This window comes from Candidatus Hinthialibacter antarcticus, from assembly GCA_030765645.1.
Classification (GTDB): Bacteria; Hinthialibacterota; Hinthialibacteria; order Hinthialibacterales; family Hinthialibacteraceae; genus Hinthialibacter; species Hinthialibacter antarcticus.
This window is the reverse complement of sequence record JAVCCE010000072.1, coordinates 57672-115342: the sequence shown is the minus strand read 5'-3', so window position 1 is coordinate 115342 and position 57671 is coordinate 57672. Positions and strand designations below refer to the sequence as shown.

Genomic DNA, 57671 nt, shown 5'->3' with positions numbered 1-57671 from the left:
GCGCTCTTCCTGCTCATCGACGATTTCGGTTTCGACTTCTTGCGGGCTCGCATTTTCCCAGGTCGTCGTCACCGCAATGACTGTGTCTTCGATCTCCGGCGTCAGCTGAATCGGAACGCGGTTCAGCGCGACGAACCCAGCCAGCAAGGCGAGAATCACGCAGACTGTTACGGTGATCGGTTGTTGTATTGATCCTTCAACCAATTTCATGGTAAAAATTGAGGCTCCATTTTTTGAGTGATTATTCTGCGTCCGTTTGCCCAATTAAAGAAATGGGCGACATCGGGAAAAGTCGTTCATTGCCTTCTACAATGACCAAGTCACTTTCCGCTAAAGCGGGCGACTCAATCGCGACCCGGTCGCCAGTGGTAAACAACCGCGTAATCGGCGCAGGCGAAGCAATGTAGCCATCTTCACTTTGTTGTGCTTTATATACGAAGAACCCTGTTTCCTGATGCATAATCGCGTCTTTTGAAACCGTCATACGCGTCTTGCGTTCGCCAGTCGGTAAGGACGCGGTGACCGACATGCCCGGCGCCAAATGGTTGGCGTCCATTTCGAGGTCGGCAACAATAAACATCGTGCGTACGCGCGGGTCGACTTGGGGGATGATGCGTACTTCTTTTGGTTCCAAAGATTGCCCGCTAGCGGAAATTTCAATTTGGACATCGCCGCCTTCTTTTTGAAACAGATAGGCAATGCGTTCCGGCGCTTCGAGCCAGGCTTCGATGGTCCCGGTCGAGATCATGGTGACAACAAGGTTGCCCGGCGTAATCCATTCGCCCAACTCGGCATTGCGTTCAATTATTACGCCATCGAAAGGCGCATCAATGCGGGTTTCTTCCAGGCGAATTTTCAAGAGATCAATGGAGCTCTTTATTTGTATCAACGTCCGTTCGCCCGCCAAAACCTCGGCCTCTTTCACCTGAACAAGCATATTGGCGTTTTCGAGTTCCTGTTCAGTGGTGAGTTTTTTGTCCCACAGCGGCTTTAAGCGGTTGAGGTTCCATTGGGCGTTTTTCAGTTCCGCCCGCCGCGCTTCATTTTGCGCCAAGGTAATCTGCCGTTGCGCTTCCAAACCGTCGAGTTGCGCCTTTAAGCGGCGGTCGTCAATACGCGCGATGAGGTCGCCTTTTTTGACGACGTCCGCTTCGTCCGCCAAAATTTTAACCAGGCGGCCTTCTTCGAGCGCGGCGACTTGTGAACGAAACTTCGCCCGCAAATCTCCCGTAATCTGCCGACGTTCTTGCACGTCTTCCATACGCACCGCGTCAGCGCGAACGCTGGGGATCATCACTGGCATATCGGGCGGCTGCGCAATTGCAACCAACGAGAAAGTCAAAAAAAAGATAGACGCAGCGCATACATAGCGGCGCGTGAGTAAGTTAAACATGGGGTGAGGCTCCTGAAAAAATGATTTGAGATAATCGAGGAGACTTGTATATTGTGTAATTATACACTTTTGTTGACGAAACAAACCCGTTCATGGTAGATTTGTAGAATTAATGGATACAAAATAATTGCGTTAATTACATTACGCTATTGTCCAAATGAATAAGGAACTCAAATTGTGAAAATTTCCCGTCGGCATTTTATGGCTTCCACCTCTGCGGCGCTCGCAAGTCATGGAGCAGTCGCATCTTCGAAGAATGAGTCGCGCCCGCCAAACGTCATCTTTATTTTTCCCGATCAGATGCGCGGGCAAGCGATGGGCTGCATGGGCAACCCCGACGTTAAAACGCCGAATATCGACCGCCTGGCGAAAGAAGGCATCCTGTTTCCAAACACGGTCGCCAATACGCCGGTCTGCTGCGCGGCGCGCGCGTGTCTGCTAACAGGCAAGTACGCCAGCGCCAATGGCATGATCGCCAACGACCTGCGACTGCGGGAATCCGAAACCAGCATCGCTGAATTGATGGGCGCCGCTGGCTACAAGACAGGCTTCATCGGTAAATGGCACTTGGACGGTGGAAAGCGCTTGCCGGGGTTCGTCCCGCCGGGGCCAAGGCGACAAGGCTTCGATTACTGGGCGGCCAACCAATGCAGCCACCGCCATTTTGATAACCACTATTTTCGTGATACCGACGAGCCTATCCCTATCAAAAAATTTGAGCCGGAAGGCTGGACTGACCTGACGCTTGAATTCATACAAGCGAACCAGACCAATCCATTTTTCCTGATGGTGGGCATGGGGCCGCCGCATAACCCCTACGGCGCACCAAAAAAATATGAGGATATGTATGATCCAGAAGCGATCACGCTTCGCCCCAACTGGAAACCTGGAACGGAACTCGGCAGCAAGGAAGACATCGCCAAATATTACGCTGCGATCACTGCGATTGATGACCAGGTCGGGCGCATTCTCGATCAGTTAGATCAACTGGGTCTCACCGATGACACCATCGTTATTTTTACATCTGATCACGGCGACATGTTGGGGTCGCACGGGCTGCGCCTCAAGCGCAAACCGCACGAAGAATCAGCCGTGGTTCCAGGGATCGTGCGCTATCCAAAGAACGCGCGTCAGAACCATGTCAGCGAGGCGATGTTCACCCATGTTGACATGGCGCCCACCATGCTCGGACTGTGTGGGCTTGATGTACCAAGAGAAATGCAGGGCAGCGACCTGTCCGCGTATATCGAAGGCAAAACCGACAAAAGCCCCGATTCCGCCTTCATGCAAATTTTCGGCCCCTACGCTCACGGGACTGTAGAAAACGCATGGCGCGGCGTTCGCACGGAACGGTATATGTACGCCCGCTATCAAGATAAACCCTGGCTATTATTTGATCTTAAAAATGACCCCTATCAAATGAATAACCTGGTTGGCAATCCAAAATACGCCCCTGTCCAACAAAATTTAGACGCCAGGACGCTCGCCTGGATGGACGCGACTGGCGATTCATGGGAGAGCAATTGGAAAGCGAGAGTGGAAGAGAAGGGCGCTCTCTATCAACACGAAACCTTTTACACCGTGGATGAATATTTGAACTGGGCGCGAAAAAACCCAGAAATCGCACCAATTCAACCAACTCAGTAATATAGACATAGTTGATTAGTATTAAGAAAGAACATTTATATGAAACATGACCTGCAATAGGTAATCTTAACATATATTTCACAATAGAACTTCAACTTTTGTGCTATAATGTTTCATCGACTGAAATATGTTTATTGAGGGCTTCATGCCAGCAATTCTTCATAAGCAGCGCCAAAAATCCACCCCGACCATCGAAAGGAGAGTACGCTTGCGGACAACGTCCGCCAGTTCAGACATTTAATCTGATTATTTCCTGTGATGGAGGGCTTCATGCGGAAGAATTATGTAATTGATACAAGCGTTCTCCTCGATAACCCCAAGTGTATCGAGATTCTTCGGAACGGCAGTGAAAATGAGATTTATCTTCCATACACCGTCGTCCTGGAATTAGATGGACTCAAACACGACAAACGCCTCGCCCCAGTCGTCTCACGCGCAGTGGATGAAATTGAAGAAAGCCAATATGTCAAAATCATCGGCGTAAACAAAAAATCAAGCCAAAACGGCAACGGCGACCTACGCATCCTGGAAGACATCAAAGACGCCGAATTGCAAGACCCCATCCTCGTCACAAACGACAAATTGTTTCGAGTTCTCTCAAAATACCATTCCGTTCGCAGCGAACCATTCGAAGAGTCGATCCCGTTTCAATCAGAATCGCAACTCTACACCGGGTTCACCGAAGAAGGCGACGACTTTATCCCGAATTCGTTTACCTGGGAAAACGGCAAGCCCGTATTCAACATGACGCCAACCGAACGCCGCGTCATTGATTATGACCACAAAATCTGGAACGTGCGCCCCATTAACGTCTACCAAAATCTCGCGTTTGAATTGATGATGAACGAGCATATCAACTTAGTCTCCATTCAATCAAAAGCGGGTTACGGAAAGTCGTATATCGCGCTTGCGGCGGCCATGCACCTTGCCATACAAGAAAAGCAATACGAAAAAATCTACTTGGTCAAGCCGACCATTGAAATTGGCGAAGGCTTAGGCTTCTTGCCTGGCGACATAGAAGATAAAGTCGAGCCTTACATCCGTTATTTGCGCAACCTGATTTATAAACTTCACATGCAGCGCGGCAGCAAATGCAGCCGCATCTTCACCGAAGATTCGACCCCGCAAAAACTGAAACTCAATACCGAAATATTTGAAGTTCTCCCCATCGCCTACATTCGCGGCATGAACATCGAAAACGCCGTGGTCATCATCGACGAGACGCAGAACCTCTCCCGCGTCGAAGCGCGCAGCCTGTTGACGCGCATGAGCCACGGAACGAAATGTATTTGCTTGGGCGATGTCGAGCAAATTGATAACCGCTATCTCAACAAATTCAACAACGGACTCAACTGGATCGTCAAAACCTGCCTCGGCGAACCCGGCTATGGCCACATTGTGCTGAAAGGCGACCGCAGCCGCGGCCCGATCTGCGACATGATTTTGCGCAAAGGCTTATAAGTAATTCTATCCTTCTGCGGCGGGCCGCTAATTGCCGGTCCGCCGCAAATATGATATGATTTTTTTTTATTATCATGATTCATTAATATTGGGGAATGTGCGTTATGCTTGGGATTCATATTATCGACTGGCTAGTTTTATTTGCCTACCTAGTCGGCGTCACCATCATCGGCGTCATGGCCGCCAACAAAGTCAAAAATACCGTTGACTTCTTTTTGGGCGGACGCCAGTTTCGAAAAACCTTCATGCTGTTCTATTCGTTTGGTTCAGGAACCCACTCCGACCAAGCGGTTTCAGTTGCGCGTAAAACCTACACCAATGGGCTGTCGGGCATCTGGTATCAATGGCTGTGGCTGTTTTGCACGCCGTTCTATTGGACGATTGCGCCCATCTTCCGCCGGATGCGCGCTCTGACTACTGGCGACTATTTCAACATGCGCTATGGTCATTCGGTTGCCGCCCTGTATGCGGGAATTTGTATCCTGCAACTTGTTGTGAACATTGCCACCATGCTTAAAGGCAGCGGGGCCATGATTACCGCCTCCACTGGCGGCGCCTTTAGTGAATTTTGGGCGATTGCGATTCTCACCGTATTATTTGTCGTATACGGCATCGCGGGCGGCCTACGGGCAGCGATCCTGACTGACTTTATACAAGGCATCCTGACCATATTTCTTTCGTTCTTGGTGTTGCCCTTTGCACTGCATTTAGTAGGCGGAATATCAGGACTAAAAGACACTATCGCCGATCCTGCAATGTTCTCATTAGTCGCTCCCGGTGAGATCACGGCCTTCTATATTGCCGTCATTGCATTCAACGGATTGATCGGCATCGTGACTCAACCGCATATCATGAGTTGTTGCGCAGCGGGTCTAACCGAAATGGACAACCGCGTCGGCTTTTGTTACGGCAACATGCTTAAGCGGTTCTGCACCGTTGCATGGACCATCACCGGATTATGCGCCATTGCCTTATACCCCGGCTTGACCTCAGACGCACAAATCGACCAGACCTACGGTCTGATGGCGCGCGACATTCTGCCCACCATCGCGCCCGGGTTACTGGGGCTTTTCATCGCTTCGATTTTGGCGGCCGTCATGTCGTCCTGCGATGCGTGGATGATCTCATCGTCAGCCTTGTTCACTGAAAATGTGTATAAGCCCTATGTCGCGCCAACCAAATCTCAAGCGCACTATGTATTTATCGGGCGCGTTACGGCTGGCTTAATCATTCTCGGCAGCGTGGCATTCGCCCTCTCGCTTGATTCTGTGATCGAAGGGTTGGAAACGTTCTGGAAAATCCAAGCCATGATGGGCATCGCATTTTGGATCGGCCTGTTCTGGCGCCGCGCCACGCCAGCCGCCGCCTGGGCGTGTACGCTATCTGCATTTTTCGTGCTGCTTGTGACATCTAATAAATTGTCATTCATTTTCGATATGAATGCGTTTGCGGTAAATTATCTTCCAGCGGTTACTGTCTATGACGGCGAATTTCGCTTACCGTTTCAAATGCTTTCCTATCTCAGCGTGGGCGCCATCGTGATGGTAGCCGTTAGCCTGATGACAAAACGGGCGGACGAAACCAAATTGAATCAACTCTACCGCTGCCTGAACACGCCAGTCCAAGACGGCGAAAATCCAACGGAACCGTTCGAGTTGCCCGAAAATTCACAACCCGAACAACGGACGAAAATCATCAATCATCCTGATTGGGAATTTTACGTTCCAACTAAAACAGATACTTATGGTTTCTTGTTCGCTTGGATTTGGGTCGCAGCGTTGATTGGCGGCGTCTACTATTTCCTTGCGTCCTGATTTGCATTTGCGGGGAATTGATATGAGAAAATGCTTCTGGGGAACCAATGATACGAAAACTCGACTATAACGCAATAGTGATCCAGCGGATTGAAATTTCGCCAGGGCTTATCATCTTGCGCGTCGCCCCGGATGAGGAGATGTTTACGTTTACGCCCGGTCAATACACCACATTAGGGCTTAAACGAAATACGAAACGGCTGGGAGGCTGCGACCCGGAACCGGAAGAACAGAAACAACGCGACCCGGAAGAAATGATCCGCCGGGCGTACTCCATTGCCTCATCCAGCAAAGAAAATTCCTACCTTGATATCTATCTTGCGCTCGTGTCCAACGGCGAACTGACTCCACGGTTGTTTAATCTTCAAATTGGCGACCTGGTTTATTTGGGGCCTCGCGCGACCGGGATGTTCACACTGGATAAGGTTCCACCCGAAAAGCATGTTTGCCTGGCAGCCACTGGCACAGGGCTGGCGCCTTACATTAGCATGGTGCGCACCCAGTTACTGAACATACCAGAGCGAAAATTTGTCATCGTACACGGCGCCCGCTACTCATGGGACCTTGGCTATCGCGATGAGTTAATTTCGCTTGAGCGCTTTTGCCCCAATCTTCATTACTTTCCGGTAATCTCCCGCAAACGGGATGACCTCACCTGGGCCGGGCATTCAGGATATGTTCAGGACATCCTACAAAAACTCATGACCAAAGAAATTGAGATTGATCCAAAATTATCGAGCGATCAGTACGAGGTATTTTTGTGCGGGAACCCGAAAATGATCGAAGACTCGATTGTCGAATTAGATAAATCGGGATTCAAGAAGGATGAGAGAAAATCGCCGGGAACAATTCACGTAGAGGAATACTGGTAAACGCGCCTATCGCTTAAAGTGCATACCGCCAATTCGCTTACCAGAGCCGCCGCCTGGTTGTCCTGGTTTGTTGCTACTAAGCATTGATTGAACATTAGTGGTTTGCGAGCAATTATTGCACATCGTACGCCCGCCCATGATCGGAGAGCCGCAACCTTTGCAATAACCAATCCCAGCGACGCTTTTGGCGTCGATCATTTTTTTATTAATCCAACGAATCACTCTATTTTCAAGTTCTCCATTGACGCCGGATTCGTCATAATTTTCAATTTTATCGCCTCGGTCGCGCAAAAAATTATCCAGATCGTGAAACAATTCAACCACAACGTCATCAATAGAGCCGGAGCGGTCTTCAAACTTGCGGAGATGGCCTTTGCAGCATATCAGCAGGTATTGATCTTCATCAGAGCAACATATATCCATTCCACGTCTGGATATATGACCGCCGCAGATTACGCATTCCGTATTCAGTGTATCATTCATCAAAAAAAACTCCTTTGGCCCTCCACAGGTTATGTGTATAGTAAATCATATTTGTTTTTTTTCAAATGAAAAGCCTTTTTCATCATAGTTAATGTGTGATAAAACTAGCGGGTCATTATGTTTAGAGGAAAATCCTTGCAGATATCATCAACCGACCAATATTGGAGCCTGAATATGTATAGAAATAAATATTTCATTGTCGCCTTTCCCCTCCTAATGATTTTTGCCCAATTACCGTCAATTGGATCAGAATATCTTCCCAGAATAGATCAACGAGCGGAGCAAACCCGCACAAATCAAGATTTTTATACCTTCACCGAATTTAAATCAAAATATGAGTGGCTTCAACACAAACTAGACCTTAAAGACAATCTCCGCGTTTCGCTTGGTTGTTTTCCCTGGCCAGAAAAGACGCCGCTGAACGTAAAAATTTTTGACCGGATCGAAGGCGACGGCTATAGCGTTGAAAAAGCGTATTTCGAAAGTTTGCCCGGCGTGTATGTCACAGGAAACTTATATCGCCCTATTGGAAAACCCGCACCATATCCCGGAATTATTTGTCCGCACGGACATGCGCAAGAAGGCCGCCTGACAAACAGCGGTGAATTTTCAATTCCAGGGCGTAGCATCAATCTCGCCCGCATGGGGTGCGTCGTATTTGCGTACGACATGATCGGCTATGTGGACAGCAAGCAAATCAGCCATACTTTCAGCGGACCAAGCGAATGGCTGTGGGGACTCTCGCTGCATGGCCTGCAATTTTGGAACAGCGTCCGCGCTGTTGATTTTCTTCAATCATTAGACGGCGTAGACCCCGACCGCATCGGTTGCACTGGCGCGTCCGGCGGCGGGACGCAAACCTATGGACTCACAGCCCTCGATGAACGGATCAAAGTTTCGGTTCCGGTCAATATGATTTCATCCCATTTTCAGGGCGGCTGTTTGTGTGAAAACGGGCCCAGTTTGCGCCTTCATTCATTTAACGTCGAATACGGCGCCATGGCGGCGCCGCGCCCGCTCTTAATGGTTTCCGCCACCGGAGACTGGACGGATGAAACGCTGCGGGTTGAATACCCAGCCGTCAAATCCATCTATTCACTGTATGAAGCGGAAGATAAAGTAAAGACTGTCCAGATAGACGCGCCGCATAATTACAATCAACAGAGCAGAGAACATGTCTACGCCTGGTTTGATCGCTGGTTTTTCGATGGAGACAGCGACCGCCTGGACGAGACTCCCTTTGAGGTCGATACGGAAGCATTAAAAATTTTCCCCAATGGACTCGCCGATTATCCAGACAACGCGATTGACGAAAACGGTTTGCGTGAATATTGGATTCAGGAAAGCAAGTCGCAATTACAACAAGCGTATCCCAATTCAGAATTACAACTGCGGACGCTCAAGCGCCGGGGCGCTACGATTTTGACTCATGCGATGGGCGCCCAAACTCCACCCGCTAATGAGATTGTTGTAGAGCGAATCGAACGTGAAAAAACAGATACGCGTATGATCGAACGAATCGCAATCGGGCGACGCGGCGTGGGTGAGCGCATCGACGCGTGGTTCGCCTGGCCGCAAGACGGCAAGCATCTTAAAGACGCGGTTCTCATTTTGTCCGACCTCCCCTTTGAGTCGTTCAATTCAGACTCCGACCCATTGCTGAAAGGGTTATTAGACAGCGGGCGCGCGGTAATGATCGCGAATGTGTATAAACCCAACGCCCTAAAACCGACCCGCTCGCCAGAAGAGGTATCGCATTTTTATACTTACAACCCCAGCGATACCGCCTTGCGCGTACAGGATAGTTTAACCTGCTTGTCTTATTTGGAATCCCGCGCAGACATCGATAAAATTTCCCTGGTTGGCATAGGAAACGCCGGGTTATGGAGTCTATTGGCGGGCGTCTTGCATGACGGCGTTGATGCGATCATTGCAAACGTCTCGCAATTTGACCTGGACTCTGACGAAGCCTATTTGCAGCGTTTGTTTGTCCCCCATATCCAACGGGCGGGCGGATTACAGATGGCGCAGGCGGTCATAGCGCCGCGACCGCTCTTCATCCACAACACGGGAGAAGCGTTCCAAACCAAATGGGCCAAAGACGCGTATAACACTCTTGGCAAGACGGACGCGCTCAAAACCCAAACGCAACTCGCCGGCAATGAAGAGATGTTGAACTGGCTTCTACAAAACTAAGAGAAGCGCAGCGAATCAACAATCACTGATCTTGAAGCGCGAAACGCAGGGTAAATGGAAGCCAGCAGGCTAATGAGAAAGGTGTAAAACATTACCCAAAGAAAATCCATCATTTCGGGTTTGCATGGAATATAGCGCAGCACATAGACGCTATTTCCGCCGGGCAATTCGATTGGATACACTTGTATAAACCAGCAGATTCCATACCCGATGATTAAGCCGAGGATGACGCCGATAAAACCAATCAGCGTCCCCAGCGACAGAAACAACATCAGGATGTTGTTGCGCCCGGCGCCGAGTGCTCGCAATAATCCAATGTCCTGGGTTTTTTCGGTCACGACCATAAACAGCGTCGCGATAATATTAAACGTCGCGACCAGAATGATGATGCGCAGGATAATGGTCATCGTGACTTTTTCCATCTTGATCGCTTCAAAATACGCCGAGCGCATATCTTTCCACGTTTGAACATTGCCTCTGCCATTCATACTATGATTGAATGTATAAATTTCTTCCCACGTCTGTTCGGTTTTCTCTTCGCTAAAATCATCCAACATAAACTGAATTAAGGTAATGCGGTTCTCTAAATTGAGAAGATATTGCGCCGATGGAATCGACATATACGCCCAGCTGGAATCAAATTCATAATTTCCCGACTCAAAAACTCCATCGACTCTGAAAATCAATTTTTGAATCGCGCCGGTTGAGAATGTGTCTGTCATTTTTGGGATGGTAATCAATGTCAGACGCCTGCCGATTACTTGCTGCAACATTCCTTCATCAATGGAGCTGTCGATGTTATACAAACCAAAAAAACTGGCCGCTAATTCTTTGCCGATGATAATTCCCGGATCATCCTGCTGCTCCAGTTGGTCGAGAGGCACCATTTCGTCTGTTTGAGGGGCCTTTTCGTTTTGCAGGCGATCAAGCGAACCGAGTATAATTTTATCTTTCACGTTTGAAACATCGAGATCAGGATCAATTCCTAAAAAAGTGACAAACATCTGGCGGGGATTTCTGGCGTCCGTGACAAATAGAGCGCCAGCGTCAATAATGGCGGGCGAAACGGCTTTCACATTGTTGAGTTCAGCGAATTGGGGCAATTGTTTTTGGTAGTCGGCAATGCCATTGTCATACCGAATAATAACATGCGAGATGCCTTCGAGGATTTTGGCGCGAACGTCATGCGCAAACCCGTTCATGACGGAAAGCACGACCACCAGCGACGCGACGCCCAACGCAACGCCGATCATGCTGATTAACGTGAGATGAAAAATAAACGTGGCGCCGCCTTGGGGCTTTAAGTAGCGCTTGGCGATAAACCATTCATACCGCATGATAGTGTCCTGGAAGAGAGAGATTGTCCGTAGGAAGCATAACGATGACTCAGATGTTGCGTAACCCTCGCATTGCAATGACGGCGCTATTATTGCTTGGATTTCTGCTCCGCGTCGTGGGGCTGGAGTATTGCCCGCCAGCGATGAATTCCGATGAACTGCTCAAAGCCTTCGACGGCGCCTCGGTTTACCTCACCGGGATGGACCACCACGGCGCGCGCTGGCCGCTGTTTTTTAAGCAATCCGGTGAATATAGCCCGCCGCTTTACATCTACTTCTCAGGTTTGTTCTCGGCGCCCTTTGGCGTGAATCCTTATACGCTGCGCCTGCCGTCCGCGATTTTAGGAACGCTTTGTATTCTTCTCGCGTATTTAGCCGCTTCACGTTGGCGCGACCAAACCACCGGATGGATCGCCGCCGCGCTGGTAGCGCTTTCGCCTTGGAACGTCCACTACAGCCGCATCGGTTGGGAAGCGATATCACTAATCCCGCTGCAACTATGTGGACTATGGTTATTTCTGCGCTGGACGCAAGAAGACCGCAAAGCAGACCTCTTTCTGTCCGCCTCTGTATTTGCGCTCACCACTTACGCCTATCCAACCGCGCGTTTATTCACACCGATTATCGGGGTGGGACTCTTGCTCTGCTTTTTTCCAAAATTAAAAGAGAAGCCAAAACAAAGCGCACTCGGCGCAGGCTTGTTTCTGTTGCTCCAAATTCCATTGGTTTATGCGTTGCTGACGAATTATGAAGCGATGCAGGCGCGTTGGAACTTCGTCTCAGTCTTCAATCATCCAGACGGCATTGGATTAGCCGCCGCCAATTATATTAAGCATCTTTCGCCCTTGTTTTTATTCGTAACCGGCAATACCAATCCCGGTCATCAACTGCCCGGCGGTTTGGCGTTGTTGGTTCTTGCTCCGTTTTTCGTCATGGGACTGGTTGCCATCGCCCAGCGAAAATCAAGCGGGGATTGGTTGATGGTCATTTGGTTTCTGACGTTTGCGATCCCGTCCAGTTTGACCTACGACCGCTTCGACCCGGCTTCGATGCCCAATGCGCTTCGTTCGGTCAACGGGATGCCGATACTAGAACTGATTGCCGCCGCCGGAATCGGCTGGCTTCTACAAAGAGTTCCGAAAGAAAAACGATACGCACTTGGAACCGTTATCGCCGCAGCCGTCATTGTGAACGCGGGATATATCGGCTACCAAACCGCAACGGTGTATCCAAAGCAGGCGGCCCGGCAAAATCAATATGGTATGGAGGAAGTGATAGAATACGCAGAGGCCAACAAAGCGAACTACGACCGCGTGGTCATCTCACACAATGTCCGCCTACACCCAATTTCGCTTGCCGTCTTTTCAGGGAGAAAACCCGGCCCATTTTCCGCGAAAGATTACCCCAAATACGTCATCCCGTTTTATCACTATGTTCCGGTGTATGGAGATTTCCGAACGGATGTCTATCAACGCTATGCGGGGCAAAATTTAAACAGCATTGCGCGTTGGTACAACTTGGCGCCGGGCAAGAATTTGTTGATTGCGCTACCCGATGAAATTGGCGGAGCAGCACCGATTCATCAAATTATATCGCTGGATGGTTCGGTCGCGTATGCGATTTACGAAACCGTGAACTAGATGCTTCCTACAGTTCGGACGACCTCAAAGGTGTTTAAGATCGCCACTTGTATCATAGTCACGATGTAAACCAAGCCGGGGTTTAATACCATAAATGCAATAATGGGCGACAGGTCAATGAAGTCAATCCGCGCCCAAGGCAAGTAGTAGCGAAATGTATCGAGGTATGGGTCTGACATAGCGCGCACCATCTGCACAACGACGCTCATCTGGTCGGCGGAAATCCAGGAAGCGATGATGGCGATGAGCAATATAAACCAATAAATAAAAATCAAGCCCAGAACCATATCAAAGAGAGCAATAACGCAGAACTTAGTAAAAACTTCGGCCCCGTACATAAAACATAGATTGAATATCCCCGACAAGAGCGCGGCGCCGATCAAAATAATGATCGAACTGCTCCAAAAAAGCACCGTCAAATTTTCCGTCTTAAGGTAGCGTTTAGCAAATTGAAATACAGCGAAGGTGCGTTCTTGAAAACAGGCAAAGCCTCCGTTATACGTCATGTTGATGCCGCGCCGCGAGGTCATCCAACTCGCGAACAAAAATGCAATCAACAGTTGAGCGACTAATTTCACGCCGAGCGCAAAACTCGCCCCCATCGCATAAGTCAACGGCACGCTTCGGTTGTTCTCGAACGCATGAATCGCGACGAACGGATGAAGGGAGCCGTCCTGCAACGCCCACAGACATAGCCCGCGAACCACCAAAACAATCAATACCGCAATCAACGGCGCATGGTCTTGCAGGGTCAACGCGCTACGGGGGATCACCTGTTTAATCGGTTTCAGTACGCGTTCCGTAATGGTAATCAGCGCAACCATGACCGGGCCGAATCCGTAGTACCGGTAACGCTCTACGAAATAGCGGACCAACAATACAATAATGAGAACTTGAAATACAAAATTAAGAATATGGAACAGCATCTGGTTTCACACGCCTGATCGAGTTTGGTTTCAGTCACTTCCGAATCGAATCAGTATCCACCAAAATGCACAAGGATACAACATGAATGGAGAACGACCGTGAGAATCGGCGTTGAGTGTTCGAGTTTAACGCGCCCCAAGGCGGGCATTGGCTTTTATACCTACCAATTGTTGCGGGCGCTGTCCGCCTTGGAAGGCGATGAAGAATATTCATTGCTGTTCAACCGTCCATTGCCCGGCCTCGATCTCAATAGCCGTATGCGGCGGGTATACAACGGCCCGGCCAGCACCCATCTCTGGGCGCAAACGCGCTTGCCTTCAATCTGCAAAGATGAAAAGATCGACCTTCTTCACAGCCCGGGGCAGGGCATTCCGCTTTTATACAATGCTCCCGCGATTTTAACGGTGCATGACCTTTCTCCAATGTTATATCCAGAAACAAAAGAATGGCTGTCTCGCGTCATATGGACTAGCATCGTCCCCCTGATGATAAAACGCTGCCGCCATATCATCACCGTTTCAGAAAACACGCGGCGAGACGTCATTGACCTGATCGGCGTTGATGAGTCACGCGTCACCACCATCCACGAAGCCGCTGGGCCTGAGTATTTCCCCATCGACGATCAACAGCGCCTCCAGCAATTCCGAAAAGACAAAGCCTTAGAACCGGGGTATATTCTTGCGGTCGGAACCTTAGAACCGCGCAAAAATTATCCGTTTTTGTTTCGCGTATTCAAACGATGGCTTGAGCGAAGCCACCCAGATGCGACATTGGTCATCGTGGGACAAAAAGGTTGGCTCTATGATGAAATTTTTAAAACTTTTGAAAAATTGAACCTCCACCGGAACGTGCGCTTTGAAGGCTACGTCCGCGATATGGATGTCATGCGTATGTACTATGCAGCGGCGGAGTTTTCCATATTGACGCCCTTGTACGAAGGCTTCTGGCTACCGGGGCTTGAATCAATGGCCTGCGGAACCCCCGTCATCGGCCCCAAACATTCCTCGATTGCAGAAATTGCAGGCGAAGGCGGATTTTTAGTTGACTCGTGGGATGAAGATGCTTGGATTGAAGTCATGGACCGACTTTGGCAAGCGCCTGACCGTCAGGCAATCGTACAACGAAGCCTCGAATGGGCGTCCCGCTTTTCATGGCAAAAAGCCGCACAAGAAACGCTCGACGTGTATCGGCGCGTCGCGCAAGAGGCGAGCGTATGAGAGTTTTGTTTATCGAACCATCGGGCGCCGGCGGCATCGCATCCTATACGTATGCGCTGATTTGCGGTCTTGCAAAGCAAGGCGTCGAATGCCATCTTTTCACGTCCCCTCGCTGGGAACATTCCTTACCGGACGGCTGTCGCATCTACCGGTTATTTACAGGAAAAACCACTAATCCGTTTGCAGTGCTATGGCGGTGTTGGCGATTACGCAACCAAGTCGATATCATTCATTGGCAAAGCACAACTCACCCGGAATTAATTCGTTTGTTAATGAAATTTGTTTTTTTAAAAGGCAAACCCTGGGTTTATACCGTTCACAATGTCTTGCCGCATGAAGACCAAGAGAAAAAAAAGCCACTCTATCAGGACATTTACCAGCGGGTTCAAGGGTTGATTTTTCACACCCACTACTCGCTGTGTGAATTTCAAAATACATTTCCTGACCTACGAAAAAGGAATATTGAAATTGCGCATGGCGAAATGGGCCTTCTTTCAAATGAACCCGCAAAATTCGATACGAAGACCGATCCAAAATTGTTGTTGTTTTTCGGCAATATTCGCCCTTATAAAGGGTTGGATATTCTACTTCAATCTTTCGCCGAAATACGCAAAGAGATACCAGACGTACGCCTCCGTATCGCAGGCCAACCGCTGCAACCATTTAAACCGTTTGAAGAAATTATCCAGTTGCTCCAAATCGAAGACGGCATCGACCTGCAGTTAGGCTATGTCCCGGAAAATGCCATTGCAAATTTAATAGCCGAATCAGGCATTGTGGTTTTGCCTTATCGCCGCATAGACCAAAGCGGCGTACTGCTCCTAGCGATGAGCAGCGGGAAGCCCGTAGTCGCCTCATGCGTCGGCGGCTTTCCCGAAGTCCTACGCCATGAAAAGACGGGCTTGCTCGTTCCTCCCGATGACCCTCGCGCATTGGCGGAGGCGCTGCTTCGATTGCTGCGCGATCCTGAATGGGCCAACGAACTCGGCCAGGCGGCGAGGCTCGATGTAAGAAGTCGCTTCTCATGGAACGTCATTGCAAAACAAACACTCGATTTCTATTTGGAACTGACTCAATGACAACGCTGGAGCGATACTTCACATTAATGCAACGCATAATAATGGCCATGCTGCTGGCCGTAATTCCTTGTGTGATTGATTCGTTGATTCATCAAGGTTCCGGCCCTGAAACGAAGTATCGCATCTTAGAATTCGGCGTTGGCCTCTTAGCGCTGTTTTCACTCCCGCGACTGCTCCACCTGAAAAAAATACACATAACGCTTCCCGAATTCGCCGCATTTATGCTAATTGCGTATTTTTTTCTTCGGGCAGTGATTGATCCAAACCGGGGCTATGCCGTCGATCATGCGCTGCAAACAATTTCCTGGATTACGTTTGCCTTACTCGCATCGTGGTTAATTCAATCGCCACGCGACTATATACGCTTATTGTCCGTCGGCTTAATCTGCCAGTTGTTTCCAATTATTTATGCAATCGTCGAAACCTTTGGCGTCGATATTTATTTTCGCTATTGGCTCGGCAAGGAAGGATATTGGACAAGCGCTTTGGCCGGCGAAGACCGCGCCCTCATCTGGTCGTCGCTGGGAAACCCAAACTATTTCGCGATCTATGCAGCCTTAATATTGATTGCTCTGGTTACGCTCACCTCAACCGTGAAACGCCGATGGATACAGGCGCTTCTTTGTGTTTATGCTGTAGGCGTTTTTTACACGCTAATCTATTCATTTTCACGCGGCGTCTGGGTCAGTTTATTCGGCGCGTTTGCAAGTATCTTTTTATTTTTGTCGCTATTTTATTGTTTCCGCACACTGGGTTGGCGTGAAACTCTCAAACGCTACAGCGTTCCAACGCTCGCGATGTTCTTTGTGTTGGTCCTCGGCGTAACGGTTGGATATACGCTCGAATCCATGCGCGGCGGCGGCCCGCTGCATCAAGTGGGAAAGCGCTTTTATCATGGAATCACCTTTCGCGACGCCAGCCTTCGCGCGCGGCCTTTAATGTGGACGGGCGCTCTGCGTATGTGGCGCGAGAAACCACTCATAGGCCAGGGACACGGGCAGTATCAACCCCAGTACCTCGAAAGCCTTTTTGCCGTTGCCAGTGAAATGGAACAGCAGGGAATTGACACGCAGCGGATCCGAATGATTACCAATCAAATGAACACCATCCGCTCTGATTATTCCCACAATGATTACATTCAGTTTCTGGCTGAAACTGGAATGATAGGCTATTCGCTCTACGTTTTATTGATTCTTACGGCAGTCAGTGCGGCGGTCCGCGCTCTCTGGCTAGGCAACCTCAACCATAAATCCTGGAAGATTCTCTTGGGCTGCATGACAAGCGTCATGTTAGTCACGTTCCACTGTCTCTATGATTTTCCGTTACGCCTCCCGGCAAGCGCGCTTTGGTTTTCGTTTGCCCTTGCGGGTATTCTCCGCTTTTCAAAATATTCCTCGCCTGCTTATGTTTTCTCTTTTCCGCGATGGGCGCGTTTATTGTGTGCAATCTCAGTTTTAACCGTCGTCCTAATAACCTCCCCACTTATTTACAAACACTACAAGGCGTCTCATTTGCTGCACAGCGGGGTCCAAGTGATTGAAAGAGCAGACCGGTTCGCCGAAACTGACCCGGATCGCTACTACTCACGCATTCAATATGCGCGGCGCTTATTAGAAGTCGGACGCCGCCTATATCCCGACGACGGGCGAATTTTAGTTCCGCTGGGCCATGCTTACATGCGACTTTCCGCCTCTGCGGGTGAAAACTACTTAAACAATGCGTTAAGTATTCTTCAAAGCGCACGCGCCACCTACAACACGCCGGAATTATATGAAACCCTGGGGATGGTTTATTTAAACAAGGCCATGTTTTCCGCTGCGAAAGAACAAGCGGAGAAACTCCTATTAATCAATGACAAACAAGAAAATGTAAATTACTTAGCGGGCCTCGTCGAATATAGTTCAAACCGTCCTGAAGATGCGCTGAACTATTTTTATAAAGAAGTCGAGATTGATCCGAAGGATGCGAAAGCCTGGGCGTATATCGGCGCCATTTATCAAAACCACCTCGCTCAACCGAATGCAGCAGTCAACGCATACAAGATGAGCGCAGATATTGCGCCGAACGTCGTCAATACCCATTTTCAACTCGGCGAGTTGTATGGCTATAAATTAAATCAATATCAAAAAGCATCACACCACTATACCCAAGCAATGAATCTCGCGGACCAACTCAAAAACGAAACGTGGAGAGCGCGCATCCGCGTCAGGCTCCAAGACGTCAATCGTCGAATCGCATCAGAAAGTGAAACCATGAATGAATGATCTTGCCCCAATTCTCAGTTGCCAGAATATTCGAAAAATCTATCGCAGCGGCGATGGCGTCCTTGAAGTGTTAAAAGGCCTTCACCTTTCGGTGAATGCAGGTGAATTTGTCGCGATTACGGGTGAATCCGGCTCAGGGAAATCAACGCTGCTTCATTTATTGGGATGTCTAGATGAACCCAGCGAAGGAACGATCGATTTTAGAGACCAATCGGTACACCGCCTCAGTGAAAGAGAGCGCGATAAACTCCGCAATCATTCTTTCGGGTTCGTTTTTCAATTTCATCATCTACTGGCGGAATTCAACGCGCTGGAGAATGTTGCGCTTCCGGGTCTCATTGCGAACACGGAACGCAATGAGGTCTACCAACGCGCAGAGCAATTGTTAATCGACTTGCGAATGAAAGAACGATTGAACCACCGCCCCAATAAACTATCGGGCGGGGAACAACAGCGCGTCGCGGTCGCCCGCGCACTGATCAACCAGCCCGCTCTTCTTCTGATGGATGAACCGACAGGAAACCTCGACGCAGCCAATAGCGAAGAACTTATCTCACTGGTAAAAGAACAACAAAAAAAATATGAATTGACCGTGATTCTGGTGACGCATGATCCATCAATCGCCGCAATTGCTGACCGGAAAATGGTTTTAGTAGACGGTAACTTAGCCTAACGCATGTTAAGCATAAACAGAAAAAAAACCCCTTGGCAAACGCCAAGGGGTTTTTGAATACGTCTTTCAGCCTGATAACTTAAACAACAATCTTCGGAAGAATGACTCGCTTGCCGGTTTCGATTGATTCTTTGCCCGCAAGCGCCGCCTGTAAGGCGATCATTCCACGGTAGCCGTCGCACAAGTTCGGTGCGCCCGTGCGAATCGTGTGAGCGAAGCCGTCCAGTTCCCATCCATACGGTTCGTATGGAGTCATACCCGATGCGCCGCCGCCGCCGGTTGGCGCTTCACCGGAAGCGTGTGCAGCGAATGCGGATTCCGCAGCGCTTTCTTCGGATTCTTCAACGGCCGTATCAACCGAAGCTTCTTTCGCGACGTCTTCACTCCAGCCGGGTTCCCAGAAGAGATAGTATTCATTTTCTTTACTGAGAATGATCGTACCGTACGTACCCATGATTTGCTCATAGTAGTTATCAAACGAGTTTGACTGAATCGCTGAGTACGTAACCGTCCGCCCGCCCTCATATTCTAAGGTTGCATAGACGTGGTCGTTAATGTCGCGGTCGTCTGATTCGTAGACTTTCTTGAATTCAATTTCATCATCATCCGCATCGCGATATTGATCATCGAAGTCTTTTGCGACCTTGTAATGTCCGCCCGACGCCATCACCGAAATCGGCGGCTTGTCGCCGAATATCCAGTTGGTGATCGCTGTTTGGTGTGAACAAAGTTCCGTCCACAGACCGTGCGAGGTGTTGCTGTACCAACGCCAGTTGACCAGTTTATAAATGTCTTCATATCCGTATTGGGTCGGATCGAATTCATTCATCATGCTCTCAAAGTATTTTGTTTCGATGTATTTAAAGTAGTTCCAGTCAGTATTGCGGTGCCACAGCGTACGGATGTGGTAAACATTACCAAGGAGACCGTCCGTCACCATGCGGTACATATCCCAATAGAGGGGATTGTAAAAACGCTGATGGCCGACCTGCAAATTCAAGCCATACTGCTTTGAGAGTTTAATCATCTCTTGGCATTCTTCGACTGTATAGGCCATTGATTTTTCAGTGAAGACGTGTTTGCCGGCTTTCAAGGCTTGAATCGCCATCGGGCCGTGATATTTGAGCGGAGTTGCGATGATCACCGCTTCGATGTCAGCGCTTTCCAGCATGTCTTCATATCGTTCGTAAATCTGGGAATCGTCCAGATTCGGATTTAATTTACTGTCCGGGTTGCGCACATTGAAAGCGCCTATGGCGCGGTTGTCGGGGCGAATGTCGCATAGCGCGTTGATGAACACGTATTTAGGGTTCATCACATTCATCAAAATGCGGCCTTCCATACCGGTTCCGACAACGCCAACTTTGATCGGACCCGCATTGGTCGCGGTCATAGAAAATGCGCCGACCGCAGGCAAGGTTGCTGCCGCCTTCAGAAAATTCCGGCGGCCTACATCTTTTTGTTCAGCCGTTAACTGCATGATTGTATCCTTTCAATCGAATCGTTTTTTTAGATTATTTTTCTCGTCCAAACAACCATTGGTGAATCATTACATCGAAGCCTGCCATTTTTCCAGAATCGATCGTTAGCAAAGCGCCAAGCGCCAAAAACTCAATTAAGTTTTTATTGACGATAACGTAATTGCCTTCGTTTCCGATCAATTGGTTCGCGGCCCACTGAGCGTGATCTACAGAATTAATGAAGGTAGACCATTCTTCAACAGAAGAAATAGTCAATTCCCAGGGCCAGGGCGGCGTCGCGAAATAAAACATCGCTAACAATCCCATACCAACGACAATGGACATACGGGTGAACAATCCGAGCATGAGGCCCAAGCCGGCGAGAAACAGCGCCCAGGGGATGGCGACGTTTATGAAACTCATCCAGGCCGGACTCGCGGCGAACCCATGCATCATATCCGAAAATGGTCCCCAAGACACAGTTAGATAACCGGTTGCGGTCCATGACGGATGGCTTAGTTTGACGAAACCTTCGCGCAAAAAGTGCCAACCAATGGCGATACGCAAAATTACGAAGGCCGTCTGTTGTAAAGACGTAAATTGAATGCGAGACTCGTTGCCTTGCACGATGCTTATACTACCTCCAATTGTTTGGATTCCAGGTTGGCGGTAATCAGTTCTCCCTTTGAGCCGTTTTTAGGCTCGGTCAAAATGACAACCCCTACCTGGGTATGATTTTCACAATAATCTAACGTCTTCTCAACCCCCATCACGTAAAAAGCAGTAGATAATGCTTCTGCGTGAGCTGCGGTCGGCGCCGTAACATTTACGCTCATCACTTGTTCTGCGGGCCAACCGGTACGGGGATCAACGATGTGTCCATAGGTTTTTCCCTCATGCTCAAAGTGCTGTTCTTCGGCTCCCGATGAAGAAAATCCTTGGTTATATAATCGTAAGCGGGCGGCGGCTTGGCTATGATTTGCTGGATTTCGTACATCAATTTGCCAACAATCTTTCCATTCCGGCGCGCCTGACGCCAATACGCTGCTGTATCCACCATTGAGCAAAACGTCGTTAAGCCCCTTCTTTTTCGCGATACGGGACGCGTGATCGAGGGCAAAACCTTTACCGATGCTGGCTGGCGTGAGTTCCACGCCTTCTTTGGTAAAAAAAACCGTGTGCTTTTCTTCATCGAGGATGACGTTTTCCATCCCGACTGTTTCCAGCGCCTTGGCAATTTCGCTTTCTTCCGGCAGCCGCCCGCTGCGATAAAAGAACCCCCAGCAGCGGGTGAGCGGCGTTGTGGTGATATCAAATGCGCCGCCGGTTTCTTCGCTCAGTTGTTTTGAAAGTTTGAGCATCCGAAATAATTCGACGCTCACTTCAACGGGCGCAAGGTGCGCTTCGTTGTTGACGCGCTTGAGTTCAGACTCGCCTTTCCAGATGTTTAACATGCGGTCAAAGCGTCCAACTTCGTCCAGTATATCCATACCAGCGCGTCGCGCTTCAATGCCTTCATAGGAGGGATAGATGACTTCAAAACTGGTCGCCATGATGGTGCGACGCATTTTGGTATACTTGCGGTTGTGTCCAAGAAATGCGAGAGGGCGTTTAATATCGGCAACGTCAGCGACTCGATTTAAAAATTGATCAAAAGAGCCGCGAAAAAAATCCCGCCGATTATTTCCAGGTTGAAAGGTCACGCGAATTGACTCCCCAAATTCTTTACGGCCTGCATACGTCGCTTGCCGTAACGCGTACTAGAAAGTATTATAGTGTGTTATATGAAAGATTGGAGGCGGCGGCTCCATCAACTTAGCGATTCCACAAATTTTTGACCACTGCCCGGCGATTTGCCCGTTCAATCCAGCCTTCAACTAGAATCGCACCACATGTGTAAACTACGATCCCTTAGACTGAGGAACCCATGAGCGCCTCTTTGGAAAATACTGTGCCGCAAACCCAAAATACCCTGCTATCGCTTTATATGGAACTCTGTAAAGCGCGCCTGACTTTCATGGTGTTATTAACCACGCTGGCGGGTTTTTGGGTCGCCTCCGACTCAATTAATCTTGTCTTGCTCTTTTGGACGATGCTCGGCACGGCAGGCGCCGCAGCCTCAGCAAATGCCCTAAATGAGTGGTGGGAAGTCGAACTCGACGCAAAAATGAACCGCACCCGCAATCGGCCTCTGCCGTCGGGCCGCATGAATTCCATTCATGCTCTCTTATGGAGCTTAAGCGTCGGCATTGGCGGCGTGATCTTGCTCGCCATATTCGTGAACGCTCTCACGGCAATGTTGGGTGCGCTGAACATTCTGCTCTATGTGTTGGTCTACACGCCAATGAAAACACGCACCAGCCTTTGCACTCTCGTCGGCGCGGCCTGCGGCGCGATCCCTCCCATGATGGGCTGGACGGCGATTACGGGAGAACTCAACACTGGCGCTTGGATACTCGGCGCGTTTCTATTTGTTTGGCAAATCCCTCATTTTCTGGCGCTGGCTTGGATGTACAAAGACGACTACGAACGCGGCGGCTTCAAAATGTTGCCCGCATTCGATCCCAGTGGTCAACTCACGTCTAACATCGCGGCGCTATACAGCATCGCTTTGATTCCATTAGGCGCAGCGTATTTTTTAAGTGGACTCGGCGGCTGGTTTTTCCTATTGGGCGCCTTCACATTAGGCGGCGCAATGACCGCAATGGGAATGCAATTCGCCGCGTCTCGCAACCGCCAAGACGCCCGTCGTCTCTTCTTCACCAGCCTGATTTACTTGCCTCTGCTGCTCGGCCTCATGGCCATTGACCGTTCGCCAGCGATTAAATCAATTTCAGTACAGCCCAGCCAGTCGGTTGCCGTCTCGGCTGAATCCAACGACTCGCTTCATACTTCGCAGGTCATAAGTTTCAATGACTAAACGCGCCAACTTGACAGCAACAGCAACTGTAGGATGATTCACAACGGGGGATGCAACCATGCCAAACTATAAACAAATTTCAGATACAAAAAAAAACAAAAGTGAAAGCGCTTTCATTTCGGCGGGCTGGCTATTAGTGATTGCCTTTGTTCTTGTCTCCGCCATTGTCATTGCGCAAACGGTCTACCTCGTTCATTCACGCAATCAGAATATTGTCGGCGATGGACGCAATGTTGATTCTTACCGCTTTGATCTTTCAACATGCTTGGTTCCAAAAGACCAAATCGTCGCGGGCGGGGCCATCAAAGACCGCGTACCGACATTGACCGCTCCATCCTTGATGACGACGCAAGAAGTTGAAGAGTATAATGACGAAGAGCGCGGAAAATATTTGGTATCAGGCGATATCGTTTTCGGCGTAGAAATCAACGGCGAAGCGCGCGCCTATCCGATGCGCGTCTTGGTTTGGCATGAAATCGCCAACGATTTCGTCGGCGGCGTCCCCATTGCTGTTGCGTATAATTATCTCACAGACAGCGGCGTGGTTTATAACCGCAATGTTGGTGATGAAACACTGAACTTTGGCTTCAGCGGGTTGTTGTATAATTCAAACTCGCTCTTTTACGACAAGCGCGGCTCTCAAGAAGAAGAAAGCCTTTGGAGCCAATTGTTGGGCAAAGCCGTAACCGGCCCCGCAGCAGCAGCGGGGAAGACGCTCGAAGTCATCCCATGCCAGCGCGTCCAATGGAGCGTCTGGAAAGCCATGCACCCCGAAACAAAAGTATTAGGGTTCGACCCACTTCTGATTAAGCGATACCAGTCAAATCCCGGCGGTCCGTATTTTGGTTCCGATTCACTTTATTTCCCGGTTGAACCGCTGCCGCAAAATTCAAAATGGGCGAAAAAGACCCCCGTCACCATTGTCTCAATTGGCGACGAACGCCGCGTCTATCCACTGCCTGTCATTGATGAAAAAACCAAACCGGGTTCAGAATGGTCTGATACAATCAACGGCGTCGAAGTCAAATTTACCTTTCATCCTTCGCCCGACAGCGTCATCGTTGAGGCGGACGACCCGACGCTCAAAATTCGCCATGCCGCCTGGTTCGCCTGGTATTCCATGTTCCCGGACGACGTTGTTGTGCAATAAAAAAGAAGGCGTTCAATTGAACGCCTTCTTAGTTTCCAACAGAAAGTCTTGTTCTTGTTAATTTAGAATAACGACCAGTCTTTGACCGAAACATCTACATCGCCAACCACCAAACGTCCAAAGCCTGAGGTGCCGCCGCTCCATAGAATTTCCGCCGCGCCGTCAGGGAAACCTTCTGGTACGTACATGTTGATTGCAGCAAATGAAGCAGCATCCCAGTTGTCTTCGTCACCAGCAACGCCCTGAAGTTCATCAATTTCATGTACGTTAATCTGATAGGAAGATAAAAAATCGCCTTCAATACCATCGCCATTGGGATCTAATGCAACAGAATGAATCGCAACCCATGCAGTCGCATCAATAAATTCTCCATCGTTACGGCTTTGCCACTTCGGCAATGAAAGGACTGCAACATAAGGCACTCCATCTGCGGCAGCCGCATCAATTAAATTCCACTTCATGTATTTATCGATTTCGGCCACATCTTCTGCAGGGTCAATTTGTGGATCCCAAAGATCAGGAATGTCTTGGAAGAAATCCTCTTGCGTGCCAGCCGTACGGAAAAAGCGATACAAACGATCATCGCTGCCAGGAAAACCATTAGCGAAAATCCATTCTTCTTCACCGAATGTAACTGGAGCGCTGGTTGCGCCGCCTGTACCGACGCCGCCTCGTTGTTCTTGTCCTCGGTGCGTCTGGATAGTCCAACTCGCGCCGCCGTCATTGCTGGTGTAATACATCACACCGCCAGCATCAATCCAAAAACGGGCTGCGGTCGTCATTACTTTGTTATTGCCGCTGCCTTTCACATTGATAGATTGAATTCGCCAGGCGCGATAATGCAGGTTGCCTGCGTTGGTTGAATAGATTGGAGGGTCTTGTTCTGGATACGTAAAAACAACTTCTGGTCCAGTGAATGTATCACCATCTGGCGTGTAGCGAAGGATTTTATGTTTGTCTACTAAATACAAAAATCCATCGTCATCAGCAGCAATATGCGGCCATTGCTCTGTTAATTGCCAGCTACGGTCAGATTCAGGCCCATCGGGATGAGTTCCGGTCACTTTTTGCTTATAATATTCTGTATCCTCAGCAGGAAGAAAATCCAATTTCAAAGCAACTCCCATAAAAGAACCATCGACTGGACTAATCCAGAGAACCGAACGATCAGGAAATTTCTCTGCTATTGCAATGTCTTCTGGCGCAGGGTCTGCTTCATTGACGCCATTTTCAACTAAAAGCAACATCAAACGATCAGCATCATACCGAATCAGCGTACTGAAAAAGTCCATTTCATTTGAGCCATCATGCTCCCAGTTTGTTCCTTGTTCGGCGCGTAACCAAGGATATTCTTCACTCTCCTCAGTCCACAAAAATTCCCAGGCTTTCGTAATCGGATAATCTTGTGCATTTACGAACGATACACAAACAATCGTACCGAGTATTACCAGAAAAATACGTTTCATAAGTGGTCTCCTAATGGATTTAAAGTTTAAACACTCTTTGGCAATTCAAATAAAATTGAATTTGCAAAATCGAAAAGCCCCTGTCTCACCTCCAGTCGTAAACACCTTTTCTTATGATTAGCAATAAATGCTAGATTAGTATATACTACAATGAAAATTTTATTCAATAGAACTCACATTATTTTGAGGTAACAAAATGAATATCAATCGGCGGTCATTAATCACTTCTGCGGCGGCGCTTGGAGCCGCCTCACTCGCGCCTCAATCCATTGCCCAAGCCGCGCAAAAACAACGAATCAAACTCAGCATTTCGAGCTACTCGTATTGGCATTTTACCAAGACAAAGTATCCCATCGAATCGGTTATCGACCGGGCGGCGGAACTGGGCGTCGAAGGCGTCGACGTGCTCCATCGCCAGATGCAAAGCGAAGACAACGCCTATATGCAGAAGATCAAAAAACACGCGTTCCAAAATGGAATCGACTTAATCTGTCTGTCCATCCACCAGGATTTCGTCTCTCCCGACGCCGAAGAACGCAAGAAACATATCGAACATACCAAACATTGCATCGAACTCGCCTACGCGATGGGCATCCCCTGTATCCGCCTGAATTCAGGCCGGTGGGGAACCATCAAATCGTTTGACGACCTGATGGCGGCGCGTGGACTCGAACCGCCGCTCGACGGCTATGGCGAGGACGACGCGTTCAAATGGTGCATTGATTCCATCGAACAATGCTTGCCCAAAGCGGAAGAATGCGGCGTTTTGCTCGCCCTCGAAAACCACTGGGGACTTTCGCGAACGCCGGAAGGCATGTTGCGCATTTTTAACGGCGTCGATTCGCCTTGGCTGACGTTGATGATGGACACTGGCAATTTCCTCGAAAATCCTTACGACAAGCTCGCTCAAGTGGCTCCGTACGTGTCGTTCGTTCAGGCAAAAACCTACTACGGCGGCGGCGAGTGGTACACACTGAATATCGACTACGACCGCGTCGCGTCTATCTTAAAAGCGGTGGACTATAACGGATACGTCTCAATTGAGTTTGAAGGGAAGGAAAGCGCCGATACTGGCGTTTCCAAAAGCGTAGAACTGCTTAGAAAATCGTTTTCGTAATTTAGAATATTCTATTGAAATGATAACCCCGGTGAGATATCTCTTGCCGGGGTTTGATTTTAGCTGACCATTAACAGAATCATAAATAAAATGATCCAGACGCCGTCGAGGAAGTGCCAATACATGGCGCTATATTCAACGCCTGCATGGTTCGCTTGCGTATATTTGTTTCTGTATGCGGATGTCAGCACAAACGCCATCATTATCAGCCCGCCGATGACATGCGCCGCGTGAAGTCCGGTCAGCATATAAAACAAAAACAAGTACAAATTGTTGACCATTTTGAAATCAGCGATCAGCAAGCGAAACCAATTAAAACTTTGCGCGGCTAAAAACAATAAGCCCAACGCAAAGGTCGCGGTCAACGCTAGTTTCATCTGCTTCATGGCGCCAGCGCGAGCGTATTGAATCGCCGCCTGAATCGCGATGCTGCATGCAATAATAATGATCGTGCTGAGCCACAGTGTTTGGGGCAGGCTGGGGGAACCGGGCGGAGGCCAGACTTCAGCGCGGAGCCGGATAACGACCAGCCCCATAATGCTGGCGACGAACAACATCGACAGCGACGCCATAAAGATAATCATGCCGAGTTTTCCAGCGCCGGGGATCGCTTGCGCTTTCGGGTCGAGCGATGAAGAGTTCAATGTTGATGCAGGTTCGTTTTCATCCATGATTATTTGTTAATCATTGGCGCGTAGTTTTCAATCATGTTCGGTTGATATTGTAGCGTATCCATCAGCGCAAATACAAGAAATAACGTAACAAAAACCAGCGACGCGATAAAGACAAACGAATTGACGGGCTTGTCCCAGAACAGGTGCATAAAAAACAACACCACCAGCGAGGCTTTCAGGGTTGCAATCCCCATCGCTAAAAACAGGTTGCCTTCACTGCCAAGATCAACATAGGTCGCTGAGACCGTCAGGTAGGTCAAGATCATCAGCGTGATGCAAACCGCCGCCAATATCCATAAAGGGGCAGCGTGAGGTTCGTTATGATTGTGAGAAGAACTGCTCATGTTTCGGTCTCCTTACTGACCATGTTCGATCAGTGAATCAGGTACAAAAGCGGGAACAAATAAATCCAAACCAAGTCGACGACGTGCCAGTATAAGCCGACGCAATCTACGGCGAGATAGTTTTTCTCGTTGAAATCGCCGCGAATTGAGCGGCGTAAGATCCAACCGATCGCCGCCATTCCCGCCAGAACGTGAACGCCGTGTAATCCTGTCATGGCGAAGTAGATGCCGAAAAAGATATGGACGTTTTTCGGCGAATGATCGACATAATGTCCGCCCGTTTCGACCTTCGCTAATCCGGCAGGGCCTTGGGGCGCGTCAGGAATTTTAGAGTGCTCTATTTTAAAGCCCTCACTATCTCCCGCTGCGGTTTCGGCTTCTTGTGTAGGTTCTTCTGTGTGCGAATCTTCTGTTATCGAAATTTCATCCGTATGCGCTACAACATCTGCGTGTTCGGCATCTGCGCCGTGGGCGCCTTCACCGTCTTCGGCCTCATGTGCGCCGTGTTCGACGGGATTGTAATGCGTCCCCCACAACAGGCCGTCGTGCCATTTGTGTTGATATTCAATAAACTTTACGCCGAGAAATCCGCAAGCGCAGAGCAGAGTAATAATCAAATTCGCAATCAACAGTTTTCGCTGATTGAGCTGTGCGCAACGCACCGCCCACGCCATAGTGAAACTGCTGAAGATCAGAATCACCGTATTAAGACCGCCCCAGAATTTATCAAGAAACTGATGCGCGTAGATAAATATTTCTGGATGGTTGGCGCGATACACCGCATACGCACAGAACAAGCCGCTGAACAGCAGGATTTCCGTCGCCAGGAACAACCACATCCCTAACTTGCCAGAATCAAACTGCTGCTCCTCCGTATCAAAGTGATGCGCCAGATACGGATTGTGATCGTGTTCGTGCTCGCCGTGATCTTTTTTTTGTTCTTCGACGGCTGATTGCGTCATTGTTCTTCCTCAGTACGGGGTTATGCGGACGAGCCCGCCGCCGCGCTTTTCTTTACGAAGCCTTCGATTTTTGCGTCATACTCCCAATCCGAATAATCGTATGGATCGGATGCAGTTGGCGTTTCTTTAAAGTTCTCATGAATCGGAGGCGTACTGGTTTGCCAGTCTAATGTTGCGGCCCCCCACGGATTGTCAGGCGCCTTTTTGCCTCTAAACAAAGAGTGAACGAGATAGCCAGCGACCATGAAAAATGAAATGGCCATTAAATATGAACCAAGTGTTGATAAGAAATGATAAATCCAGAAAACGTCAAGATAGTTATAATAGCGGCGCGGCATTCCGTGGCTTCCCATCACAAATTGAGGGAAGAAGGTCAAATTAAAACCGACGAACATCAAAAACGCGGCGATGCGCCCCATCAAATCGCTATACATCACACCGAACATTTTGGGCCACCAGTAATGAATAGCGCCGACAAAAGCGATCATGGCGCCCACCATAACATAGTGGAAGTGAGCAACCACGAAGTAAGTATCATGTAAGTGAACGTCGGTCGCGAGCGTCGCCAGAAACAATCCCGTCAATCCGCCGATGCCAAAGATAAATATAAACATCAGCGCATAGCACATCGGCGTTTGCAGGCTGATTGACCCTTTGTACATGGTCGCAAGCCAGTTAAACACCTTGATTGCTGAGGGAATCGACACGCTAAACGTAAGTAGGCTGAATATAAAACTCGCTAGAACTGACTGCCCGCTGGTAAACATGTGGTGTCCCCAAACCAGGAAGCCAAGAATCGCAATGGCTAAACTGCTGTATACAATAAAATTGTATCCAAAAATGTGTTTGCGGCTGAACGTCGGAATCAATTCGCTGATAACGCCCATCGCCGGTAAGATCATGATATAAACCGCCGGGTGCGAATAGAACCAGAAGAAGTGCTGATAAAGAACCGGGTCGCCGCCCAGCGATGGATCAAAAATACCAACGCCCAATAATCGCTCAATAATTAAAAGTAAAATGGTGATGCCGACCACTGGCGTCGCTAAGACCTGGATCAACGCAGTTCCATAAAGCGCCCATAAAAATAGCGGCATCTTGAACCAACCCATTCCAGGAGGCCGTAGCATGTGAATGGTGACAATGAAGTTTAATCCGGTGAAAATCGAGCTAAATCCAAGTATGAATGCAGCCACAGTCACTGGAATCACAGCAGTCGATGTTGTCGTACTATATGGGGTATAGAACGTCCACCCGGTATCAACGCCGCCCATGACAATTGCGATTACCGCGAAAATGGCGCCAACGACATAAAAATACCAACTGGCTAAATTCAATCGGGGAAACGCGACGTCTTTTGCGCCCAACATTAGCGGTAAGGCGAAATTGCCGAACACCGCAGGAATGCCGGGAATAATCACCATAAAGGTCATGATGATGCCGTGCAGCGTAAACATTTTGTTATAGGTATTCGCGTCCATCATGGTGGGGCCGGCGGTAATCAATTCCGTCCGCACCAACAAGGCGAACACGCCGCCTAAGAAAAATGTCGATAAAATCGAAATCAGATAGAGAACAGCAATTCGCTTGTGATCGAGCGTAACCAACCACGACATGATACCTTTACTGTGCGTGATATAATTATCGCCGTGAACTGGCTCTGACGGATTGGCGGATGGTGGCAAGGTCGTTGTAACCATTGTTACTCGTCCTTCAATGTTTTAATGAATTCGATGATCGCTGTAATTTCTTTATCTTTTAACTTGCCTTGGTATGTCGGCATGATTGCGTCAAATCCCTTGCGGATTTTCGCATTGGGATCCATGAGAGATTCGCGAACGTAATTCTCATCGACCACAACGCTTGAACCATCTCGCAATGGCTCCGTTTTTCCCCAGATGTTTTTGAATGTCGGGCCATCGTTGGCAGTACCGTCAATGGAGTGGCACTGTGCGCATCCACGAATTTTGTAAAGTCTTTCACCTGCCTCAGCAGGCGGCATACGGTCAACAAAATTTGACGCGTCTTCGAGCCACACTTCAAAGTCGCCTTTTTCATGAACAAATACGGTTGAGATCATATTCGAGTGGTCCGTTCCGCAATATTCTGCGCAAAATAATGGATACTCACCAGCCTGTGTCGCCTGGAACCAGACGTTGTTATAACGCCCGGGAACCGCATCCATCTTCAACCGAAAGGCAGGAATATAAACGCTATGGGTTACGTCGTCCGAGGTGATGACCAGCTCAACCGGAGTCTCAATCGGCGCATGCAAATCGCCGTCGATGTATCCGTTGGGATATTGAAAATTCCAGTTCCACTTTTGCCCGATAACGAGAATCCGGTAGGAGTTCTGCGGCGGTGTTCTCATGTCAACATAGGCCTGAAAGCCCATATAAAACATGATGATGACGAGAATGAAGGGAATCACGCTCCACGTCACTTCAAGCGCAGTGCTATGCGACGCGGTTTGTTGTTCTTTATGCCCTTCGCGCCGACGGTAGAGAACAACGAATAACGTCATGCAAAAAACGATGCCGACGAAAAAGAACACGCTGAGCCAATAGATGTAGTAGAATACAACGTCCACGCCGCCTGCCATGGTGGAAGCCTGTGGCGGCATCCAAAATGTCCCGCCGCTTTGAGCCTGAATTAGCACCTCGTTCAATAGACCATTGATCATTATGAATTTCCTTCAATCGGCTTTGCCGTTTGCGCTTTGCGGTTTTTCATTTCACGCGACCAGAACACGATCAACATCACGCCCAGCGAACACGCGACCAAGCCGCCGCCGAGCCTCATCACGCCCATTGCGGCGACGGAGTAGGCGCCTGCATCTGGATCGTAATGGAAACAAGAGAGAAAAAACTGGTCAACCATAGTACCAATTTTTCCTTCTGACGCTTCGACCAGCGACAAGCGCAAAGTCTTCGGTTCATATTCGATCCCGCCCAGATAACGAGAAACCCGCCCATCAGGCGTTATAATCATAATCGCGGCGCCGTGCGCAAATTCCTTGCGGCGCTCAATCCATTTGTAGCCGAATCCGACGGAATCCGCTAACGTCCGAATGTTTTTTTCTTTTCCTGATAAAAAATGCCATCCCGGTGCGGCTTCGGGTTTTCCAAATTCTTTTATGTAACTTTGCTTTTTGATCTTGGCCAATTTAGGCGTTTCAAGCGGATCAATACTCACGGTTACGATTTCGAAATCTTCGCCAACATTCAGCGAAATTTCCTGCATGGATTCAAGCAGTCCGTTCAAAACCAAACCGCAAAGCATCGGGCACCGGTAATAGACTAAGGTCAATATGACCGGCTTGTCGTTTTTGAAATATTGCTCCAGCTGAACCGTATTATCGTTTTCGTCTTTAAATTCCAATTGCAGAGGAAGCGGCGCTTCCAGTTTTTCGGTAATCCCGACGCCTTCTAATTCAGCGGGAAGCGGGTCGCTGTTTTCGCCGACGCCTGTCTCGCTGACAACAGCGCCAACCGGCGTCACGAAAAGCGTGAGCAACGCCAACATAAATACGCAGAGTTGAATCGACAATAATCGTTTCATAGATTTCATACTTCACCCCCTGTTTACGAAAACCATCTCCCCCGATTCAAACGACTGAACCCGATGGCGTTTCGGAAAGCAGAACCTGTTTTTAGCGTGTACTGGATGTCGAGTTCGATGAAGAAACGCTTTCGCGGACGATAATGTCCATTGCGACGTCGATGGGAACTTTATAGACGCCTTTGTCTTTATCAATAGTATAGCCGTTCAAAATTTCCATTTGATCGGCTGTTAAACTCTCATATTCCGCATGAGGCTGTTGAACGACTTTGCGTTGAAATTCTGCTTTGGCATAATTGAAATACCAAACCTGAATCAAAATGATGATTAAAGCGGTCAATAACACAGAAATCACGGCGACTATCGAGATCACCGGTATATTCAAATCATTATGGGTATTGTTCACGTCAGTCATTGATTCACCTTACGCATTTTCAAACATGAGCGATTCGCCAATACGCGGGTCTTTAATCGGAGTTAAAGCCGTACCGCGCGCCCAATTCGCGAACGAAGCAACATACAAACCGCCAATACCAATCAAGCAGCCCAGGTCATAGATGCTAAGCGGGACTTGATCAACAACGCCAATCGCTTTTGCGAATTCAGGCATGACCAACCAATAGATATCAATCCAATGCGCAACCAACATCCAAATCGCCCAGAATAATAAAATGTTTCGACGGCGTTTTGGTTTGCGCGAAAGTAAACCAAAGAAGGGAATAAAGAAATGGCCAAAAATCAAGAAGAGAGAAACATAGCCCCACTGGCCGCTCTGGCGAATCAAATACCAGCCCGTCGTTTCTGGTTTGTTTGCATACCAGTACAGCATATATTGCGAGAAGGCAATGTACGCCCAGAATACAGTAAACGCAAATAAGAATTTGCCGAGATCGTGATAATGCTCAACGGTAATCACCCGGCGAAGCCGACCGCTTTTTTGCAACAGGATCGAGATTACGCTCATCGAAGCGAAGACCGCGATCATGCTTCCAGAAAAATAATACACGCCGTACATGGTGCTATACCAATGCGGGTCTAGCGACATCAGCCAATCAAATGAAGCGAAGGTCAACGTCAAGGCAAAAAGAAAAAGCGCGACTCCGCTGACTTTTTCCATCTGCAATGAGAGATTGACATCGCCGGATTGATCTTGTTGTTTGGATTTTGTGAAGTAGAAAAGCGCCAATCCACACCAGACAACAAAATAAATCACTACGCGAAACAGGAAAAAAGAAACATTCAGATAGGGAAGTTTTTGTGAAACGATCGGATCATGAATCATGTGTTCCGTATCGGTCCAATGATAGAGCGATGTCAAACCAAATAGAATTGGAATAAATAACACGGCTAAAAGAACAACGTTCGACGCGAGAATTTCCGCGATACGCCGAACAACGATGCTCCACCCGGCGCGAGTAATATGCTGGATGGCGACAAAACCCAGGGCGCCAAGCGTAATACTCAAGAAAAACGCATAACTCACCAGGTATGAAAAATAGACGTTCTGCAAATTGCCCGTAACAAAACCGGCTGCAAAGGTCAGCGCCAAAACAATCAGTCCAACGCCGCCTGCAACTTTGGTCAGTTGAAGGCCCAAGCCTTCTAAATGACAGCGTTCTTCTGATAACTGGGCGGGATCAACAAGCGCCACGATTGACTCCTCGATAATTACAACCGGCTTTGCCGGTGTTAGTTCTGATCTGACAACACGTCTTGCGGGATGTCTTCCAATGCTGCGTTCTGACTGCGCTGTAAAGCCCGCACATACGCAACCACCGCCCAGCGGTCTTTCGGCGAAAGTTTGTCGCGATAAGAGGGCATAGTGCGGATGCCATTTGTAATGGTGTTGAATATGTGACCATTATCACGGTTGCGTATTTCATCGGTATGAAACGATGACGGCTGAATCCAGGCGGGTTGTTGCAATTGTTCTGCGCGTTTATTCACCATGCCGTCGCCGAACCCGGCGTAACCATGACAAATCGCGCAATTGATTTCGTATTTTTCTTCGCCGCGTTGAATCAGAAGGTCCGTAACGGGAACGGGGTAGTCTTTCACCCATTCCTCTCCAACGGCTCCAGTATGAAACCCGTCGGCTAGATCCAATTCGCCTCGCGCAACCGTGCCATCAACTTGAGGGCGCATCGCGCGGCGGTCAGCAAAGAGAACGCTGTACTGCTGCGACTTCATACGCGGCTGATTGTCCATATTTTGGATCAGGTGAATACGCGGCATTTTAGACGTAGTGACGCGCGCTTTTGATATTAGCGCCACAGGAATCGCCGCAACAATCAGCGCAATGACGGCGCCGCAAATTATCCAGGCGCGGACGCTCATAATTAGTCCTCCACCGTTTCAACGGCCGCGCCGCCAAATGAATCCAGCAACTGGCGCGTCTGTTCGAGATTAAATTTTGGATCGCGCGCCTCAATCACGAGAAAGAAACGGTCATTGGTCGCTCGTAAAAAGCGTTCGTTTGAAAATAACGGATGATAGTGCATCGGCAAACCATTGAGGGCAAACAAACCGCCCACCGCAGTTAACGCACTAAGCAGAATCGTCAGTTCAAAGATAATTGGGATATTGGCGGGTAGACTGAACATCGGCTTACCACTGATAATAATTGGATAGTCTACAGCATTCATGTACCACTGCATCAACAACCCAACGGTCGCGCCGATGATTCCCGCGCACAAAACAAACCAGGGAAGAATGGTCGGTTTAATGCCCATGGCGCCGTCCATCCCGTGAATGGGGAAGGGGCTGTGGCAGTCCCATTGGGTGTAACCAGCGTCGCGAACTTTCTCGGCGGCGGAGCGAAGATCGTCCACTTCCTCAAATTCGACCAGAAAGCCGTATAGTTTTTTCTCGTCACTCATCTTATAAAACCCAATCGCGAAATTCGCGTTTTAATCTTCTTTATGCGCTTCAGGAACATCGCCGTGATAATCGCCCGCGCCTCTGTGGTGACCATGTTCAAGATGCGAACCCGGCAGAACTGTTTTGACTTCCGCCATCGCGATCGCCGGCAAGAAGCGCAAGAACAATAAGAAACAGGTAAAGAACAAGCCGAAACTGCCAGCGAAGGTCAGGATATCAACCATCGTCGGGTAATACATATCCCAACTGGATGGTAAGAAGTCGCGGCTTAGTGATGTGACGACAATAACGAACCGCTCGAACCACATGCCGACATTAACGCAATTGGCGACAATAAACGTAATCAGAATGTTCGTCCGGCAATATTTGAACCAAAGAACCTGCGGCGCAATCACGTTACAGAAAATCATAATGAAGTACGCCCAATAATAGGGGCCCATCGCGCGATTCAAAAATGTAAACAGTTCAAACTTATCTGCGCTGTACCACGCCATAAAAAATTCAACGCTATAGGCGTAACCCACGATGCAACTTGTGAATAAGAGAACCTTGTTCATGTTCTCAATGTGCCGCAGGGTAATAATCTCTTTTAAATTCAAAAAATGACGCGTCGGGATAATCAGCGTTAACACCATCGCGAAGCCGCCGAAGATCGCGCCTGCAACAAAGTAGGGCGGGAAAATGGTGGTATGCCAGCCCGGCAACTGCGCGACAGCAAAGTCAAAACTAACCACCGAGTGTACGGAAAGAACCAGCGGCGTCGCCAATGCGGCAAGCAACAGATAGGCGACTTCGTGGCGGTGCCAATGACGGTGAGAGCCGCGCCAACCGAGTGATAATAATCCATACGAGAATTTACGAATCGGATGTTTGGCGCGGTCGCGCAATGTTGCGAGATCAGGAATCATCCCGACATACCAGAACATCACCGAGACGGTCGCATAGGTGCTGACTGCGAACACGTCCCATAGCAATGGACTACGGAAGTTCGGCCACATCTGCATCGCGTTCGGGTAAGGGAACAGGTAAAACGCCAACCATGGACGACCAATGTGGATGCCAGGGAAGATGCCCGCGCACATAACCGCAAAAATCGTCATCGCTTCCGCGAAACGGTTGATGCTGGTGCGCCATTTTTGACGGAACAAAAACAGAATCGCCGAAATCAACGTGCCTGCGTGGCCGATGCCGACCCAGAAGACGAAGTTAATAATGGCGAAGCCCCAGCCGACGGGGTTGTTTACGCCCCAGACGCCGACGCCCGTCCAAAACAGATACGCAATCATTAAGCCCAACACGCCTAAAAATGAGAGAGAGGCGCCTAACATCACAAACCAGGTTTGCGATGTCTTGGGGTCTTCAACGATCGAGCAGACCTTCTCCGTCACCGTAGTAAATGTATTACCGCCGGTGATCAGTTCGGTCCGTTGTCGCGGATCGTTCTGGGTATTATCGATTTCACGAATGGTTGTCGTGACCATGGTCCTCGTGCGTCTCCTCACTGGCGCTAGCCAATGCAGGGTGTGGATTTCGAATCTTGGCTAAATATGTCAGTCGCGGCTTCAAGTAGAGGACATCCAAAATGCTGTAATTGCGCGAATCATTGGTCTTTTTCGTGACCCGGCTGTTCTCATCATTGAGATCGCCGAACGTAATTGCCTTTGTCGGACAGGCCTGCTCACAAGCAGTGACAATTTCACCATCCCGGATCGGACGGCGGTTGTTCTTCGCGTCGATCTTCACTGCTTCAATCCGCTGCGTGCACATGGTGCATTTTTCCATAACGCCGCGCATCCGAACCGTGACTTCGGGATTCATACGAAGTTTTTCGACTTCTTTCAAACCATAATTGAAATTGAAGAAATTAAAGCGCCTTACTTTGACAGGGCAGTTATTTGAACAATAGCGAGTACCAACGCAACGGTTATACACCATCACGTTTAAACCTTCATCATTATGCACTGTGGCCTGAACCGGGCAAACTTGCTCGCAGGGCGCATTTTCACAGTGAACGCACGTCATGGGTTGCGGCGTAACTGTGGGTTTGTCGGGGTCGCCCTTGAAATAGCGGTCAACGCGAATCCAGTGCATTTCGCGGCCCCAAGTCACTTGTTCTTTACCGACGATAGGGATGTTATTTTCCGCTTGACATGCAGTAACGCAGGAGTTGCAACCAGTGCATTGGTTGAGATCAATGGTCAGGCCCCATTTGTGGTTGGGGTATTCATGCGGCTCCCACACATCCAGTTTTGGGTAGTGAGCGCCTACTTCCTTGGCGAATTCAGGGTTGTCTTTGTACTCAGGTAAATCGCCTTCTTGAATCAGCTTGCCCGCGCGGTAATTGCGCTCTTTCATGCCGATATCATCAATAGCGTGGTGGTCTTGGGTAGCGGCAAGAGCATATTTCTTGCCCGTCTTTTTCAGCGTAACGCCTTGCAGTATATCTTCGCCGCTTGGACGAACGATATATGTATTTACGCCAACGCCGTCAGCGATGCGTCCGCCGTGAGTCCGACCGTACCCCAGAGCAAGGGCGGCAGTATGCGGCGCCATGCCGGGCGTCACTGAAACCGGCGCTTCAATTGTACGTTCGCCGACGGTAATTTCGACAACGTCTTCTTCATGCAACTGAAGCGCGTCAGCGGTAGAGGGCGCAATCAATACTGCATTGTCCCAGGTTAGTTTCGTAATAAAATCAGGCGTTTCTTGAAGCCAACCGTTATTGGCGAAGCGCCCGTCATAGACAAACAAATCTTCGTACAGATTTAACTCAAGCCCATCGCCTGTCTCGCGATCAGCGAAACTGGAAAGCGCTTGCAAGCCAGCGACGTTGATTGCCGGAGCGCGTTTTTCAAAAGCGCTGTCCGCAACCACTCCATCATGCAAAAACGTCCGCCACTCTTTTTCAGACGGCTTATATCGGCTGTCTTCAAATGTTTTGCGAACAATGTCATAGGCGCGCAGCGGTTCATCTTCGAGCATCGCCCCCAATATCTCACACGGCGTCTTTCCGCCGAATAGGGGAGCAATCAATGGCTGGACAGACGAGATGGTTCCGTCATAACTGCGGGCGTCGCCCCAGGATTCCAACATGTGAGCGCGTGGAACGTGCCACTCGCACAAAGTTGAAGTTTCATCCCGATATAAACTCAAGTGAATCGTGTGTTTTGCCTTAGACAATACGCTCGCGAAATTAAGTTCCACTGGCGCATCAAACGCCGGATTGCCGCCGAGAATCACCAGCGTATCGACGCTGCCGCCACTTAAAGCGCCCGCGAGGTCAGCAATAGATTGCTGATGCGTGGGGCGCAGAGGCTCTGGAGCAGGAGCGAATTGTACTGACGTTCCTGCATTGCCCAGAACATGGTTGAGAACATTCGCAATCGCATGAACGGAAGCAGACTGGCGCGGTCCCGCCAGAACCACCGCTTCGCCTTGATGATGAATGAGGTCGTCAACCAAAGCGCCAAATACGTCAGCGGGGAAATGCGTTTCAGGAATGGACGAATAGATTGTTTTTAATTCAGATAAATTGTTCGTAGAATGAAGTGAATCGTGTTGAAGGATTCGCGCAATTAACGCTTGCGCAAAGGCTTCGATTTGTCCGGCAGGCATCGCAACACGATGGTCAGCCATCGCGCCAGTTGAAGTGAACATCGCCTCGACGGTATAGAGGCGGTTCATAAACGCGCCGTCGGGGTCTCTTGTTTCCGCCCAACTTTTCGCCAGAGCAAGTGCTGAGGGATGCGTACTAAGAAAGTCATTATCTAAACTGAGAATGACCTTGGTTTTGTTGAAATCAGGTAGAGGACGATAGGGCTGCCCGAACGCTGCGCGGGCGCCTTCGCGCTCATTGTCATCGCTGATAGCTTCGTATTCAAACCATTTTGATTGAGGGAATTGCTCTTCCACTTTTTTGCGCAAACGCATGATCGTCGGCGACGCTGTGGCTTCGCTCAAGAAGCACAATCCCGCTCCGTTTTTGCCACGCAATTCCGCGCCGTGATTTTCAATGAATTCGGACCACTGCTCCCACGACTTTGAAACAACTTGCTTACCAGTTTGATAGATCACCGCTTGGCTTCGGTCTGGATCATACATCTCCAAAACGCTGGCTAATGCCTGTGGAGAAGCGCCGCCGAGGCTGTTGGGATGACCGGGATTGCCTTCGACTTTGATCGGCCGACCGTCAACGCTTTTCGCTAACAAGCCGGTTGCGACGCCGCCTTTTTCCATTGAAGTAGCGAAAAAGACTGGCTTGCCCGGCGTACGATTATCAGGACGGTGCGCATACGGAACGATTTTTTCTTCCGGCCAGCGGCATGAGGTCAACCCCGCTAATGCAAACGAAGCCGCCATCACCTTAAGAAACGAGCGCCGATCTTCACCCATTAGGGTGTCGGCGTTATTGGGAAACTCCCGGCGAACGAATTCCTGGAAATCGGGCGTATCCGCCAGCTCGTTCAGGCTGCGCCAGTAGTCTTGTCCATTTTTATTGTTTTGTTCTATCGATGGCATGTCGAGCAATCCGTCGAGGGATTTAATTTATAAAGTTCCTTGATTCGCGCCCCAATGACCACCTGGTCTTCTTCCGGGACCCAATCAAGGTCGTAAACCGCATCAAGCGGTCGTAAGTGCTGTTCGGGATTTCGGTGACAATCGAGACACCAGCCCATGCTCAGCGTCTCTTCTTGCGCGACGACTTCCATCTTATCGACGCGACCATGGCACGAAACGCAACTGACGCCGCGTGTAACGTGGGCGCTATGGTTGAAGTAGACATAGTCTGGTAAATCATGGATGCGGACCCACTCCACTGGCATCCCCGACGCAAAACTATCGCGCACCGCCAGCAATTTCTCACTGTCCGGGCGAATATTCGCATGGCAATTCATGCACGTTTGCGTTGGCGGGATCGACGCATGCTTGGATTGATCCACAGTATTGTGACAATACCGGCAATCAATGCCTAACTCGCCAGCGTGCAACGCATGACTATACGGAACCGGTTGCTTGGGCGCATACCCTACATCTGTTGTCGAAGGTGCAAATCCGTAGTAGAGAAGAAACAAGAAGTAAGCAGGTATTAAAGCCGCAACGCCAACCACCGGTCGAAGGTTATTCGACCATTTAGGAAATTTAAATGTTGACATATATAAGATATTTCTTTATCTAAGTTTGCTGCTTAGAAAGATACCCTAAACGGTCAAGAATGCAAGTGGCAGATCAAAAATAATTCAACTTTTTAATTTTTCACCACCCTCGATAAAGCATTTATAAAGTTTACTATTTCTATAATATTTAAGGCTCTCACATGCATATTTTCTTGTCAAGACTACATTTTCAATCGACGGAACCGATAACAGAAGAGAGCACTCAATGTTGGTATATAAAACTACTTATTGTTTTCCACATCATTTGTTCTATTATACTTAGTGTAACTTGATTGCAATGATTCAGTGTATTCAAATTAAGGCGTAGGAATGAAAAAAACGCTAGTTCACGCAATGGATGCCTTCAAAACCCATCTTGTCGAAACAGAACGGCGGGCTGAAAACACCATTGAAAATTATTTGCGCGACCTGAAATTTTTACGGCGTTACCTTGCAGAATCCGGCTATGACCCGCTCGATTCAGAAAGTGATGAACTGGACTTCGCTCTCACACGAATTGATTCACTGGCGTTGCGCGGCTTTATCACCTATATGGTAGACCGCAACCAAACGCCCCGGTCAATCAATCGCCGATTATCCAGTTTGCGAATGTTTTTCAAATTTTTAATCCATCGAGGCTGGATCGAAACCAATCCAATCGAAACCATTCGATTTTTAAAACAAAACAAACGCCTGCCCGTTTTTCTCGATCAGAACCAAGCCCAAAATCTGGTTGAACACCCGAAGGCGAAAAATGAAAAAGAACACGCTCTCGCATTACGCGACCGCGCCATGTTGGAAGTGTTGTACGCCACTGGAATGCGGGTTTCTTCGCTTCAGTCGTTGAATTTGGCTGACCTTGATGTAGGGCGGGCAACCATCCACATGCGCGCCAAAGGGGGCAAACGCCTGACCGCACCGCTCAGCGAACCTGCCATGGAGGCATTACGCAATTATTTCAGCGTCCGTACGCAACTACTGAACGGGCCCGTTTCCAAGCGTCACCCAAAAGACCCAAATGCGTTATTCGTCGGACGATTCGGCGAGCGTCTTTCCGCCAGAGCCGTCCAATTGCGCTTAAAAAAGTTCTCGTTAGCATTGGGGCTTGGCAAAACCACGCCGCACACGCTTCGTCATTCCTGCGCAACCCATTTGCTCGAAAACGGCGCTGACCTACGCTTCGTACAAGAACTTCTCGGCCACAGCAATCTTTCGACAACTCAACACTACACCCACGTCACTCTTTCACACATTCAAGACGTTTATCAACATTCCCACCCGCGATCCAAAAAATAACGCCCGATCTATTTACAAAAAAGAAAGCGGCGCATGAAGCGCCGCCTATATAAGGAGAACTACGTATCCGATGGTCGGGACCGTTTTTTTATCTTGGGGGAATCCACTGAAACGACTGATGCAGACTGCTGAAACCATAATAATGATGATACGCAACCATGCCCAACACCGCCGCAAACGCTAACACCGTCAACCATCCCAACGCGGATTTCATTTGCTGTTCATGGCTTGAACGAGCGGATTTATAACGCTGTTGCAACACAAATTTGTGTTCATCAAGCGACGCCTTGGCTTGCTCTTTCTTCTTAGCGGAGGAATAAGCGGCGCCGCTTTTTACCAACCGCATTCGCGCATGAAGCAGACGGCGGTCAACGTCTCTAAGCAAACTCGACGGGTGGCTACCTTTGATGTACATGCGGTTTGAGGGCAATAGGTCGCACATGACGTGATCCCTGAGCTTTTGCGCTTCATGGGTGTAACCATCGCCTTTTAATAACATACGCTGCGCCCGGGTCAGAAGATCAATCGCCTGTTGTTCAATTCTCCGCTGGTCGGACGTGAGTGACGGAGCGGGTTTCTTTAGTGCGATCATTATAATTCACTCCTTCTATACACGCTGCAATCATGTTTTACAAAATATAGCATATCTTAATTACCAAATCAAGTAATTTTTATTGACTTGCAGCATTTCTGGTTTATTTCTTTACAGTATTCCCGTTTTCTGTTATTTATGGTGTAAAGAACTCTCTCGTGTCTTCACTATTCAAGACGCATACTTGGAATAGAAAGCTTCATACGGGCTACAAATTGCACGTATACATTACATATAGAATGGGTTTATGGTGACTGGATGGGTTGTTTACGCCGGGAATCGACAGCCTTACGCTTTTAATTTTTTTGACAGAGAATTACCGTTACACTCGTATTGATAGAAAACAGAGATGCAGGAGCCAAACATGGAAGACAATAAACCCAATCTAGACCAAGACGACATTCAACCGAAATCCTCACTTTGGGGGAAAATTCGCCTCGTCGCCACAGGCGTTCTGCTTCTTCTGCTCGGAATTTTCCTGGCGATGAATTTTGTATCGGTTACCGTTTGGTTTTTTGGATTCAACTTCAACATGCCGCTAATCGTGCTCGCGTCGCTTTGCTTTTTTGTCGGCGCACTCTGCGGATGGATTGGCGAAATCATGTACCGCAAACGACTGGATGACGAATAAACAAAATACGATACATAAGGAGCCGCCTACATGACACGCCCGACCAAACTCACAGATGAGAAAATTCAAGAGAAATTGAACGGGATTGAAGGCTGGACATTCACAGACGGCAGGCTCCATCGCGACTTCAAATTTAAAGATTTCACCGAAGCCTTCGCCTTCATGGCCCGTATTGCGCTATATGCAGAGAAAATGGACCATCATCCCGATTGGTCGAACGTCTACAACAACGTCGCCATTGACCTTGCCACACACGACGCAGGCGGCGTCACCGAGTTAGATTTTAAACTCGCCGCCTTAATCAACGCCATTCTTTAACGATCTCAAAGCGTGATTGCGTACACCGATGCAGCCAGCATTACCAAGCCAGCCGCCATTAAGAGGACAATGCGTATTTGGTGGGGGAATACTTTCTGGTTATGAATCCAATCAGGCGCCAGAACGGCGATCGCCGCAACCGGCACAGCGCTGGTCAGTAATTCATCGCCAGGACTGCTCAACACAAGCAGCGATAGCCCATGTAAAAGAACGCCCCAACCAAGCCAAGCCATGGGCGTCCGCATAACAACCACGCCAAGTCCAAGCAAGCAAGAGGCGATAAATGCAAAATCATACAAACTGTCCGGCATCGCAAAATTCAACCATGACGCCGACTGATGCCAGCGCTGAAAGAAAAAGGCTTCCGGCTGGTTTGAAGTAATGAACAGCAGCGAGTAATAACCGCCGATCAAAACCAATTGGCTTGACCAAATGCAAGCGAATATGCGGTGCGGCCCGCGCTTGCTCATTTCCTGATAGAACATGGCGCCGTTCAAAGCCACGACAAACCAGACTAAGCCTTGGTTGCTTAATAAAAGCAATGAGCTAAAAATTCCAACGCCGAACGCGCCAACAATGGATGGAGAGCGCATCGACGCCGCCAAGGGCGCCAGCAATGATATAAGCAAGATGCTCAGCGGCGCCGACGTACCGTAAATTGGCGCGATCAACACCGCACAAACAAACCACATGACAGAAAAATCAGAATATAAGTTTTGTTCTTTGCGAAAATACGACCGAAGCGACGAGCAAGCAACAATCAACATCCCCAGGCCAAACAACGCAGTGGTTTTTTGTATCTCAATTTCAATGGCGCCCCAATTGGCGATTCGCTGCAACGTCCAGCGCCACAAGGGGTCTGAATGAATAGAATATAAAGACTCCTGGCGGTCATGGGCAACAAAAAAAGCGCTTGAGAATGATTGTTCGGCTGAGTGGGGAATCAGAGCATCTATCGAACCGTAAACCATGTATACAGCCAAGCCAATCGCGGCGATCCAAAGCAATGACCGCTCTCGTCCAAACCCCTCTTCGCGCAAATACGAAACCATATCGTTTTCAGCCGCCTCTATTTTTAAGAGAATCTTCCACTTAAGAATCTAATAGTCCGTCGTGAATATCAAGCCATAGAAAACGGGCGAAGCGTATTGCTTCGCCCGTATGTTTCCTGTATGCGTACAACGACAATTCTTACAACTTATCCACTTGAGGCGCAAACAAGCGGTTCGCTTCCGGCGCAGGCCCCATGATCGGCAGCAAGTAATTACGGAACGCTTCCGTCACGTCATTGCCTTCGGCGTTGATAAATTCATCCGGCATGAGTTTGGTTTTGGCCGCAATGTCTTCCAATGGAACCAAATCATATTCCACCGCGTAATTACCAACGCGCTTAATGACGACAGAACCGTCAATATTGTGCCATAGCGCATACTGCACGGCCTTTTCGCCCACTTCACGCGCTTCTTGTTGATCAACGGGAGACACAACGCCCAAGAAGCAGCGTTGCGGATACCCGAGCGTGTCGGCGCGCACCCGCTTGATGCCAAGTTTATCTTTAATCAGGTCTGATAATACGTCGCCTAAAGCGCCGGTGCCTGACAACTGAACATTACCGTGTGCGTCTTTTTCGGCTTCGCCGGTGATGCTGACCACCACGGGGACGTGCTTGCCGTTTTCATCTGTTTCTGACCAAATGCCCTCAGAAACAGCGATGATGCAGCGTCCATATTTCTTATACGTTTTATCAACGTCTTGGATGAATTTCTCCTGGTCGAATTGACGTTCGGGGACATACACCAAGTGTGGGCCGTCATCTGGGTAACGGCGATATCCGGCGGCGGCGCCGGTCAGAAAGCCAGCGTGGCGCCCCATAACAACGGCGATATAAACTCCGGGCAAAGCGCGGTTATCAAGATTGGTTCCCGCTAAGGCAAGAGCAACATACCGCGCGGCGGAGGCAAAACCGGGACAATGGTCCGTGACGACCAAATCGTTATCAATGGTTTTTGGAATATGGACGCAACGCACTTCATATCCTTCTTCATTCGCGAACTGATTGACCAAACGGCAGGTGTCTGATGAATCATTTCCGCCAATATAGAAGAAGTAGCGGATATTATATTTTTTGAACACGGCGAATATTTTTTTGCAATATTCAATGTCGGGTTTATCGCGGGTCGATCCAAGCGCGGCGCCGGGGGTCATCCCAACTTCTTCGAGGTTGTGAGAAGTGGCTTGGCTGAGATCCACGAAATCTTCATTGATGATGCCGCTGACGCCATGTCGAGCGCCGTATACATGGGTAATCTGGCTGAATTTACGGCATTCGAGCGCTGCGCCGACCAGACTTTGGTTGATTACGGCTGTCGGGCCGCCGCCTTGAGCGATTATGGCTTTACCTTCAAGGGTAGACATGCTGAACTCCTAAACGTGGGGGATCGGCGGCGCAAACCGCCGTAGAGAATTTTACTATTTTACAAACCATCTCAACTTTGGTAAATGCGTTGGGCGCAAAGTGAGGGAGTTATAACAAGTTTCTTATATTATGACTGAGTTGTCGCATCATGAAATTTTTCAAATATCATCTCAACACATTGCTCAATCGAGCATGAGTTTGTGTCAATTGTCGCATGGCTGGCTTTTTGATAGAGCGCCTCGCGTTGCGACAGAACGTCTCTCACTTCATCCGCCGCTGTGCCTTTTCCGGTCAGGGAAGGGCGGTTGGCGTCGCCCATGATGCGCTCAGCGATCACCTCGACGGGCGCTTGCAGCCATACGACAAATCCTGATTGACGAAGCGCCTCAATATTAGCATCCCGCACGATGACGCCGCCGCCGCAATCAATGACGCACTGATCTTTGTTAGCGAGTTCTTCCGTCAGTTTTTGTTCTTCGTCCCGAAACGCGTCCCATCCATTGGCTTCTACGAATTCGGGGATCGGGCGCCCGAAGCGCTCCACCAGCATTTCATCCATGTGAAAAACCGGCCAACCGAGTTTGTCGGCGACCTGATTGCTGAGGACTGATTTTCCTGTGCCACGATATCCAATCAACACGAGATTCATGCTTGACCCAACGCCTCCTTCACGACTTTCGCCATGACATCGACGGGAGGCTTCTCGCCTGTCCATAAACGAAACTGTTCCGCACCCTGGTTGACGAACATCGGAACCCCATTGATGGTGCGGGCAAAACGCGACTCAGCCCGCTTTAATAACAGAGTTTGCGCTGGATTGTATATAATATCAAACACGAGATGCTGTTCAGAAAACAATGATTCATCAACTAAACATTGATCCACGTTCGGCGCCATACCGATGGGCGTCGTATTAATGATGACATTCGCAGATTCAAACGCTTGCTTCATATCTTCCTGATTCAATGATCCCGTACTGATGAGCGAAGAAGAATGCGAGCGCATTTCAGAGGTCAACGCGCTTGCCATCTCGGCGTCTTCGTCGCGATGTAAGAAATATATCTGTTTGGGTTTTCGTTCACAGGCGAGAGTAAAACCAACGCCGCGCGCCGCCCCGCCTACGCCCAGAAAGACGACCGTCTTGCCGTCGACGCGTTCATATTGCTCAATCGCATTCAACGCCCCGATGCCGTCGGTGTTGGTTCCAACCAGATGACCGTTATCGTTGATGACGGTATTCACCGCGCCAATGCGTTTTGCGAGTGGGGTGACTTCATCGAGATGACCCATCACACTCACTTTGTGTGGAATCGTGACCGACAGCCCCCGAATATTGAAACCTCTCATCCCATTCATTGCCTGGGCAATGTCTTTTGCATGGAACGCAACATAGACGTAGTTGAGTCCCAACGATTTGAAGGCGGCATTATGCATACACGGCGAAAGGGTATGTTCTATCGGGTCGCCGATTACGGCGCAAACGGTGGTTGAACCTTTAATTTCCCAGGTCATTGTAAACGTACTCCCCAAATTGGTCTGTAAAACGAAGCCATACTAGCACGAAAATTGAATTTACCGAGTTCTTGGCTGAGTAGAATCTAACTCAAAAATACTTAATCTATCGTTGCGAGCGGCCTGGGTACAACTCTGCTCGCTTCAGTGCGGGCTTTCAGGCCCTTATGCACAGGCGCTCCCAGAGTTGCACCCAGGCTTGAATTGGTTAGTCACTTTTTGATTGGTCGGAAATTCTTCTCCTATCAATATTTTTGAGATGGCTTCTAATAAAAAAGGGCGCATGGCATTAGCACCATGCGCCCATTGATCACTTTTTGATTCTCTTAGTACAAGTTCCAGTCGCTAATATCCGTCTCAAATTCTGCCAGCAGATCGACGCCAGCATTCACGCCAACCGGGCGAATGACAGCATAACGAATACGGCTGATGTGGACTGCGCCGTTATCTGAGAACCAAAAACGGGCGGCTGCTTGCGGCCCTTGGTTCACGCCTGAGAAATTCATGTCTTCGATCAGGAAAGCGGCGGTTTGCCAAGTATCTGTACCTTCAATAGTTGTACGCAATTCAGATGGGAAGAACGTAAACGCATTGGTACCATATACATTTGAGACATACACTTCAGGGCCGAAGGATTCACCGATCAAAGCGGGATCGTCCCAATAATCTACGACGATTTTGATCACAGCGTTTGGCTGTGAACTCGGGCCGAAATGTTCATCTAAAATGGAGAAGTTAATATAACGGTCAAATGGATCGGTTCCATCCGTCATCGACGGGCGAATTGACAAGCGAATTTCGCCAGCAGGTCCGGCTTCTTCCGTAATATATTCCTGGTCGCCGCCGTTGCCGCCAAAGTCCAAACCATTCACAATCCCGCCTTCAATGTCTAATTCTGCGAATATTTCAAACGGGTCTGGATCAAAGGGGTATGAATCAGGAATCGGATCAACGCCTTCGTTGGAGCCTGATGCGCGGATGACGCCCATTCTCAAACGGCTAATGTAAACAGGGCCGTCGAAAATAAACCGCGCCGCCCCCTGAGTAGGAACATTCACGCCATTGAATTTCACGTCAGTAACAAACCATTCCACCTCACGCCATTTGTCTGTACCTTCGATGATTGTTCGATTTGCAAGAGGGAAAAACTCAATAGCGCCGCCTGCAGAACTATATGCTTCGGGGCCAAACACGACGCCCGTCAATGCGGGATCGTCATAATACTCCGCGACAATTTTAACCCTTGTGCTTGGTTGAGAAGTTGGACCAAAATGCTCGTTTAAAATTTCCCAGTTGACGAAGTTATCCAACGTCCCATCGCTTCCGTCTTCCATCGCGGGGCGCATGGCTTTTCGTTTGTCGCCTGCGGGGCCAATATCTTCGGACTCGATTGTCTCTTGGTCGCCGTCATTGACTTTATATAAATCGATTCCATCTACAACACCATTATTGAGGTCCCATTCAGCGGCAATTGGGAACAAGTCTGGATCAAAGTCAACCGTGGCGGTTTGATTGATCGTATCAGTCGCGCCAAACACGCCAGCCGGGCCAATCGCGATCGCGCGGACAGCCAAACCGTTTACGCGTTCGATACGGACAGTTCCACCATTTACGCCGCCGAATTGACCACCGCTAGGAATTGGGTCAACCGCGAGATCATTGCCAAGCCATTGGCCTGAGTTGTCGATTCGGAACACGCGCCATTCAAACTGGTCTGTTAACGATTCGAGCGTATATCCACCGACGCCATGAAGATTGCCAAGCACACCCAAAAGAAAACCCATGTTGTCATTCTGTGAATCGGCATTGGCGAAATATTGAATGAGAACGTCAACTTCAGATACGTCAGGCCAATTGAAGAAAAACTCATCGGCGACGTTCATGAAGTTGTTGGTGGCCCTCACCGCAATTTGATCGGCGAGAATAATTTCTTCCGTCGTCTGGTCGCCGCCGTTAAGAATGGTTATCGAATTGAGAAAATCATCTGCCCCCCCAGGGACTCCATCTTCCAAAAAACCGTCCGAACTCCAATAGTGGACTTCTTGTGAGAAGTCGGTATCCGGCGGCCAACTTTCAATGTCAATTCCTTGAGCGAACACAGGGATAGCGAACAAACTAAAAATCATAGTTGCGACAAACATTTTTTTCATACGATTATCCTCCAAGATATAAAAATGCTCCAAACCATTCAGTACGCGTTTTGCTCCTTTCTAAATTGTTCAATCAACAAAGTGTTAAACAATGCGAAAAGCGCTTGCCTTATAAAAAAAATCCTGGAGTTATGAAGAAAAAGGTCCGTGCGTGATTTCAGCGACGGTCTTCAAGACTCCCCAAGATACACCAAAAAACATACGCGAATGAGACAGTAATAAACTAAACCATCAGAGTGATTCTTGTCAATGTATTATTCAGTCTTTCGGATTATTTTGTGATAAAAAAACGCCTCAGAAAAAATACCGAGGCGTTTTTAACTGTAGTTTTCATTTCAACTCAGTCAACAAAATCCCGCAATTTTTTGCTGCGGATTGGATGGCGTAACTTTCGCAGCGCTTTTGTTTCGATCTGACGAACGCGTTCGCGGGTCACGCCGAAACGGTTGCCGACTTCTTCCAGCGTGCGTTGATAGCCGTCGCCAATTCCAAAGCGGAGACGCAATACCGTCTCTTCGCGTTCGGTCAATGTTTTTAGAACCAACTCTACTTGGTCGCTCATCATCGCTTCTGAGGTGCGAAACGAGGGAGAAACGGCGTTTTTGTCTTCGATAAAATCGCCAAAGTGCGTGTCGCCTTCGTCGCCGACCGGCGTTTCAAGGGAGATGGGCTGCTGGGCGATCTTAAATACGCCGCGCACTTTATCCACCGGCATTTCAATGAAAGTCGCAATTTCTTCCGGGGTCGGTTCACGGCCTAAGTCCTGCACCATACGGCGCGAAATGCGGGTAATTTTGTTGATAGTTTCAATCATGTGGACCGGGATGCGAATGGTACGCGCTTGATCGGCAATCGCGCGGGTTACCGCTTGACGAATCCACCATGTCGCATAGGTGCTGAACTTATAGCCCCGGCGGTATTCAAACTTATCGACGGCGCGCATCAATCCAATGTTGCCTTCTTGGATCAAGTCTAAAAACTGCAAGCCGCGATTGGTGTAATTTTTAGCAATCGAAACCACCAAGCGCAGATTGGCTTTCACGACGTCCATTTTTGCGACATGCGCAACCCGCTCGCCTTTATGAACCAGATCACAAATTCGGTCATAGGTAATGCGGTCGTCATCTATTTCGTTCATTGCCTTCGTCTGGCGTTCTTGCGCGCGGATGTAGCGCTTCGCCATCTGCAGCAACTCTTCACGGGGCCGGGTGGTCAGTTTTTCTAACTCGCTGCGACCAAACGTGGTGCTGCGCAATTTACGGAACAATTCATTTAATTTTGTGCGGGGAAGGTTTAAGCGCTTCTCAGTCTGGTTGATTTCACTGCCCGCTTCTTGAAGCCGACGGTGTAAGGAAGAGAGCCGCTTTGCAATGCGCCCCAATTGCTCATGGTCGAGTTTCATCGAGATCAGCAAGTTGCCCAATTTTTGCATTTTCTCTTGCAACTTAGGCGTCTTCTTACCTTGATAGCGCTTTTCATACTTTAACGCCTGGGTTTGTTCTTTTTGCAATTGCGCCATCTTTTTCTGTAAATCTTTTACGATGGCTTCACGGTCTTTGTCTTCAAAATTTTCTTTCAAATCAAAATTCTGAATGACGTCTTCGACTTTGACGCGACCTGACTCAAGACGATTGAGTATGCGCGCGATTTCTCGAACTCCCGTCCGGCTTTGCGCAAGCGCATGGCAGATTTTGAAGCGGCCCGACTCGATGCGTTTGGCCAATTCAATTTCCTGCTCACGCGTCAAAAGAGGAACACGGCCCATTTCACGCAAATACAACCGTACAGGGTCATCAACGCCGATTTTCTCGTCGTGGGTCTCTTCATGCGCGGCTTCGGCTTCAGCGGCTTCCTGGCGAAGATGCTTGGCGTCAGCGTTGGTCATTACATAGTCGTCAACGACTGGAATATCATGATCATTCAGGACAATAAAAATGTCATCGAGATCTTCGACGCTCATAGCCTCGTCATTGATCATTCGGTTGACATCATCATACGTCAGACGGCCATTGCGTTCGCCTAATTCAATCAACTTCTGAAATTTCGATGACTTGGGCGCTTCTATGATTTGTTTCTGCTTAGACATGAACCATTCTCCCTATAAGACCATCCGAAATGACTACTAGTTCCCTCATTACCCAAAAAAAATTAAAAATAAGCAGAGTTTTCACCTGCATCACTAATTTGGAATTGCATGGAAAGATTTTTGAAAAGGTATATAAGTCGGTAGGGTTAGGAGTAATTCAAGAGTTTGCAACACGCCAAAATCGCCTGATTGCCGGGCGGTGTTGATGCGCCAACTCCGTGTCATTTGACCGGATGGTTTTGCTTGGATGTCAGCCGTTCTTCCCAATTGCTTACCCCATACGTTCAGGAAAGAAGATCAAACGCAATTGTGAGTATAGACGCGTTTATAATTCGGACAAGAGACTTCTATACAAATGATTCCCCACATTTCATTCGATAGAATTTGAGCCTTTTGAATCGGTATCTAAGGCGCCCAATCCTAGTTTCGCAATATAGTATCCGGGCGTGTTATCAGCAATCGCTTCAAAACCTCCTGTTGGCGATATTCGCCCCGTGATTCCGGTATTTGCGGCGCGTAGCAAAGGGACGCGGGCTTCGACCGCGCGGAATTGCGACTGAATGAAATGTTGTCTTAAACCCGCCGAGCGTTTGAACCATGCGTCATTGGTAATGTTAACCAGAAAGTCAACGCCCTTTTCTTTTGCGCTGTGCGCTTGCCAGGAGAGCGTCGATTCAAAGCAGATCATCACCGCAAAGCGATAGCCCTTACGCGTTTCAAAGATGGTCTGCTCGCGCCCGGGTTGAAAGATGCCGGCGCCCGCTTCTTCGATCAGCGTTTCAATATAATAAAATGGCCAGTATTGCCCGCCGGGAATCCACTCGCCGTACGGGACCAGGTGCATCTTGTCGTACGAATTCACATTGCGCAAAATCATCTCAGTCGGGTCGTCGGCGCGAATTTTATCCGGCCTGAAATGCAACGCGCGGTTGTAATAGGCCACTTTGTCATCACTCAATAACTCAGCGTGGACAGAACCCAATAGCAATTCAACATCATTCTCTTTCACAAACGAAACGATCTGATGAAGCCCATCCTCCCAAAGATTAAGAGGGTAGGGGACCGTGCTCTCCGGCCAGATGATGAGGTCGGGGTTTTCCGCCATCGCCTGACGGGACAAGTCGAGATAACGGCTTAACATTTCATCGACCGAGGCCGACTCTTTCGCGTCTTGCGGAAAAGAACCTTGAATTAAAGCAACGCGTAAGTTCACTATATCTTGTCTATGGAATTTTGAATGCATCGCAGACGTACCAACACTTAGAGTTGCATTCCAAAAAATTAAAAATGAGATTATTACAAAATAAATGAGTGCTGGTTTGAATTCATTTCTAATTCTTTTAGGGAGTGTTCTGTCTCTTACCCAACAATAAAACCTGTGGAGCAGACTAAATAGCGAGGCGTTAAAGGATACAAAAAGAAAAGAGGCGCCCAAAATACCAAGCCACTCTATAGAATTCAAAAAAAAGACACCAAAGTCATAAGTCGCATGTCCCACGAATCCCCATGAAAACGCGAACGGGCCGATTGATCGCAGATACTCAACCAAGCACCAACTAAGAGCAAACGCCGGGATGCGATACCAGCGACCAATCAGTGCGCCCCATACCCAGAAGGGAAACATCAGAGGAGCGCCAGCAACAAACGCCAGCAAAAACATGCCGGGGCCGGTAACATAAATCAGCCAATGAAGCAGGATCAGGTTATAGATGAATCCGGTCGCAAGACCCAGAAAGAGATTATGTTTTGTGTTGTTCACCCGCGCCCGCCACAGTGCAGGAACAAGAGCGATAAAAATCAGATAGGATTGTTCAAAGGGAGGGAAACAAAGCGCAAGTAAAACCGCCGAAGCCGCTGCACACAACCAATCAGCGTAGCCCAAATTCGGCGTCAGCGTCGTGATCGTCCTCTTCACGCGGGAGGGGTTCACTAATGTGGTAGTCTCCATTAAACCAATGTCCTAGATCGACCATCTTGCATTTCATGCTGCAAAAAGGAAATGTAGGCGTTCGCGTGCCTTCCGGCAATGCTTTGCCGCAAGTTCGGCAATGAATTGATGCCATATTTGCCATAGTTTTGATCTCCTTGAAAGAATCATTTTACTTATCGCCCTGTTTTTCGTTATAATATAAGCAATAGAACGGAATCACAGAATAGCAAGGAGGGAAAAACATGAATACCAATGAAATTATCTGGATGTGGCTCATTGTGCTCCTTCTTTGTTTCGTTGCCACGACGCGCCCGACCGAATGGTTTTCGTTTGCCCGAAAGTATTTTCGTTGGACGATCGAAAGCCTGAAGTGGAAACCCTACATGCCTTACCTGACAGGTCCCTCTAAAGGTAAAGGCCACAGTCAGGATACATTCGATTTTGATGGAAAGGGCAACTCCGGCAGCCAAAAGGGAAAATCAAAAATATTCCCGCGTCCACGAAGGACGACTTAATTCATCGAATCTGTTTTCCTACTGAAAACAAAAGCCTTAGGGGTTACTCCTTAAGGCTTTTTCTTATCAAAGGTCATAATAAATCGACTTTTTAATAAAGGATACCCTGCTATAAGCCGATACCGTATAGCGACCATTTCTCGGAAACGTGGTGCAAAATTATGGCACAGGGAATCCAAGCCCCATCAGCCTTACAGAATTTTTTTAATGCGAATTCAGGCCTGACCAGCTTGTTCAATCGCACCAGCAACAACAATAACTCATCGCCGCTCAGCCTTCTGACCGGAAACAATGGGTTATCAAGCCAAAATGGGTTGTCGCCATTACGGCAGCCGAATATCCTACGCGGCCTGCAAGATCAAACCAAGTCGCCTGCGGATGACGAAAAGAAAGACAAACTTGATCTTTCCACCTTCGCCAAAGACGCCGCAGATGGGGCGATTCAACAGGCGCGTACCAAGCCGGAACTCGGCGCAACCAACCAGATCATCGTCAGTAAAGACGGCCGCTTCGAAGCCTCAGTCGATCTGAAGATCAATTCAGACGGCTCGTTTGCGCTCGATTTAGCGGTTCGTTTCGCGGAATCATCCGCTGCGGGCATCCAATCGTATACAGGGACTCAGCAGCAAGTTGCTGATGAAACTGAACTGATTGAAGGCGAAGAACAACCCGTTCCAGAAGACGCGGAAACAGATGAATATTCACTCGAAGAGAATCCCACCGATTTATCTTTAAGCAGTTTTGACGCAATCGCGGCTCGTCAAACTACATTTGAACAAATTGTGAGCACTCGCGATTTCCAGGCGGAAATTTTCTTCCAGGAATCCAAAGCCGTCGCGTTAAGCGCTCAACAAGCGCAAGGCGATGCGATTGCGGGTGAATACCTTGGCGTATCAAAGCAGGTCGCGCAAGAATTTACCCTGAACGTGTCGATCTCCGGCACGGATTTGAGTAACTTCAACGCCATTGCCGAAGAGCTGTCTCAATTCGACGACACCGGAACGCTGGGCGGCTTCCTGGAAGCGGCGCGCGGCGTGTTAACCAGCGACCCCGGCAACTTGAGTTCATTCGTCGGCGCCACCCAAGGATTGATTGAATCAGCCCGCAACCATGTCGGCGCCCAGCTGAACGACTTCTTCACTGGCCTGGGAGACACCTTCGGCGAAGAACTCGACGCACTCGGCCTCGGCTTTGCCTCTGACTTCTTTGAAAATATTGGTGAAGACGTTAACAACGACTTGAACCGCTTCTTTGATACCACCAACCAATTATTCAAAAACTTTGGCATCAATACTTCCGCCGATCCTGAATCAATCACAACGGAATTATTGAATAAAAACCTCGAACAATTGCGTGAACAACAGAAAGAGAAATTAGAAGAGAGCGAAGAAATTGACCTTTCTTCTCCGCGCAATGATTCGTTATTGACGCCAGAGCCACAAGCAGTCGAACTTGATGTGCTGGTGTAGAAAACCTGAATCCCCCCTGGCGCCTGCTGCGCCTTCCCCCCTTACATAAAGGGGGCTTGGCAGGGGCTCAGCGCTAAGTTCACAAAAACAGTTTGAACTTAGAAAAGTAAACAAGATGTCACACCAAATGCCTTCCAGAGCGGAAACGCTCTTGACCACTAGATACCGCAAACATTATTGTTTGCGGTTTTTTTTGCTCAATTCCACACAAAATCGCGCCAAAATGACACAAGGGACTATCTGCTATCTTTCAAGCATCTAGCACATTTTTCTACACTTAATAGTTTGGCACGTTGTTGGCATATATAAAAAACCGAAAGTCAGAAATTAAATCCCAAAGCGGGATCAAGACACAGGAGGTCAAGGCTCATGAATCTATGGACCACTTTCCAGGAACTCGACCGGATGCAGCAGGAAATGAACCGCGTATTCGGCCCGTCGTACAAGCAGCAGGGCGACCCGCGCCAGCGTCTGGCCTTTTTGCCAGGCAATTCCGCCCGCCGCTATCCACTCATCAATTTGTATGAAAAAAAAGACGCCTTCGTCGTTGAAGCGTTAGCGCCCGGTTTAAACACAGAGAGCATCAACGTCAGCATCGTCGGCAACCAATTGACGCTGAGCGGCGAAAAGGTGCGCAGCAATGGCGACGCGAAACCGGAAGCCTTCCATCGCAACGAACGCGCTGCGGGTAAGTTCATCCGCACGGTTGAACTTCCGGCGGAAGTTGATTCGGACAAGATCAAGGCCGAATACAAGAACGGCATCTTGACCATCACTGCGACCAAAGCCGAAAAAGCACGCCCCCGTTCCATCGAAATTCAGGTAGCGAACTAAGTCTTAAGATGAGCCACGAGAGGAGACCCGAAAATGAGCATTGAAAAAACCGTACCCCAGACTCAGGAACAGCGAGTTCCCAATACGCAAGAATGTTCGCGTGAAGATGCGCGTTACGTTACGCCGCCAGTCGACATCATCGAATACAAAGACAAACTGGTCTTGCAGGCCGACGTGCCCGGCGTCGCCAAGGACGCGGTCAAAGTGAATGTCGAAAACAATGTCCTCACTTTGGAAGCAAATCACGCCGTCGACGCGGAACATGAAGCAACCTATCGGGAATATGAACTGGCCAATTTTTATCGTCAGTTTGAATTCTCGGAACAGATTGACGCAGACAAGATTTCAGCGGAATTGAAGAACGGCGTATTGACTCTCCACTTGCCGAAAGTGGAGAAAGTCAAACCGAAACAAATTCCGGTCGCTTATGCGGAATAAGGTAAATGAATCGCACGCGTTGAAATCGCGCGTCTTGAATGTTCATCTTCGGCCCGAAGCCTCACCGCTTCGGGCTGGTTTTGTTTTTATAGGTAGAGATAATGTTTAAATTTTGGTATTTTGTAATCAGAAACATATATTATTCAAAAAATTATTCAAAAAAAGGTGCAAATAAATGACAACTTGGCGAATGGCATTTCGAGTTGGAACTGGCGGAGAAGAATTGTGGCCTATTTGTTTTGAATTGGGAGTAGCAGCGATAACTTATGATCCATTAGCAAAAACTGATCTTTCAAGATATCCTGAAGGAGAACCTAAAAATTCATGGCAAAAATTGGCACCATCTCAAAAAGCAAGCCTTAAAAGAGTGGCTTATGAAATGAAAAAAGGTGACATCATTTATGTCAAACAAGGTACTAAAATTGTATGCAAAGGAATAGTGGACGGCTCATACTTTTTTGATAAGCAAACACTAATTGTTGATCCTAATGGAGTTCCATGGCCTCATCAAGTAAAAGTAAAATGGGAATCTGAATTTATCAGAATGAATAAAATACTAGGCAAAAGCCAACAACTTACGGTTGAGAAACTTCAATCTAATGAAATTCTATCTTTTGAATCAGAATTAAAACTGGAAAAAAAAGCACAAAAACAGCAAGAAGTTCTTGAAGGAGAAAAATACAAAGCTGAAATAGAATTTCGTAGGAGAAATAGTGGTGTAATTTTAGCTAAAAAAGCCAATTCTGATTTTCGTTGTGAAGTGTGTGGTTTTAGCTTTGAAGAAAAGTATGGAA

52 protein-coding genes (2 of these 52 cut by a window edge) are annotated in these 57671 nt (G+C 48.7%); 21 read left to right on the top strand and 31 right to left on the bottom strand.

Annotated features, from left to right (window positions below; all coding sequences use genetic code 11):
• On the bottom strand, positions 1 to 210 hold the 5' end (the start) of the coding sequence (locus tag P9L94_18320; protein MDP8246045.1) for an efflux RND transporter permease subunit. 3141 nt of this gene lie to the left of the window's left edge; 210 of the gene's 3351 nt are visible here — the first part of the coding sequence; its start codon is at positions 208 to 210; its stop codon lies beyond the left edge, outside the window.
• A 31-nt stretch (positions 211 to 241) separates the two neighbouring features.
• Complete coding sequence (locus P9L94_18315; protein MDP8246044.1) at positions 242 to 1393, bottom strand: efflux RND transporter periplasmic adaptor subunit; 1152 nt, start codon at positions 1391 to 1393, stop codon at positions 242 to 244.
• 177 nt (positions 1394 to 1570) lie between these two features.
• On the opposite strand from P9L94_18315, the gene P9L94_18310 reads away from it, so the two are divergent.
• The 4 genes from P9L94_18310 (at position 1571) to P9L94_18295 (ending at position 7187) form a co-directional block, all read left to right on the top strand.
• Positions 1571 to 3040, top strand: a complete 1470-nt coding sequence (locus tag P9L94_18310) for a sulfatase (GenBank protein MDP8246043.1) — start codon at positions 1571 to 1573, stop codon at positions 3038 to 3040.
• Positions 3041 to 3310: 270 nt separating this feature from the next.
• Positions 3311 to 4501, top strand: coding sequence for a PhoH family protein (locus tag P9L94_18305; protein MDP8246042.1), 1191 nt, complete (start codon positions 3311 to 3313; stop codon positions 4499 to 4501).
• A 104-nt stretch (positions 4502 to 4605) separates the two neighbouring features.
• Positions 4606 to 6315 (top strand): sodium:solute symporter family protein, encoded by a 1710-nt coding sequence (locus P9L94_18300; GenBank protein MDP8246041.1) that lies wholly within the window; start codon positions 4606 to 4608, stop codon positions 6313 to 6315.
• A 47-nt stretch (positions 6316 to 6362) separates the two neighbouring features.
• Positions 6363 to 7187: a ferredoxin--NADP reductase gene (locus P9L94_18295; GenBank protein MDP8246040.1), complete on the top strand. Its 825-nt coding sequence runs from the start codon at positions 6363 to 6365 to the stop codon at positions 7185 to 7187.
• Positions 7188 to 7193: 6 nt separating this feature from the next.
• Here the strand turns inward: P9L94_18295 and P9L94_18290 are convergent, their stop codons facing one another.
• A complete protein-coding gene (locus P9L94_18290; protein MDP8246039.1) occupies positions 7194 to 7670 on the bottom strand; it encodes a hypothetical protein in 477 nt (158 codons plus the stop codon).
• Positions 7671 to 7844: 174 nt separating this feature from the next.
• Here P9L94_18290 and P9L94_18285 point away from each other — a divergent pair, with 174 nt between their 5' ends.
• The gene (locus P9L94_18285; GenBank protein MDP8246038.1) at positions 7845 to 9866 is read left to right on the top strand and encodes an acetylxylan esterase; all 2022 of its coding nucleotides are present in this window, start codon (positions 7845 to 7847) and stop codon (positions 9864 to 9866) included.
• Here P9L94_18285 and P9L94_18280 read toward each other — a convergent pair.
• Complete coding sequence (locus tag P9L94_18280) at positions 9863 to 11203, bottom strand: ABC transporter permease (protein ID MDP8246037.1); 1341 nt, start codon at positions 11201 to 11203, stop codon at positions 9863 to 9865. The two genes, P9L94_18285 and P9L94_18280, sit on opposite strands and share 4 nt — an antisense overlap.
• A gap of 44 nt (positions 11204 to 11247) precedes the next feature.
• Between P9L94_18280 and P9L94_18275 the strand changes: the two genes are divergently transcribed.
• Positions 11248 to 12843, top strand: a complete 1596-nt coding sequence (locus P9L94_18275) for a glycosyltransferase family 39 protein (GenBank protein ID MDP8246036.1) — start codon at positions 11248 to 11250, stop codon at positions 12841 to 12843.
• Here P9L94_18275 and P9L94_18270 read toward each other — a convergent pair.
• The gene (locus P9L94_18270) at positions 12840 to 13769 is read right to left on the bottom strand and encodes a YggT family protein (GenBank protein MDP8246035.1); all 930 of its coding nucleotides are present in this window, start codon (positions 13767 to 13769) and stop codon (positions 12840 to 12842) included. The genes P9L94_18275 and P9L94_18270 overlap by 4 nt on opposite strands.
• Positions 13770 to 13868: 99 nt before the next feature.
• On the opposite strand from P9L94_18270, the gene P9L94_18265 reads away from it, so the two are divergent.
• From P9L94_18265 to P9L94_18250, 4 genes are read left to right on the top strand one after another with little or no spacing between them, the layout of a single operon-like run.
• Positions 13869 to 14987: a glycosyltransferase family 1 protein gene (locus P9L94_18265; protein MDP8246034.1), complete on the top strand. Its 1119-nt coding sequence runs from the start codon at positions 13869 to 13871 to the stop codon at positions 14985 to 14987.
• Complete coding sequence (locus P9L94_18260; GenBank protein MDP8246033.1) at positions 14984 to 16066, top strand: glycosyltransferase family 4 protein; 1083 nt, start codon at positions 14984 to 14986, stop codon at positions 16064 to 16066. The genes P9L94_18265 and P9L94_18260 overlap by 4 nt, the downstream gene beginning before the upstream one ends.
• Before the next feature lie 26 nt (positions 16067 to 16092).
• A complete protein-coding gene (locus P9L94_18255) occupies positions 16093 to 18330 on the top strand; it encodes an O-antigen ligase family protein (GenBank protein MDP8246032.1) in 2238 nt (745 codons plus the stop codon).
• Entirely contained in the window at positions 18323 to 19003 is a 681-nt protein-coding gene (locus P9L94_18250; GenBank protein ID MDP8246031.1) for an ABC transporter ATP-binding protein, read from the top strand. Before P9L94_18255 ends, P9L94_18250 begins: the two co-directional genes overlap by 8 nt.
• Before the next feature lie 79 nt (positions 19004 to 19082).
• Here the strand turns inward: P9L94_18250 and P9L94_18245 are convergent, their stop codons facing one another.
• Genes P9L94_18245 through P9L94_18235 form a run of 3 tightly spaced genes read right to left on the bottom strand, consistent with a single transcriptional unit; the run spans position 19083 to position 22166 of the window.
• On the bottom strand, positions 19083 to 20483 hold the full coding sequence (locus P9L94_18245) for a Gfo/Idh/MocA family oxidoreductase (protein MDP8246030.1): 1401 nt from the start codon (positions 20481 to 20483) through the stop codon (positions 19083 to 19085).
• Positions 20484 to 20517: 34 nt separating this feature from the next.
• Positions 20518 to 21090, bottom strand: coding sequence for a DoxX family membrane protein (locus tag P9L94_18240; protein ID MDP8246029.1), 573 nt, complete (start codon positions 21088 to 21090; stop codon positions 20518 to 20520).
• Positions 21091 to 21095: 5 nt separating this feature from the next.
• Complete coding sequence (locus P9L94_18235; protein ID MDP8246028.1) at positions 21096 to 22166, bottom strand: FAD:protein FMN transferase; 1071 nt, start codon at positions 22164 to 22166, stop codon at positions 21096 to 21098.
• Positions 22167 to 22390: 224 nt separating this feature from the next.
• Here P9L94_18235 and cyoE point away from each other — a divergent pair, with 224 nt between their 5' ends.
• A complete protein-coding gene (gene cyoE / locus P9L94_18230) occupies positions 22391 to 23383 on the top strand; it encodes a heme o synthase (protein MDP8246027.1) in 993 nt (330 codons plus the stop codon).
• A 58-nt stretch (positions 23384 to 23441) separates the two neighbouring features.
• Positions 23442 to 24533, top strand: a complete 1092-nt coding sequence (locus tag P9L94_18225) for a DUF3179 domain-containing (seleno)protein (protein ID MDP8246026.1) — start codon at positions 23442 to 23444, stop codon at positions 24531 to 24533.
• A 62-nt stretch (positions 24534 to 24595) separates the two neighbouring features.
• Here the strand turns inward: P9L94_18225 and P9L94_18220 are convergent, their stop codons facing one another.
• Positions 24596 to 25999, bottom strand: a complete 1404-nt coding sequence (locus tag P9L94_18220) for a hypothetical protein (protein MDP8246025.1) — start codon at positions 25997 to 25999, stop codon at positions 24596 to 24598.
• A 196-nt stretch (positions 26000 to 26195) separates the two neighbouring features.
• On the opposite strand from P9L94_18220, the gene P9L94_18215 reads away from it, so the two are divergent.
• Complete coding sequence (locus tag P9L94_18215; protein MDP8246024.1) at positions 26196 to 27116, top strand: sugar phosphate isomerase/epimerase family protein; 921 nt, start codon at positions 26196 to 26198, stop codon at positions 27114 to 27116.
• Positions 27117 to 27175: 59 nt separating this feature from the next.
• On the opposite strand, the gene P9L94_18210 is transcribed toward P9L94_18215, so the two are convergent.
• From P9L94_18210 to P9L94_18150, 13 genes are all read right to left on the bottom strand, one after another.
• Positions 27176 to 27787, bottom strand: a complete 612-nt coding sequence (locus P9L94_18210) for a cytochrome c oxidase subunit 3 (protein MDP8246023.1) — start codon at positions 27785 to 27787, stop codon at positions 27176 to 27178.
• Positions 27788 to 27789: 2 nt separating this feature from the next.
• Positions 27790 to 28134 (bottom strand): cytochrome C oxidase subunit IV family protein, encoded by a 345-nt coding sequence (locus P9L94_18205; GenBank protein MDP8246022.1) that lies wholly within the window; start codon positions 28132 to 28134, stop codon positions 27790 to 27792.
• A gap of 29 nt (positions 28135 to 28163) precedes the next feature.
• A complete protein-coding gene (locus P9L94_18200; protein MDP8246021.1) occupies positions 28164 to 29096 on the bottom strand; it encodes a cytochrome c oxidase subunit 3 family protein in 933 nt (310 codons plus the stop codon).
• A 20-nt stretch (positions 29097 to 29116) separates the two neighbouring features.
• Positions 29117 to 30796, bottom strand: coding sequence for a cbb3-type cytochrome c oxidase subunit I (locus P9L94_18195; protein ID MDP8246020.1), 1680 nt, complete (start codon positions 30794 to 30796; stop codon positions 29117 to 29119).
• Positions 30797 to 30798: 2 nt separating this feature from the next.
• Positions 30799 to 31779 carry a cytochrome c oxidase subunit II gene (gene coxB, locus P9L94_18190; GenBank protein ID MDP8246019.1) on the bottom strand — a complete coding sequence of 327 codons (981 nt, stop codon included), beginning with the start codon at positions 31777 to 31779 and terminating at the stop codon, positions 30799 to 30801.
• Positions 31779 to 32666, bottom strand: a complete 888-nt coding sequence (locus P9L94_18185; GenBank protein MDP8246018.1) for an SCO family protein — start codon at positions 32664 to 32666, stop codon at positions 31779 to 31781. The genes coxB and P9L94_18185 overlap by 1 nt, the downstream gene beginning before the upstream one ends.
• An 82-nt stretch (positions 32667 to 32748) precedes the next feature.
• On the bottom strand, positions 32749 to 33072 hold the full coding sequence (locus tag P9L94_18180; GenBank protein ID MDP8246017.1) for a hypothetical protein: 324 nt from the start codon (positions 33070 to 33072) through the stop codon (positions 32749 to 32751).
• Positions 33073 to 33081: 9 nt separating this feature from the next.
• The gene (locus P9L94_18175) at positions 33082 to 34308 is read right to left on the bottom strand and encodes a hypothetical protein (GenBank protein MDP8246016.1); all 1227 of its coding nucleotides are present in this window, start codon (positions 34306 to 34308) and stop codon (positions 33082 to 33084) included.
• Positions 34309 to 34346: 38 nt separating this feature from the next.
• Positions 34347 to 34994 (bottom strand): cytochrome c, encoded by a 648-nt coding sequence (locus P9L94_18170; protein ID MDP8246015.1) that lies wholly within the window; start codon positions 34992 to 34994, stop codon positions 34347 to 34349.
• Positions 34995 to 34996: 2 nt separating this feature from the next.
• On the bottom strand, positions 34997 to 35536 hold the full coding sequence (locus tag P9L94_18165) for a DUF3341 domain-containing protein (protein ID MDP8246014.1): 540 nt from the start codon (positions 35534 to 35536) through the stop codon (positions 34997 to 34999).
• A 30-nt stretch (positions 35537 to 35566) separates the two neighbouring features.
• Positions 35567 to 37018, bottom strand: a complete 1452-nt coding sequence (gene nrfD / locus P9L94_18160) for an NrfD/PsrC family molybdoenzyme membrane anchor subunit (GenBank protein ID MDP8246013.1) — start codon at positions 37016 to 37018, stop codon at positions 35567 to 35569.
• Positions 36996 to 40055: a TAT-variant-translocated molybdopterin oxidoreductase gene (locus P9L94_18155; protein ID MDP8246012.1), complete on the bottom strand. Its 3060-nt coding sequence runs from the start codon at positions 40053 to 40055 to the stop codon at positions 36996 to 36998. The genes nrfD and P9L94_18155 overlap by 23 nt, the downstream gene beginning before the upstream one ends.
• Positions 40043 to 40690: a cytochrome c3 family protein gene (locus P9L94_18150; GenBank protein ID MDP8246011.1), complete on the bottom strand. Its 648-nt coding sequence runs from the start codon at positions 40688 to 40690 to the stop codon at positions 40043 to 40045. Before P9L94_18150 ends, P9L94_18155 begins: the two co-directional genes overlap by 13 nt.
• 330 nt (positions 40691 to 41020) lie before the next feature.
• Between P9L94_18150 and P9L94_18145 the strand changes: the two genes are divergently transcribed.
• Positions 41021 to 41986, top strand: coding sequence for a tyrosine-type recombinase/integrase (locus tag P9L94_18145; protein ID MDP8246010.1), 966 nt, complete (start codon positions 41021 to 41023; stop codon positions 41984 to 41986).
• Positions 41987 to 42074: 88 nt separating this feature from the next.
• Here P9L94_18145 and P9L94_18140 read toward each other — a convergent pair whose 3' ends face one another.
• Positions 42075 to 42578: a hypothetical protein gene (locus P9L94_18140; GenBank protein ID MDP8246009.1), complete on the bottom strand. Its 504-nt coding sequence runs from the start codon at positions 42576 to 42578 to the stop codon at positions 42075 to 42077.
• Between the two features lie 364 nt (positions 42579 to 42942).
• Between P9L94_18140 and P9L94_18135 the strand changes: the two genes are divergently transcribed.
• Both P9L94_18135 and P9L94_18130 read left to right on the top strand, forming a co-directional pair.
• On the top strand, positions 42943 to 43209 hold the full coding sequence (locus P9L94_18135) for a LapA family protein (protein MDP8246008.1): 267 nt from the start codon (positions 42943 to 42945) through the stop codon (positions 43207 to 43209).
• Positions 43210 to 43239: 30 nt separating this feature from the next.
• A complete protein-coding gene (locus tag P9L94_18130; GenBank protein ID MDP8246007.1) occupies positions 43240 to 43527 on the top strand; it encodes a 4a-hydroxytetrahydrobiopterin dehydratase in 288 nt (95 codons plus the stop codon).
• Positions 43528 to 43532: 5 nt separating this feature from the next.
• On the opposite strand, the gene P9L94_18125 is transcribed toward P9L94_18130, so the two are convergent.
• The 8 genes from P9L94_18125 to yacG form a co-directional block, all read right to left on the bottom strand.
• A complete protein-coding gene (locus P9L94_18125; GenBank protein MDP8246006.1) occupies positions 43533 to 44579 on the bottom strand; it encodes a hypothetical protein in 1047 nt (348 codons plus the stop codon).
• Between the two features lie 139 nt (positions 44580 to 44718).
• On the bottom strand, positions 44719 to 45942 hold the full coding sequence (locus tag P9L94_18120) for a 6-phosphofructokinase (protein ID MDP8246005.1): 1224 nt from the start codon (positions 45940 to 45942) through the stop codon (positions 44719 to 44721).
• 128 nt (positions 45943 to 46070) lie between these two features.
• Positions 46071 to 46592: a shikimate kinase gene (locus P9L94_18115; GenBank protein ID MDP8246004.1), complete on the bottom strand. Its 522-nt coding sequence runs from the start codon at positions 46590 to 46592 to the stop codon at positions 46071 to 46073.
• The gene (locus P9L94_18110) at positions 46589 to 47455 is read right to left on the bottom strand and encodes a shikimate dehydrogenase (protein MDP8246003.1); all 867 of its coding nucleotides are present in this window, start codon (positions 47453 to 47455) and stop codon (positions 46589 to 46591) included. The genes P9L94_18115 and P9L94_18110 overlap by 4 nt, the downstream gene beginning before the upstream one ends.
• Before the next feature lie 326 nt (positions 47456 to 47781).
• Positions 47782 to 49605: a hypothetical protein gene (locus P9L94_18105; protein MDP8246002.1), complete on the bottom strand. Its 1824-nt coding sequence runs from the start codon at positions 49603 to 49605 to the stop codon at positions 47782 to 47784.
• Between the two features lie 340 nt (positions 49606 to 49945).
• On the bottom strand, positions 49946 to 51691 hold the full coding sequence (gene rpoD / locus P9L94_18100) for an RNA polymerase sigma factor RpoD (protein ID MDP8246001.1): 1746 nt from the start codon (positions 51689 to 51691) through the stop codon (positions 49946 to 49948).
• A gap of 370 nt (positions 51692 to 52061) precedes the next feature.
• The gene (gene lnt / locus P9L94_18095) at positions 52062 to 53639 is read right to left on the bottom strand and encodes an apolipoprotein N-acyltransferase (GenBank protein MDP8246000.1); all 1578 of its coding nucleotides are present in this window, start codon (positions 53637 to 53639) and stop codon (positions 52062 to 52064) included.
• On the bottom strand, positions 53560 to 53763 hold the full coding sequence (gene yacG, locus P9L94_18090) for a DNA gyrase inhibitor YacG (GenBank protein MDP8245999.1): 204 nt from the start codon (positions 53761 to 53763) through the stop codon (positions 53560 to 53562). The genes lnt and yacG overlap by 80 nt, the downstream gene beginning before the upstream one ends.
• A gap of 100 nt (positions 53764 to 53863) precedes the next feature.
• On the opposite strand from yacG, the gene P9L94_18085 reads away from it, so the two are divergent.
• The 5 genes from P9L94_18085 to P9L94_18065 form a co-directional block, all read left to right on the top strand.
• Positions 53864 to 54136, top strand: a complete 273-nt coding sequence (locus P9L94_18085; GenBank protein MDP8245998.1) for a hypothetical protein — start codon at positions 53864 to 53866, stop codon at positions 54134 to 54136.
• 161 nt (positions 54137 to 54297) lie between these two features.
• Positions 54298 to 55605, top strand: coding sequence for a hypothetical protein (locus P9L94_18080; protein ID MDP8245997.1), 1308 nt, complete (start codon positions 54298 to 54300; stop codon positions 55603 to 55605).
• A 369-nt stretch (positions 55606 to 55974) separates the two neighbouring features.
• Positions 55975 to 56439: an Hsp20/alpha crystallin family protein gene (locus P9L94_18075; protein ID MDP8245996.1), complete on the top strand. Its 465-nt coding sequence runs from the start codon at positions 55975 to 55977 to the stop codon at positions 56437 to 56439.
• A 33-nt stretch (positions 56440 to 56472) separates the two neighbouring features.
• The gene (locus P9L94_18070) at positions 56473 to 56877 is read left to right on the top strand and encodes an Hsp20/alpha crystallin family protein (protein ID MDP8245995.1); all 405 of its coding nucleotides are present in this window, start codon (positions 56473 to 56475) and stop codon (positions 56875 to 56877) included.
• Between the two features lie 175 nt (positions 56878 to 57052).
• On the top strand, positions 57053 to 57671 hold the 5' portion of the coding sequence (locus P9L94_18065; GenBank protein ID MDP8245994.1) for an HNH endonuclease. The gene runs 170 nt beyond the window's last position; the window shows 619 of its 789 coding nt (coding positions 1–619); its start codon is at positions 57053 to 57055; the stop codon falls past the right edge of the window.

What these genes read in the sequence shown, in the direction of transcription:
- P9L94_18315 (MDP8246044.1), bottom strand. Translation starts at nt 1,393, where the DNA reads ATGTTTAACTTACTCACGCGCCGCTATGTATGCGCTGCGTCTATCTTT.
- P9L94_18305 (MDP8246042.1), top strand. Translation starts at nt 3,311, where the DNA reads ATGCGGAAGAATTATGTAATTGATACAAGCGTTCTCCTCGATAACCCC.
- P9L94_18300 (MDP8246041.1), top strand. Translation starts at nt 4,606, where the DNA reads ATGCTTGGGATTCATATTATCGACTGGCTAGTTTTATTTGCCTACCTA.
- P9L94_18295 (MDP8246040.1), top strand. Translation starts at nt 6,363, where the DNA reads ATGATACGAAAACTCGACTATAACGCAATAGTGATCCAGCGGATTGAA.
- P9L94_18290 (MDP8246039.1), bottom strand. Translation starts at nt 7,670, where the DNA reads ATGAATGATACACTGAATACGGAATGCGTAATCTGCGGCGGTCATATA.
- P9L94_18285 (MDP8246038.1), top strand. Translation starts at nt 7,845, where the DNA reads ATGTATAGAAATAAATATTTCATTGTCGCCTTTCCCCTCCTAATGATT.
- P9L94_18280 (MDP8246037.1), bottom strand. Translation starts at nt 11,203, where the DNA reads ATGCGGTATGAATGGTTTATCGCCAAGCGCTACTTAAAGCCCCAAGGC.
- P9L94_18275 (MDP8246036.1), top strand. Translation starts at nt 11,248, where the DNA reads ATGACTCAGATGTTGCGTAACCCTCGCATTGCAATGACGGCGCTATTA.
- P9L94_18270 (MDP8246035.1), bottom strand. Translation starts at nt 13,769, where the DNA reads ATGCTGTTCCATATTCTTAATTTTGTATTTCAAGTTCTCATTATTGTA.
- P9L94_18260 (MDP8246033.1), top strand. Translation starts at nt 14,984, where the DNA reads ATGAGAGTTTTGTTTATCGAACCATCGGGCGCCGGCGGCATCGCATCC.
- P9L94_18255 (MDP8246032.1), top strand. Translation starts at nt 16,093, where the DNA reads ATGCAACGCATAATAATGGCCATGCTGCTGGCCGTAATTCCTTGTGTG.
- P9L94_18250 (MDP8246031.1), top strand. Translation starts at nt 18,323, where the DNA reads ATGAATGATCTTGCCCCAATTCTCAGTTGCCAGAATATTCGAAAAATC.
- P9L94_18245 (MDP8246030.1), bottom strand. Translation starts at nt 20,483, where the DNA reads ATGCAGTTAACGGCTGAACAAAAAGATGTAGGCCGCCGGAATTTTCTG.
- cyoE (MDP8246027.1), top strand. Translation starts at nt 22,391, where the DNA reads ATGAGCGCCTCTTTGGAAAATACTGTGCCGCAAACCCAAAATACCCTG.
- P9L94_18225 (MDP8246026.1), top strand. Translation starts at nt 23,442, where the DNA reads ATGCCAAACTATAAACAAATTTCAGATACAAAAAAAAACAAAAGTGAA.
- P9L94_18220 (MDP8246025.1), bottom strand. Translation starts at nt 25,999, where the DNA reads ATGAAACGTATTTTTCTGGTAATACTCGGTACGATTGTTTGTGTATCG.
- P9L94_18215 (MDP8246024.1), top strand. Translation starts at nt 26,196, where the DNA reads ATGAATATCAATCGGCGGTCATTAATCACTTCTGCGGCGGCGCTTGGA.
- P9L94_18210 (MDP8246023.1), bottom strand. Translation starts at nt 27,787, where the DNA reads ATGGATGAAAACGAACCTGCATCAACATTGAACTCTTCATCGCTCGAC.
- P9L94_18205 (MDP8246022.1), bottom strand. Translation starts at nt 28,134, where the DNA reads ATGAGCAGTTCTTCTCACAATCATAACGAACCTCACGCTGCCCCTTTA.
- P9L94_18200 (MDP8246021.1), bottom strand. Translation starts at nt 29,096, where the DNA reads ATGACGCAATCAGCCGTCGAAGAACAAAAAAAAGATCACGGCGAGCAC.
- P9L94_18195 (MDP8246020.1), bottom strand. Translation starts at nt 30,796, where the DNA reads ATGGTTACAACGACCTTGCCACCATCCGCCAATCCGTCAGAGCCAGTT.
- coxB (MDP8246019.1), bottom strand. Translation starts at nt 31,779, where the DNA reads ATGATCAATGGTCTATTGAACGAGGTGCTAATTCAGGCTCAAAGCGGC.
- P9L94_18185 (MDP8246018.1), bottom strand. Translation starts at nt 32,666, where the DNA reads ATGAAATCTATGAAACGATTATTGTCGATTCAACTCTGCGTATTTATG.
- P9L94_18180 (MDP8246017.1), bottom strand. Translation starts at nt 33,072, where the DNA reads ATGACTGACGTGAACAATACCCATAATGATTTGAATATACCGGTGATC.
- P9L94_18170 (MDP8246015.1), bottom strand. Translation starts at nt 34,994, where the DNA reads ATGAGCGTCCGCGCCTGGATAATTTGCGGCGCCGTCATTGCGCTGATT.
- P9L94_18165 (MDP8246014.1), bottom strand. Translation starts at nt 35,536, where the DNA reads ATGAGTGACGAGAAAAAACTATACGGCTTTCTGGTCGAATTTGAGGAA.
- nrfD (MDP8246013.1), bottom strand. Translation starts at nt 37,018, where the DNA reads ATGGTCACGACAACCATTCGTGAAATCGATAATACCCAGAACGATCCG.
- P9L94_18155 (MDP8246012.1), bottom strand. Translation starts at nt 40,055, where the DNA reads ATGCCATCGATAGAACAAAACAATAAAAATGGACAAGACTACTGGCGC.
- P9L94_18150 (MDP8246011.1), bottom strand. Translation starts at nt 40,690, where the DNA reads ATGTCAACATTTAAATTTCCTAAATGGTCGAATAACCTTCGACCGGTG.
- P9L94_18145 (MDP8246010.1), top strand. Translation starts at nt 41,021, where the DNA reads ATGAAAAAAACGCTAGTTCACGCAATGGATGCCTTCAAAACCCATCTT.
- P9L94_18140 (MDP8246009.1), bottom strand. Translation starts at nt 42,578, where the DNA reads ATGATCGCACTAAAGAAACCCGCTCCGTCACTCACGTCCGACCAGCGG.
- P9L94_18135 (MDP8246008.1), top strand. Translation starts at nt 42,943, where the DNA reads ATGGAAGACAATAAACCCAATCTAGACCAAGACGACATTCAACCGAAA.
- P9L94_18130 (MDP8246007.1), top strand. Translation starts at nt 43,240, where the DNA reads ATGACACGCCCGACCAAACTCACAGATGAGAAAATTCAAGAGAAATTG.
- P9L94_18125 (MDP8246006.1), bottom strand. Translation starts at nt 44,579, where the DNA reads ATGGTTTCGTATTTGCGCGAAGAGGGGTTTGGACGAGAGCGGTCATTG.
- P9L94_18120 (MDP8246005.1), bottom strand. Translation starts at nt 45,942, where the DNA reads ATGTCTACCCTTGAAGGTAAAGCCATAATCGCTCAAGGCGGCGGCCCG.
- P9L94_18115 (MDP8246004.1), bottom strand. Translation starts at nt 46,592, where the DNA reads ATGAATCTCGTGTTGATTGGATATCGTGGCACAGGAAAATCAGTCCTC.
- P9L94_18110 (MDP8246003.1), bottom strand. Translation starts at nt 47,455, where the DNA reads ATGACCTGGGAAATTAAAGGTTCAACCACCGTTTGCGCCGTAATCGGC.
- P9L94_18105 (MDP8246002.1), bottom strand. Translation starts at nt 49,605, where the DNA reads ATGAAAAAAATGTTTGTCGCAACTATGATTTTTAGTTTGTTCGCTATC.
- rpoD (MDP8246001.1), bottom strand. Translation starts at nt 51,691, where the DNA reads ATGTCTAAGCAGAAACAAATCATAGAAGCGCCCAAGTCATCGAAATTT.
- lnt (MDP8246000.1), bottom strand. Translation starts at nt 53,639, where the DNA reads ATGGAGACTACCACATTAGTGAACCCCTCCCGCGTGAAGAGGACGATC.
- yacG (MDP8245999.1), bottom strand. Translation starts at nt 53,763, where the DNA reads ATGGCAAATATGGCATCAATTCATTGCCGAACTTGCGGCAAAGCATTG.
- P9L94_18085 (MDP8245998.1), top strand. Translation starts at nt 53,864, where the DNA reads ATGAATACCAATGAAATTATCTGGATGTGGCTCATTGTGCTCCTTCTT.
- P9L94_18080 (MDP8245997.1), top strand. Translation starts at nt 54,298, where the DNA reads ATGGCACAGGGAATCCAAGCCCCATCAGCCTTACAGAATTTTTTTAAT.
- P9L94_18075 (MDP8245996.1), top strand. Translation starts at nt 55,975, where the DNA reads ATGAATCTATGGACCACTTTCCAGGAACTCGACCGGATGCAGCAGGAA.
- P9L94_18070 (MDP8245995.1), top strand. Translation starts at nt 56,473, where the DNA reads ATGAGCATTGAAAAAACCGTACCCCAGACTCAGGAACAGCGAGTTCCC.